The 43607-nt window shown below is 58.9% G+C and carries 42 protein-coding genes and 1 tRNA gene; 32 read left to right on the forward strand and 11 right to left on the reverse strand.

The window, feature by feature from the left end; translation table 11 throughout:
- The first annotated feature begins 330 nt into the window (after positions 1–330).
- The 5 genes from KIK84_RS11520 (at position 331) to KIK84_RS11540 (ending at position 3941) form a co-directional block, all read left to right on the forward strand.
- Positions 331–657 (forward strand): type II toxin-antitoxin system RelE/ParE family toxin, encoded by a 327-nt coding sequence (locus KIK84_RS11520; RefSeq protein ID WP_214123236.1) that lies wholly within the window; start codon positions 331–333, stop codon positions 655–657.
- Positions 654–935, forward strand: coding sequence for a helix-turn-helix domain-containing protein (locus KIK84_RS11525; protein ID WP_214123237.1), 282 nt, complete (start codon positions 654–656; stop codon positions 933–935). Before KIK84_RS11520 ends, KIK84_RS11525 begins: the two co-directional genes overlap by 4 nt.
- A 243-nt stretch (positions 936–1178) precedes the next feature.
- Entirely contained in the window at positions 1179–2447 is a 1269-nt protein-coding gene (locus KIK84_RS11530; RefSeq protein ID WP_214123238.1) for a hypothetical protein, read from the forward strand.
- Positions 2448–2697: 250 nt separating this feature from the next.
- Positions 2698–3345, forward strand: coding sequence for a uridine kinase (gene udk / locus KIK84_RS11535; protein ID WP_214123239.1), 648 nt, complete (start codon positions 2698–2700; stop codon positions 3343–3345).
- A gap of 23 nt (positions 3346–3368) precedes the next feature.
- Positions 3369–3941, forward strand: a complete 573-nt coding sequence (locus KIK84_RS11540) for a hypothetical protein (RefSeq protein WP_214123240.1) — start codon at positions 3369–3371, stop codon at positions 3939–3941.
- A gap of 29 nt (positions 3942–3970) precedes the next feature.
- Here the strand turns inward: KIK84_RS11540 and KIK84_RS11545 are convergent, their stop codons facing one another.
- Positions 3971–4948, reverse strand: coding sequence for a M14 family metallopeptidase (locus tag KIK84_RS11545; RefSeq protein ID WP_214123241.1), 978 nt, complete (start codon positions 4946–4948; stop codon positions 3971–3973).
- A gap of 71 nt (positions 4949–5019) precedes the next feature.
- Between KIK84_RS11545 and KIK84_RS11550 the strand changes: the two genes are divergently transcribed.
- On the forward strand, positions 5020–6081 hold the full coding sequence (locus KIK84_RS11550; RefSeq protein ID WP_214123242.1) for an alkene reductase: 1062 nt from the start codon (positions 5020–5022) through the stop codon (positions 6079–6081).
- A 4-nt stretch (positions 6082–6085) separates the two neighbouring features.
- Positions 6086–6715: a glutathione S-transferase gene (locus KIK84_RS11555; RefSeq protein ID WP_214123243.1), complete on the forward strand. Its 630-nt coding sequence runs from the start codon at positions 6086–6088 to the stop codon at positions 6713–6715.
- 3 nt (positions 6716–6718) lie between these two features.
- On the opposite strand, the gene KIK84_RS11560 is transcribed toward KIK84_RS11555, so the two are convergent.
- Positions 6719–7639: a TraB/GumN family protein gene (locus KIK84_RS11560; RefSeq protein WP_214123244.1), complete on the reverse strand. Its 921-nt coding sequence runs from the start codon at positions 7637–7639 to the stop codon at positions 6719–6721.
- Between the two features lie 23 nt (positions 7640–7662).
- Here KIK84_RS11560 and KIK84_RS11565 point away from each other — a divergent pair, with 23 nt between their 5' ends.
- From KIK84_RS11565 to KIK84_RS11575, 3 genes are read left to right on the forward strand one after another with little or no spacing between them, the layout of a single operon-like run.
- Positions 7663–7947, forward strand: coding sequence for a 2Fe-2S iron-sulfur cluster-binding protein (locus KIK84_RS11565; protein WP_214123245.1), 285 nt, complete (start codon positions 7663–7665; stop codon positions 7945–7947).
- Between the two features lie 4 nt (positions 7948–7951).
- Positions 7952–8431, forward strand: a complete 480-nt coding sequence (locus KIK84_RS11570) for a YeeE/YedE family protein (protein ID WP_214123246.1) — start codon at positions 7952–7954, stop codon at positions 8429–8431.
- Positions 8428–8862, forward strand: coding sequence for a DUF6691 family protein (locus KIK84_RS11575; RefSeq protein WP_214123247.1), 435 nt, complete (start codon positions 8428–8430; stop codon positions 8860–8862). Before KIK84_RS11570 ends, KIK84_RS11575 begins: the two co-directional genes overlap by 4 nt.
- Here the strand turns inward: KIK84_RS11575 and KIK84_RS11580 are convergent.
- Together KIK84_RS11580 and msrA are read right to left on the reverse strand one after the other, a co-directional pair.
- Positions 8837–9274: a universal stress protein gene (locus KIK84_RS11580; RefSeq protein WP_214123248.1), complete on the reverse strand. Its 438-nt coding sequence runs from the start codon at positions 9272–9274 to the stop codon at positions 8837–8839. The genes KIK84_RS11575 and KIK84_RS11580 overlap by 26 nt on opposite strands.
- Before the next feature lie 75 nt (positions 9275–9349).
- On the reverse strand, positions 9350–9907 hold the full coding sequence (gene msrA, locus KIK84_RS11585) for a peptide-methionine (S)-S-oxide reductase MsrA (RefSeq protein WP_214123249.1): 558 nt from the start codon (positions 9905–9907) through the stop codon (positions 9350–9352).
- A 73-nt stretch (positions 9908–9980) separates the two neighbouring features.
- Between msrA and KIK84_RS11590 the strand changes: the two genes are divergently transcribed.
- Genes KIK84_RS11590 through KIK84_RS11610 form a run of 5 tightly spaced genes read left to right on the forward strand, consistent with a single transcriptional unit; the run spans position 9981 to position 16966 of the window.
- On the forward strand, positions 9981–10640 hold the full coding sequence (locus tag KIK84_RS11590; protein WP_214123250.1) for a TetR/AcrR family transcriptional regulator: 660 nt from the start codon (positions 9981–9983) through the stop codon (positions 10638–10640).
- Positions 10641–10653: 13 nt separating this feature from the next.
- Positions 10654–11784 (forward strand): efflux RND transporter periplasmic adaptor subunit, encoded by a 1131-nt coding sequence (locus KIK84_RS11595; protein ID WP_214123251.1) that lies wholly within the window; start codon positions 10654–10656, stop codon positions 11782–11784.
- Positions 11785–14916 carry an efflux RND transporter permease subunit gene (locus KIK84_RS11600; protein ID WP_214123252.1) on the forward strand — a complete coding sequence of 1044 codons (3132 nt, stop codon included), beginning with the start codon at positions 11785–11787 and terminating at the stop codon, positions 14914–14916.
- A 38-nt stretch (positions 14917–14954) separates the two neighbouring features.
- Positions 14955–15608: a protein-L-isoaspartate O-methyltransferase family protein gene (locus tag KIK84_RS11605; RefSeq protein WP_214123253.1), complete on the forward strand. Its 654-nt coding sequence runs from the start codon at positions 14955–14957 to the stop codon at positions 15606–15608.
- Between the two features lie 20 nt (positions 15609–15628).
- Entirely contained in the window at positions 15629–16966 is a 1338-nt protein-coding gene (locus tag KIK84_RS11610) for a TolC family outer membrane protein (protein ID WP_214123254.1), read from the forward strand.
- A 15-nt stretch (positions 16967–16981) separates the two neighbouring features.
- Here KIK84_RS11610 and KIK84_RS11615 read toward each other — a convergent pair whose 3' ends face one another.
- From KIK84_RS11615 to KIK84_RS11635, 5 genes are all read right to left on the reverse strand, one after another.
- The gene (locus tag KIK84_RS11615) at positions 16982–18295 is read right to left on the reverse strand and encodes a 3-deoxy-D-manno-octulosonic acid transferase (protein ID WP_250207923.1); all 1314 of its coding nucleotides are present in this window, start codon (positions 18293–18295) and stop codon (positions 16982–16984) included.
- Between the two features lie 2 nt (positions 18296–18297).
- On the reverse strand, positions 18298–19380 hold the full coding sequence (waaC, locus tag KIK84_RS11620; RefSeq protein WP_250207924.1) for a lipopolysaccharide heptosyltransferase I: 1083 nt from the start codon (positions 19378–19380) through the stop codon (positions 18298–18300).
- Positions 19377–20771, reverse strand: coding sequence for a phosphomannomutase/phosphoglucomutase (locus KIK84_RS11625; protein WP_214123255.1), 1395 nt, complete (start codon positions 20769–20771; stop codon positions 19377–19379). The genes waaC and KIK84_RS11625 overlap by 4 nt, the downstream gene beginning before the upstream one ends.
- 71 nt (positions 20772–20842) lie before the next feature.
- Positions 20843–21493, reverse strand: coding sequence for a LysE family translocator (locus KIK84_RS11630; protein ID WP_214123256.1), 651 nt, complete (start codon positions 21491–21493; stop codon positions 20843–20845).
- Positions 21494–21520: 27 nt separating this feature from the next.
- The gene (locus KIK84_RS11635) at positions 21521–22483 is read right to left on the reverse strand and encodes an MOSC domain-containing protein (RefSeq protein WP_214123257.1); all 963 of its coding nucleotides are present in this window, start codon (positions 22481–22483) and stop codon (positions 21521–21523) included.
- Positions 22484–22538: 55 nt separating this feature from the next.
- Between KIK84_RS11635 and KIK84_RS11640 the strand changes: the two genes are divergently transcribed.
- From KIK84_RS11640 to scpC, 9 genes are all read left to right on the forward strand, one after another.
- Positions 22539–23672: an FAD-dependent monooxygenase gene (locus tag KIK84_RS11640; RefSeq protein ID WP_214123258.1), complete on the forward strand. Its 1134-nt coding sequence runs from the start codon at positions 22539–22541 to the stop codon at positions 23670–23672.
- A 78-nt stretch (positions 23673–23750) separates the two neighbouring features.
- Positions 23751–24515, forward strand: coding sequence for a DsbC family protein (locus tag KIK84_RS11645; protein WP_214123259.1), 765 nt, complete (start codon positions 23751–23753; stop codon positions 24513–24515).
- 20 nt (positions 24516–24535) lie between these two features.
- Positions 24536–26389 (forward strand): M61 family metallopeptidase, encoded by a 1854-nt coding sequence (locus KIK84_RS11650; protein ID WP_214123260.1) that lies wholly within the window; start codon positions 24536–24538, stop codon positions 26387–26389.
- 18 nt (positions 26390–26407) lie between these two features.
- Entirely contained in the window at positions 26408–27187 is a 780-nt protein-coding gene (locus KIK84_RS11655; protein ID WP_214123261.1) for an enoyl-CoA hydratase, read from the forward strand.
- A gap of 26 nt (positions 27188–27213) precedes the next feature.
- Positions 27214–27290, forward strand: a tRNA-Met gene (locus KIK84_RS11660).
- A 74-nt stretch (positions 27291–27364) separates the two neighbouring features.
- Positions 27365–28000 (forward strand): LysE family translocator, encoded by a 636-nt coding sequence (locus KIK84_RS11665; RefSeq protein WP_214123262.1) that lies wholly within the window; start codon positions 27365–27367, stop codon positions 27998–28000.
- Positions 28001–28081: 81 nt separating this feature from the next.
- Positions 28082–28498, forward strand: coding sequence for a hypothetical protein (locus tag KIK84_RS11670; RefSeq protein ID WP_214123263.1), 417 nt, complete (start codon positions 28082–28084; stop codon positions 28496–28498).
- 140 nt (positions 28499–28638) lie between these two features.
- Entirely contained in the window at positions 28639–29979 is a 1341-nt protein-coding gene (gene miaB / locus KIK84_RS11675; protein WP_214123264.1) for a tRNA (N6-isopentenyl adenosine(37)-C2)-methylthiotransferase MiaB, read from the forward strand.
- Between the two features lie 22 nt (positions 29980–30001).
- The gene (gene scpC, locus KIK84_RS11680) at positions 30002–31540 is read left to right on the forward strand and encodes a succinyl-CoA:acetate CoA-transferase ScpC (protein WP_214123265.1); all 1539 of its coding nucleotides are present in this window, start codon (positions 30002–30004) and stop codon (positions 31538–31540) included.
- A 7-nt stretch (positions 31541–31547) separates the two neighbouring features.
- Here the strand turns inward: scpC and KIK84_RS11685 are convergent, their stop codons facing one another.
- The gene (locus tag KIK84_RS11685) at positions 31548–32480 is read right to left on the reverse strand and encodes a DMT family transporter (RefSeq protein WP_214123266.1); all 933 of its coding nucleotides are present in this window, start codon (positions 32478–32480) and stop codon (positions 31548–31550) included.
- A complete protein-coding gene (ffh, locus tag KIK84_RS11690) occupies positions 32480–33847 on the reverse strand; it encodes a signal recognition particle protein (protein WP_214123267.1) in 1368 nt (455 codons plus the stop codon). Before ffh ends, KIK84_RS11685 begins: the two co-directional genes overlap by 1 nt.
- Before the next feature lie 63 nt (positions 33848–33910).
- On the opposite strand from ffh, the gene KIK84_RS11695 reads away from it, so the two are divergent.
- The 8 genes from KIK84_RS11695 to KIK84_RS11730 all read left to right on the forward strand — a co-directional run.
- Positions 33911–34714, forward strand: a complete 804-nt coding sequence (locus KIK84_RS11695; RefSeq protein WP_214123268.1) for a cytochrome C assembly family protein — start codon at positions 33911–33913, stop codon at positions 34712–34714.
- Positions 34711–34950 carry a PP0621 family protein gene (locus tag KIK84_RS11700; RefSeq protein ID WP_214123269.1) on the forward strand — a complete coding sequence of 80 codons (240 nt, stop codon included), beginning with the start codon at positions 34711–34713 and terminating at the stop codon, positions 34948–34950. The genes KIK84_RS11695 and KIK84_RS11700 overlap by 4 nt, the downstream gene beginning before the upstream one ends.
- Positions 34947–36656 (forward strand): two-component system sensor histidine kinase NtrB, encoded by a 1710-nt coding sequence (locus KIK84_RS11705; protein ID WP_214123270.1) that lies wholly within the window; start codon positions 34947–34949, stop codon positions 36654–36656. Before KIK84_RS11700 ends, KIK84_RS11705 begins: the two co-directional genes overlap by 4 nt.
- Complete coding sequence (locus KIK84_RS11710) at positions 36653–38101, forward strand: sigma-54-dependent transcriptional regulator (protein WP_214123271.1); 1449 nt, start codon at positions 36653–36655, stop codon at positions 38099–38101. The genes KIK84_RS11705 and KIK84_RS11710 overlap by 4 nt, the downstream gene beginning before the upstream one ends.
- Entirely contained in the window at positions 38098–38679 is a 582-nt protein-coding gene (gene ampD, locus KIK84_RS11715; protein WP_214123272.1) for a 1,6-anhydro-N-acetylmuramyl-L-alanine amidase AmpD, read from the forward strand. The genes KIK84_RS11710 and ampD overlap by 4 nt, the downstream gene beginning before the upstream one ends.
- Before the next feature lie 276 nt (positions 38680–38955).
- A complete protein-coding gene (locus tag KIK84_RS11720) occupies positions 38956–41904 on the forward strand; it encodes a ribonucleoside-diphosphate reductase subunit alpha (RefSeq protein ID WP_214123273.1) in 2949 nt (982 codons plus the stop codon).
- Positions 41905–42038: 134 nt separating this feature from the next.
- Positions 42039–43169 (forward strand): ribonucleotide-diphosphate reductase subunit beta, encoded by a 1131-nt coding sequence (locus KIK84_RS11725; RefSeq protein WP_214123274.1) that lies wholly within the window; start codon positions 42039–42041, stop codon positions 43167–43169.
- Positions 43170–43345: 176 nt separating this feature from the next.
- A partial coding sequence (locus tag KIK84_RS11730; protein ID WP_214123275.1) for a hypothetical protein occupies positions 43346–43607 on the forward strand: 262 nt, incomplete at its 3' end.

Below are 43607 nucleotides of genomic sequence, written 5' to 3' on the forward strand. Positions count from 1 at the left end.
TATTCCCGGTCGAACTGGGAAGGTCATTCAACAAAGCAGAAGACTTGCGACTGATTGCAGACTACAAAGGCGACCCGCTAGAACCAGAAGATGCACGCTGGGTAGTGACACAAGCTAGCGAGTTTGTAAGCGCTGTTGAAAACCGCTTCTTTAGTCGTTTGAAGTAGCAAGGGGAATCCTCCACTTCTGGTTCACCGAGCTAAGCCCCAAGCAGCACTTCGCCAAAGACGCTGCCTTGGACGAAGCCATCCGCACCCTGTTTTCACAGTAGCGCATGGAAGACTTACTCCAGCAGTTGCCAATTTATATCCAAATAAGTATATTTAACCCATGAAACCAGTGCGCTTCTTGGGCAACTCACTCAAATGCCTGCGGGACTTTCCCGAAGATGCCAAGCAGGATGCGGGCTATCAAATAGACAAAGTGCAACGCGGCGAGCAGCCTGACGACTTCAAACCTATGCCCAGTATTGGCAAAGGGGTTGAAGAGATTCGAATATGGGACGAGTCGGGCACCTATCGGGTGGTGTACACGGCACGCATTGCTGAAGCTGTCATCGTGCTCCATGCATTTCAAAAGAAAACGCAGGCGACACCCAAACGCGATATAGATATTGCCAAAGAGCGTTTCAACAAGTTCATGAAAGGCCTGAAATGACCAAAGCCGAAACCTACACCAGCGTATGGGATGCGCTGGCCGATACGCCCGAGCAGGCGGCTAACCTGCGCACGCGCGCAGAGCTGATGCAGCAAATCGCTGCCATCATCAAAGAGAATGGCTGGATTCAGGCGGAAGCTGCAACGCACTGTGGCATTACCCAGCCGCGCATGAATGACCTACTGCGCGGCCGCGTATCCCGCTTTTCGCTGGATGCCCTTGTCAACATCGCTACAGCCATTGGACGGCGCGTTCACGTTGAACTGGAGCTTACGTAAACAACTAAAAGATGCATCACAGCGCCGAAACTGGCTGCCAACCTGTGTCCATCGCAAAGAGTTGCACCAGACACCTCAGGCCGCACGCACTGCCCGTTAATCCCTGCCATTGCTATAACTTTTATAGCTACTCCAGCTTGCTAGATAAGCTTTAGCGGCCTTTTGATGCATAAATGCCACTAACCTCTCTGGTCTTGTTCGGCTTGCCACTACCATCGGTTTTTTTAAAAGGAGTGGCACCCTATGCAACGTGTTTGGATCAAGGCCGCAGGCGTGGCGGCGTTGTCGGCGGTAGCGTCTGTGGCTAGTGCTCAATCGCTGGACAAGGCTTTTGCGGTATTTACAGCATGCGACGGCAGTTTTTTCAAGGCGCTGGCTACTGACCAAGCCCTGTGGCAGCAGCAAGTGCCGCTGGAGAACAAGGATGGGGTGGCGTGGATCAAGACACCCAACCGCTTGGCCGAAGATGGCAATGTGGTGGAGCTGCCAGCCAAGCCCACGGTGGCGGGACTGACGGTGACGCACTATCTGGACGAGTTTTCTGCCCTGATGCCTGCCGTCATGCCCCGCAGCCATTTTGCGTACTGGGGGTTTAAGGTGAACGGCTCTCTGGAGGCAGTGGCCAGTGCTATCAAACCGCTGGTACAAGATAGCAAGCGGTTGCGTAAAGATGGCGATGTGTATGTACGCACCGAACTGAAGGTGGGCGATTTGCCTTGGCGGGCTGCTGCACTGGCCTCGGGCGTACCACGTCCACTCAATACGGAGCGGGCTTTTCTGCTGGAAACTGACCCGGAGTTGCCCAACACTGTGAAGGTGCTGTGCTCACTGCAGGGCAATGTGAGCGGCGACATGCTAGCTGAGCTACGCCCGGATGTGCCCCGGCATGAGTGGCCCGCTTCGCTAGACCCAGACCTGCTGCAAAAGACAGCGGCCAATGAGGCGGTGCTGGCGCAGTTCAAAGAGGCGCAGGAGAAGAATCCGCTGCTGGTTCCCAAATTCAAGCGCGTGAGTTACACAACGGCTGAAGGCGGTGACAAAAATACGGTGCAGGTCACAGTGCAGACTACGGGTGATGGCTTGCTGGAGGTAACGGAGGACTACGGCGTATTCAAAATGCAGCGCCAGATGCTGGCAGGCTGGATACAGGCCAAAGGACGCATGGGCAAGGTGGGTTCTGTATTTCGCGTGGAAAGCCTAGAACTGGATCTGCCTGATAGCTGGCGCAAGGGCGACAAGCTGCGCTACAGCACCGTGCTACGCGATGTACCACCAGAAGCAGACTCCAAAGAAAAAGCCTACAGCGAGACCTGCGTAGTGGGTGACACGTTTGAAGCCAGCAAGATATTTGCCACCCTGAGCGGCAACGCCATAGCGCTGACGTGTAGCACCAGCGGGCGCGAAAACAAGCAAGCGTTTATCGAATCGCTGGGATTGTTTGTGGATTACACACCGGCATCGGGCTTTTTTGGCAGCGCCAAACCCAAGTACACGCGGTTTACGGTGGAGTGAGCACCAAAAATACCCATTTAGGGTATTGTTAAACCCATTATGGGTATTAAAGAAAACTCATCAGCCATCCCACCCGCCTCAGCGCTGTTTCCCAAAGTGCGCCAGCGGGTGCAAAGCGACAATGCGTTCATTCGCCGTATTTGGCAGCAGCCCAAAATCTGGCTTGTAGGAAGCGAGGCACAACTTGACGCATCCAGCGCTTAAATCCCACTAAGATCACGCCCTTTTGTCAGCCGGGTACGGAGTCAGCATGAGCAAGCCACAGAACAAACCATTCATCATTGGAGTCGCCGGGGGTAGCGGCAGTGGCAAGTCGACGGTGACGCGGCAGGTCTTGGCCTCGGTGGGGGCGGACATGACGGCGGTGCTGTTCCAGGACGATTACTACCTGGACCAAACGCACCTCTCACCCGAGGAGCGCTGCAAGACCAACTACGACCACCCGGAGGCATTTGACTGGCCGCTGATGATGCAGCACGTGCAAGCGCTGCGCAGTGGGCAGGCCATACAGATGCCCACGTACGACTTCACGCAGCACAACCGCGATACGCAAACCATCACGGTGCAGCCAGCGCCCATCATCGTCATAGAGGGCTTGTTTGCGCTGTACGACGCGGAGTTGCGCAAGATGATGTCGCTGAAGATTTTTGTGGATACAGCGGCCGATGTGCGCTTTATCCGCCGCCTGCAGCGCGACGTGGCCGAGCGTGGCCGCACGGCCGACAGCGTGATAGCCCAGTACCTAGAAACGGTGCGCCCCATGCACAAGCAGTTTATTGAACCGACCAAGCGCTACGCCGATGTGATCTTGCCGCATGGGGCCAATGGCCCGGCAGTGGATATCATCACCACCAAGGTGCAAAGTTTGGTCAGCCACCTGAAAAAACCGCAGAGCTAACTCCCTTACCGAAAAGGCCCCATATGCGCGCAGTCCGAATCCTTGGCATCTCTACCGTGGGCTTGGCGCTGGCCTTGCTTAGCGCCTGCTCCAGTACACCCAAACAGGTGCGCCCCAGCTATTTGCTTAGCCAGCAAACCATGGGCAGCCTGAGCGATGTGGGGGTGCTGCTCAACGCCTACCGCACGCCCGAGGCCAAGGCGGCACAAGACAAAGCCAGAAAAGAGCGTCCGCTGTTCAAGCGCGACACAGACGAGGAACGCAATATGGTGAAGGCGGTGGATGCATCGCTCTTTGCCATCAGCCGCATGGACGATGTGGAGAGCACCCAGCCCTACCCCTTGGCGCTGGATCGTCATGGCAGAACCATGCCCTACCTGCTGCTAACGCCCGGTATCTACCGCGTGACGGTGCACTGCAAGTACGCCGACTTGTTTGCCTACATTTCCACCCTGGCACTGGTGAAAAAAGGCCATACCACCACGGTGAGCTGCACGCTCAAGGACGAGGCAACCAAACCGGTTTTTAAAGCCGCTGTAGCCGACCCCGAGGCCACCGCACCAGACTTGCTGAGCATGCCGGTGCATTTTTATTGATGCAACGCCAAGCTACTGCTAGGTCCCCACTAGGTATTAGCCAAAAACCCCAAGGCCCCGCACACCGCAGCCACTTGGGCGGCTATGCATTGCTCGGGCGTGGCGCGGGGGCTGTCGGGATAGACCTCGGTGGCGCTGGTGTAGCGGGCCCCGGTGATGCTGGTGCACAGGCCCATGGGGCCGACGTCGTACTCGATGACGCCGGGCGCTGCCAACGGGGTTCCAAATAGGCCGCCGGATGCGTCGGCCTGCGCGATGTGCGTGACCTGCTCCACCGCCCGCAAGATGGCTTGCTGGAAGGCGGGTTGGGGGTTTTGGCTGTCGTCCACCAGATAAAACCCATCGGGCACTTGGGCGGGCTCAAAGCGCTGGCCGTCGCGGGCAGCAAAGGCGGGGCGGAACTCGCTCTCGTCGGTGTCGGTGGTTTCATGCAGGTCTATGTGGGCCAGCCACTGGCCGTGCAGCGGGGCCACTAGCTGCATGAGAGCGGCAGCCTCGGCTGCAGGGCTGGGCTGCCCGGCTGCGCGAAATGCCCGATTGGGGTCTACCGCGTGGTGGTTCCAGCGCTGGATGCGCTCGTAAGCCCAAGGGCTGACGCAAGGTGCTACCAGTAGATTGAAGCGGTGGGTATAGGCGGCCAAGTCGGCATGGCCTTGTGCCCATAGCTGAGCAAAGCGCAGCGCGCCGTGCACGCCACTGGTTTCGTAGCCGTGCACGCCGCCCGTCACCAGCACCCACGGCAAGCCTGTAGTGGGTTGCTTGCTGCGCAGGGCCTGCAGCGGAAAAAGCTCCTCGGCGTACTGCAGTTGACCGTACTGTTCTAGCTGCCATGGGCTACTGGACGCGGCGGTCAGTGCCTGCAAGGGGGCCAGCACGTCGGCAGCGTAGCTGCGGTGGCGGGTTTGGCGCTGTTGCCACTGGGTACGCTCGGCATCGCCCCACGCTTGGCCAGGGGTGCCTATGGGGTAGCTAGGATATAGAGCGGTTTGAGAAATAGGGTGTTGCATGGGTGTATTGTGGGGGTGTTAAGGTCACACGCTTTCACAAAACAATGAACCCACAAGGAAGGACAGACACCATGGCATCGTTGTTCACCCCCCTGCAAGTAGGCGCGCTGACGCTGCCCAACCGCATCGTTTTGGCACCATTGACCCGCACCCGCGCAGGCATGGAACACCAACCCAACGCGCTGATGGCCGAGTACTACGCCCAGCGCGCCAGCGGTGGCTTGCTCATTACCGAGTGCACCATGATCCAGCCCAATACATCGGCCTTTGTGGCTGAGCCTGGCATTTACTCGGCAGAGCAAATTGCGGGCTGGAAGTTGACCACCGATGCAGTGCACGCCAAGGGCGGTCGTATCTTTGCCCAAATCTGGCACGCAGGCCGTGCGGCCCACCCCAACATGTGCGAGGGCTTGCAGCCCGTATCAGCTACCAACGTGGCCATTGAAGACGTGGTACACACCCCTGCTGGCAAGGTGCCGTATGTGGCGCCACGCCAGTTGAGCGAGAGCGAGATTCCTGCCATCGTGGCGGCCTTTGCCCAAGCGGCCAAGAACGCTATTGCTGCTGGCTTTGACGGCGTGGAAGTGCACGGTGCCAACGGCTACCTGATCGACCAGTTCCTGCGCGATGGCTGCAACCAGCGCACCGATGGCTACGGCGGCAGCCGCGAAAAGCGCGCACGCTTTTTGTTTGAGGTGCTCACTGCGGTGTCTGAGGCGATTGGTGCTGAACGTGTAGGCCTGCGCCTGTCGCTGCTCAACAGCTTTAACAGCATGATCGACAGCGACCCTGTGGGATTGGCTGGCTATTTGGCCGAGGAACTCAACCGCTTCAACCTAGCCTACCTGCACATGATGCGCGCCGACTTTTTCCAAAAGCAAAAGGGCGATGTGATGGCCATCACCCGCGAAAAATACAAGGGCGTGCTGATGGGCAATATGGGCTACAACGCCCAAGAGGCCGAAGAAGCGATTGCCAGTGGCAAGCTCGATGTGGTGGCCTTTGGTACCAGCTTCTTGGCCAATCCAGACTTACCCAAGCGCATCCAAACTGGCGCACCGCTGAACGCGCCCAACCCCAAAACTTTCTACACCCCCGGCCCAGAGGGCTATACCGACTATCCCACTCTGTAACACCATGACCCAACTGACACTGACCTACTTTGACATGCCCGGTGGCCGCGGCGAACCCATCCGCTTGGCGCTGCATCTGGGTGGTATTGCATTTGAAGACAAGCGCTTTGCCTACGCAGACTTTGCGCAAGTACGCGCTACCACCCCACTGGGCCAAGTGCCCACGCTGGAGGTGGACGGCGTGCAGGTGACACAAAGCGATGCGCTGCTGCGCTATGCGGGCAAGCTGGCGGGTCTGTACCCCACCGATCCGTTCCAAGCCCTGCTGTGCGACGAAGTGCTGCAAGGCGCTGAGGATGCCAACATCAAGCTGTCGGCCACCTTTGGTTTGCAAGGCGATGCCCTCAAGCAAGCCCGCGAGGCCTTGGCACACCCCGAAACGGGTGCGCTGCCCAAGTACCTGCGCTGGCTGCAAAGCCTGCTACTGGCCCACGGTGGGCAGTTCTTTGCCGACAACCGCCTAACGATTGCCGACCTGAAGGTGCTGGTGTGGGTCAATGGCTTGCGCTCAGGCCGTTTGGATCACATACCACTGGACATGGTGAACACCGCTGCACCCGAGCTGTTGGCCTACCTGAACCGGATTGCTGCAACACCGGCCATCGCCGCGTGGTACGCACGGTTCAAGGGTTAACCGTCACTTTTTTGCTAGCCGCTTGACCGCAGGCTGCTGCGGTTTATCCAGAGCCGCTTGCATTAGCTGCACCAAACCGTCTGGCCCCACGAGGTGGCCAGCCCCCACCACTACCAGTGCCTGCCCCGCCCCGGGTTGGCGCAGGTAGGCCAGCAGCACAGGCATCCACGTCCGGTTGCGCTGTACCAACAACTGCGCGTACATCTGCGGCGATGTGTCGCGCATATCGTCCAAAAAGTCTTGCGCCAAGGCATCGGCATTGCCACTACGCCAGTGGGTGTAGAGGCGATCCAAGGCATTGCCTCCATGCGCAGTGTCATCCAGCGCTTCAGCCAAGAACTGGTCTTGCAAGGTGGCATCCCAGTTGGCAAACAGGGCTATTTGCTCGCGCAGGGTTTCCAAACCCAGTACCTGCTTGCCCGCTGCCATAGCGCGCTGGCGGATGTGCTCATCCAGCCCGATGCTGGCGTCAAAGCCCTGTTCTTTCAGTTGGGTGGTAGTAACTGTCATAGCTGCCATCCACGGCTGCAAACCTTGGAAGCTGCTAATGGGCAGCTTGCGTTGGCTGCTAAAGGCCTGCAAAGCCTGCCATGTGCTGGGCTGCACAGTCTGCTGCAGCGTTCGGCCCACCGGCTGGGTGCCCGCCTGCAGCATGTAGGTGATTTGCTCCGGGTCGGTCATGGATTCGCTCGATAGCTCCAGATACACCTGCTGCGCAGCGTTCAAGGCGGCATACACGCTGGAGGCCAGCGGGTAGTCATCGGCCTTGAGGGCGTGCATGGAGCCCAACAGGTACAGCGTGCGCTGGCCTTGGGTGACCTGCCACAACAGGGGTTCAGGTGGCACCGCATGGTTTTGGGTTTGGGCATGCAAAGGAGCCAAACCAAGCACCAGCAAACCAAGAAGTAGGATTTTTCTCAACATAGGGCCATGCTAGCATTTGCCGCATGACAAACCCCACCCTGTATACGGCTGTGGCCGAACCCGATGGCATTCAGGTCGATGCCATGTCCGACGAAACCTTGCTGGCCTCGCTCGAGTGGGGTGGAGTGAACTGGCCCAGCTCGTGCCGGGGTGGTAGCTGCCGCACCTGCATTGGCAAGCTGCGCAGTGGGCAAGTGCAATACAGCATCGAGTGGCCTGGCCTGACCGCCGAGGAAAAAGCCGAGGGCTACTGCCTGCCCTGCGTGGCCTACCCGCGCAGCAATGTGGTGGTGGAGCAAGGCTGGTAAGCGCATGAACTGGCAGGCAATATTTCCCCAAGGCTGGTGGCATTACTGGGCCGGTGGCTTGTGCATTGGTGCTGGCACGGCCCTGCTGTTTGTGCTCACTGGCCGCATTGGCGGCATGAGCACGGTGTTTAGCAGCACTTGGTCGTATGTGGTGCGGCGGCCTTTCTTTCAACAAGCGCGCTTTGTCGGCTCTCGCGGCTGGCGCTTGGTGTATGCCGCGGGCTTGCTACTGGGTGCCTATGTCTGGTGGTGCTGGGCGGGGCAGCCTGCACAGCACACGGCGATTGGCCCGCTGCAGTTGCTGCTGGGTGGCGTGCTGGTGGGCTTTGGGGCGCGGCTTGGCAATGGCTGCACCTCAGGCCATGGCATTTGCGGGCTGGGTTCGCTGCAGTGGCCGTCGCTATTGGCGGTGCTCACGTTCATGGCCACGGGCTTTATTTCGGCCAATGTGGTGGCGTATTGTTTTCAAGGGTGGTTGGCATGACGCAGTGGGTGACAGTAGGCAAAGCATTGGCCACTTTGCTGGCGGGCGTCTTGTTTGGCTTTGGGCTGTCGTACTCCACCATGATCCAGCCTGAGGTGGTGCTGTCGTTTTTGCGCCTGCACGATGCCGGGCTGATGCTGGTGATGGGAGGTGCGGTAGCCGTGGTACTACTGACCTACCAGCTAGCACCCCGCTGGCTGCGCAGGCCGCTGTGGGATACGCATTTTCATACCCACCCCAGCACATGGAACCGCCAAACGGCGGTGGGAGCGGCTATTTTTGGTATCGGCTGGGGCTTGTGTGGCGTCTGTCCCGGCCCTGCCATTGCGGCACTGGGGACGGGCCACTGGGACATAGCATGGGCGCTGGTCGGCATCGCCCTCGGCGCCCTGCTGCAGGGGTGGTTTAGCGCGCCACCAGCACAGGAATAGGCGACTCGGCCACCACGCGGCCAGCCACGCTGCCGAGCATGAGTCGGACAATGCCGGTGCGGCCATGCGAACCCATGATGATGAGATCAGCGTCTTCACTTTTGGCTGCTTCCACAATGCCGATGGCTGCCGTCATGTCTTGCAAAGTGCGCTTGTTCAAACCGGTATAACCCGCTTCGGCGCAAAACGTTTCCACCGTGGCATGCGCCTCAGCAGCCACTTTTTCAGCAGCGACCATATAGGCTTGGTAACCCTCGGGGTTCACGGGGCCTACCCCCACAAAAGGATAGGGATCGGTCACGTAGAGAGCGGTCAGCTTGGCGTTGTGCAGCTTGGCCATTTGCACTGCCATCTTGGCGGCGTGCTCAGAAGTGGCTGAACCGTCAGTTGCTACGAGAATGTGTTTGAACATATTGGCCTCCTTCAAATAACAAGTGGGTATGCCTGTTATGGTGCGCCTTGCTAGGGCTGGAGGCCTTGATCCAAGTCATGGCTTGGGTGTGCTGGGCATCAACTCCTTCCACACTTGCCGCAAATGCTGCAGCTTGGGGTTGATGACGGCTTGGCAATAGCCGTAGTTGGGGTTACGGGCATAAAAGTCTTGGTGGTAATCCTCTGCTGGCCAGTAGTTATGCAAAGGCATTACCTCTGTAACGATGGGGGCATCAAACGCATCAGACTGGCGCACACTGTCCACAAAGGCCTGCACTTGAGGCAACTGTTCAGGACTAGTGGTGTAAATGCCACTGCGATACTGGGTGCCTACGTCATGCCCTTGGCGGTTGAGCGTGGTGGGATCGTGGATGGTAAAAAATATGCTCAGTATTTGCCGCAAGCTGATGCGCGCTGGGTCATAGTGCAACAGCACTACCTCGGCGTGCCCCGTGTCGCCACGGCACACATCTTCGTAGCCAGGCTGGTGCTGCTGCCCATTGCTGTAACCGCTTTGCACCGACAGTACACCCGGCACTTGGGCGTACACAGCATCTAGGCACCAAAAACATCCCCCACCTAAGGCCAAGGATGGGGTAGTGGTAGCTTGCATAAAAACCTCCGATTTGACCAAATGCGCAAGGATGTATAAACTACTGACCAGTTAGTCATTAATACTTTTCATCATGATCCCCACAATAGCAGACACCTTGTGCACCGCTAAACGCAGCCGCCGCAAAGAAGCACGGCCAGGCGAACTACTGAGTGCTGCCATGACATTGTTCACAGAAAAAGGATTTGCTGCCACGCGCGTGGAAGACATCGCCAAGCGCGCTGGGGTTTCTAAAGGCACCCTGTTCTTGTATTTCAGCAGCAAAGAAGATCTGTTCAAAGCAGTGGTTCGCGAAAACATTCAAGGCCGCTTCAGTGAGTGGCGAGAAATGATCGACACCTTTGAAGGCAGTACGCGCGAGCTCATCCACACCTGCACCCAACAGTGGTGGGAGCACATGGTCAACACCAATGCGGCAGGCATTGACTTGGTGCTCATCAACGAGGGGGAGCACTTTCCCGACTTGGTGCATTTCTACCAAACAGAAGTCATGATGCCCGGTCACGCACTGGTGCGCACCGTCATTGAGCGCGGTATTGCCAAAGGGGAATTTCGGCCACTCAATGCCGAATACGCCACCTATTCTTTGGTGGCATTAATGAACTTTATGAATCTGGTGAAACACAAACCAGCGTTCGTATTGCCACAAATTCGCTCGCTCGATATGACACACTACTTGGCGACCCAAGTGGACTACATATTGCATGGCTTTAACGCGCCAAGCGCCCCCTAAAAGGAACGATTTCATGAAGCGCTGGTTTGGCTGGATCGCACTGGTAGTAGTAGTGGCCCTCTTGGCTGCTGGGGTGGTACGCGCCTTGGCATCGCGCAAAGCCCAACAAGACGCCTTGCAACAGCAAACTGCATCCATGCAACAAGCCGCCACGTTGCAGATACGCTCGAGCGATATCGTGACCGCGCAAGAGCTAGAGCTAACACAAACTTTGCCTTTAACCGGCACGATCAAGGCGGCCAATACTGCCATCGTGAAGGCCCGCGTCAGTGGCGAACTGCAAGACCTGAGCGTGCGCGAGGGCGATTTTGTCAAAGCAGGCCAAGTGCTGGCCCGCGTGGTATCGAGCGAATACGCCGCCCGTGTGCAGCAGGCCCAGCAGCAAGCACAAGCAGCTCAAACGCAAGTAGACATCGCTCAGCGTAACTACGACAACAACAAAGCGTTGGTTAACCAAGGTTTTATTTCCCCCACAGCACTGCAAAGCTCTCTGGCGACGCTGCAAGGCGCACAAGCCACCTACCAAGCTGCCTTGGCAGCGGTAGACGTGAACCGCCAAGCCGCCAATGACTCCGTTTTGCGCGCACCCATCAGTGGGCAAATATCCCAACGCATGGCACAGCCCGGTGAACGCGTGGCTCCCGATGCACGTATCGTGGAAGTAGTGGACTTATCCAAACTAGAACTTGAGGCCACATTGGAGCCTGCCCAGTCACTGCAAGTACGAGTGGGACAAACTGCCCAACTGCATGTTGATGGCAGTACAGATCTGATGGATGCCAAGATCATGCGCATCAACCCCGCTGCACAAGCCGGTAGCCGTGCCGTATTGGCTTATTTGTCACTGCCATCCAGTGCTGGCTTGCGCCAAGGTTTGTTCATGCAAGGCCAACTGCTTCTGGGGAAAGCCAAGGGCGTGGCCCTGCCACTGGATGCTGTGCGCACCGACAAACCAGCGCCCTATGTGCAGTGGTTGGATAAAAACACCGTACAACACCAAAACGTGCAAGTAACAACCCAAGGCTTGTGGAAACAACAACCCTACGTGCTGGTGCAAGGCCTGCGCGCTGGCGTCCCTGTGTTGATGGGCTCCGTTGGCACGCTGCGTGCCGGCACTCCGGCACAAGAGCAAGGTGGCCATTAAATGTGGTTCACGCGCCTGAGCCTGAAAAACCCTGTCATGGCCACCATGGTCATGCTGGCCTTGGTGGTGCTGGGTTTGTTCTCCCTGCAACGCCTGCAGGTAGACCAGTTCCCCAACATCGATTTCCCGGTGGTGGTGGTGGTGACCGACTACCCCGGAGCTGGGGCGGAAATTGTCGAAAGTGAAGTCAGTAAAAAGATTGAAGAAGGCGTGAACTCGATTGCCGGCATCAACGCCCTGACCTCGCGCAGTTATGACGAGCAGAGTGTGGTCATCATCGAATTTGGTTTGCACATCGATGGACGCAAAGCAGCCGATGATGTGCGCGAGAAAGTAGCCGCCGTCAAACCCAACCTGCGCACCGAAGTGAAAGAGCCGCGTGTGCTGCGCTTTGACCCCGCATCACGGGCTATTTGGTCGGTAGCCGTGTTGCCAACAGCCGACGCACAAGGCAAGGCCATGAGTGCTGTGGAATTGACCAGCTGGGCCGATCAAGTGCTGAAAAAACGCTTTGAAAACGTGCGAGGGGTAGGCTCTGCCACCTTGGTGGGCGCAACAGATAGGCAAATCAACATCTACCTCAATGCCCAAGCGCTCGAGGCGTATGGCGTGACCCCCGACCAAGTGATGGCGGCAGTACGCAACGATAACCAAGACTTTCCAGTAGGCACATTGCGCACCCGTAACAGCGAGCGGGTGATACAGGTGCAAGGTCGTTTGGATCGACCGCAAGATTTTGGCGACATCATTGTGGTGCGTAAAAACGGCTCTCCAATACGCCTAAGCCAGTTGGCTCGCGTGGTTGATGGCCCCAAAGAAGCAGAAAGCCTTGCTCTGTACAACGGCCAGCGCACACTGGTGCTCAATATCCAAAAAGCACAAGATGAAAACACCATTGCTGTAGTGGATGGGCTCAAACGCACGCTGGCTGACATGCAAACCCAGCTCCCTCCCGGCATTCGCTTGGAGCCCATTACCGACGGCTCACGCCAGATTCGCGTCTCGGTGCAAAACGTGCGCCAAACCCTGATCGAAGGCGCGCTGCTGACGGTGTTGATCGTGTTCTTGTTCCTCAACTCGTGGCGCTCCACCATCATCACGGGCTTGGCTCTGCCCATTGCCATCATCGGTACCTTCTGGTTCATGAGCATGTGGGGCTTTACCATCAACATGATCACGCTCATGGCCTTGTCGCTGTGCGTGGGCTTGTTGATTGACGATGCCATCGTGGTGCGCGAGAACATCGTGCGCCACGTGCAAATGGGCAAGAGCGCCTACCAAGCGGCGTTGGACGGTACCCAAGAAATAGGCCTTGCAGTGCTGGCCACCACCCTATCCATCGTGGCAGTGTTCCTGCCCATCGGATTCATGGGTGGCATCATCGGCAAGTTCTTCCACGAGTTTGGCCTGACCATTGTGGCAGCGGTGCTTATTTCCATGTTTGTCAGCTTCACGCTCGACCCCATGCTCTCCTCGCTCTGGCACGACCCCAGCATCAGCCACGAAACACCAGGCAACAGCCTGTACAACCGCACACTGGGCCGCATCACACGGTGGTTTGAACACGGCACAGACGCGCTGGCTGCGCTCTACCAACGCATACTGGGTTGGTCTTTGCGCCACCGCTTGGCCACTGTTGGGATTGCTGTGGTCACGTTCGTAGGCAGCATTTTCATGGTGCCGCTGCTAGGAACTGAATTTGTCCCCAAGGCAGACTTTTCCGAAACCACCGTCAACTTTTACACGCCCGTAGGTTCATCCTTGGAAGTCACCGAAGCACGCGCCAAAGAAGTCGAGTCCGTGCTACGCGAGTTTCCCGAGGTGCGCTACACACTCACCACCATCAACAGTGGCAACGCCCAAGGCAAGATGTACGCCAGCATTTATGTGCGCTTGGTTGACCGCAAAGAGCGCCAGCGCAGCGTAGACCAAGTATCGGCCCTGCTGCGCGAGCGACTGCGCCAAGTACCGGGCATTACAGTCACCCATGCTGGTTTAATGGACTCGGTAGGTGGACAAAAACAAATTCTGTTCTCGGTATTGGGCGCTGATATGGGAGAGCTTGAACGCATCAACCAGCGAGTGCTAGAGCAAGTGCGCATGGTGCCGGGCTTGGTGGATTTGGACTCCAGCCTCAAGGCCGACAAACCCACCATCGACATCATGGTGCGCCGCGATGCGGCATCGGACTTGGGCTTATCCAACGCTCAAGTGGGCAACGCGCTACGTCCTCTATTGGCTGGCACCAGTGTCGGTAACTGGCGCGCTCCCGACAGCCAAACCTACGATGTCAACGTCCGCTTGTTACCCGAACAGCGTACTGATTTAGGGCAGTTACAACGCACTCCCTTCACCGTCGGCACAGACAGCAATGGCAATCCCCGTGTAGTGCCTTTGGGTCAGGTAGCACAACTGCACGAATCCACGGGTGTTAGCCAAGTCAACCGCCGTGACCTGACACGCGAAATTGCTTTCAGTGCCAACGTCTATGGCCGCTCAGCCGGCGAAGTGTCGGCAGACATCCGCAAGATCATGGATGGCATGCAACTGCCTCCGGGCTACAGCTACAAATTCAGCGGCTCTACCAAAGACATGGCCGAAGCCTTTGGCTACGCCATCTCAGCACTGGCCATGGCGGTCATCTTCATTTACATGATTTTGGCCAGCCAGTTCCGCAGCTTTGTACAGCCCTTGGCGCTCATGACCTCGCTGCCGCTCACCCTCATTGGCGTGGTGCTGGCTCTGCTCATGTTCCACTCCACGCTGTCCATGTTCTCCATCATCGGCATCATCATGCTCATGGGTTTGGTGACCAAAAACGCCATTTTGTTGGTGGACTTTGCCATCCGTGCCCGTGCCGATGGGATGTCCCGCGAAGACGCCTTGCTGATGGCTGCCAAAGTACGACTGCGCCCCATCTTGATGACTACGCTGGCCATGGTTTTTGGCATGATTCCCTTGGCTTTCGCCCTGAGTGAAGGCGCCGAAGTGCGCGCCCCCATGGGTCAAGCCGTGATAGGTGGCGTTATCACCTCTTCGCTTCTTACCTTGGTGGTGGTACCAGTGGTGTACTGCTACTTGGAAGACTTCACGCTGTGGCTGCGCCGCTTGCGCAAGCCCAGTGCCCATTAACCCCGCAAACAACGAACTACTTCTCAGGAGTACGCACTATGAACTTTGCACAAGCCCGCTTCAACATGATTGAGCAACAAATCCGCCCATGGAACGTGTCCGACCCGACTGTTCTCGATTTGCTGGGTGTACTGCCACGCGAAAACTTTGCCCCCGAGGCATACAAGCTGCTGGCCTACGCCGATGTCGAGTTGCCTTTGCCTGCTGGACAAACGATGTTGTTTCCTCGCATGGAAGCCCGCATGCTGCAAGACTTGGCCTTGCAACACAGCGACCGTGTGCTCGAAATCGGTGCTGGCTCTGGCTACATGGCTGCCTTGCTGGCCCAGAAGGCCCGCGAAGTGGTCAGCGTGGAAATTGAGCCCGAACTGGTGGCACTGGCACAGCGCAATATCAGTCAAGCGGGTATCCGCAACGTGAGCATCCACCATGCCGACGGCGCAGCCTTACCCGATAGCCTAGGCAATTTTGACGCCATCGTGCTCAGTGGCTCTGTGGGTGCTGTACCTCCTTCTTTGCTGCAGCGTCTGCAACCCCAAGGCCGTTTGGTTGCCATCGTGGGCGACGACGTAGAAGCCCACGCCACGATTTACATCCGCAACGCGCACGGTGGCTTCAGCGTGCGCAAACCATGGGACTGCAATGCCCCTCGCCTGCGTCACTTTGCTGAAGCCAGCACCTTCCAACTCTGATCTTTTCGACTGGATTTTTCATGTCTACTCAGTCCACACCATCCGTGCGCCAGCGCACAAATCGCCTGACCATGCTGGCAATAGCAAGCGCGTTGACCTGCTTGGCAACCTCTGCCAGCGCCCACAGCTTGGGCGATTTGCTGCAAGCAGCGCGCCAATACGATGCCACCTACTTGGGCGCCCAACAGCAATACCAAGCCAACTTGGCCAAAGCAGAACAAAGCAAATCTTTGCTGCTGCCCACCGTAGGGCTGAGTGCCAGCAGCACCCGCACCTCCACCCAGTCGGATCCCGGTGTCAATGAATACGCATACAACACCAATTCCGCAACGGTGAGCGCCAGCCAACCGCTGTACAACCCATCCAACAAAGCCAGCTACGACCAAGCAAAAATCCAGCTTATATCGTCCCAAGCCCAGCTGAACGCGGCAGAACAAGACCTGATCGTGCGCGTGGCACAGGCTTACTTTGACGCACTGGCCTCACAAGACAGCCTGAGCTATGTGCAAGCGCAGAAAAAAGCCGTGGCCGAGCAACTGGCATCGGCCAAGCGCAACTTTGAAGTCGGTACGGCCACCATCACCGACAGCAAAGAGGCGCAATCGCGGTATGACTTGGTAGTAGCCCAAGAATTGGCAGCACAAAACGATTTGGAAATCAAAACCTTGGCCTTGCGCCAGTTGGTTGGCATTGCTGATGCGCAGCCCGATCCCATTTCCAATACCCTGCCCACAGCAGAAGGTGATATGCAAGCCTGGATAGACAAGGCTATGCAACAACACCCCACCTTGCAACAACTCCAAATCGCAGAACAGGTGGCCAAGCTGGAAACGGAGAAAGCCCGTGCAGGTCACAAACCCACTGTCAGTTTGACCGGTAGCTACACCATGGCCGATGCTGTAGATGGAACTTCATCAAAGTCTTTTGGTGGCACCACCGTACACAACAAAAATGCCAGCATCGGTGTGAGTGTGAGCATTCCACTCTACTCGGGTGGCTCTACGCAAAACCGCATCAAAGAAACTTTGGCCTTGGAAGACAAAGCCCATGATGATGTACTGGCAGCTCAGCGCAGCATCAGCCAAAACGTGCGCAGTGCCTACTTGGGCCTGACATCGGGTTTGAGCCAAGTAAAGGCCGAAGCCTCCAGCCAAAGCTCCTTGGAGTCCAACCAAGTGGGCTACCGTGTAGGCGTACGCATCAACATCGATGTGCTCAATGCCCAAAGCCAGCTATACAGCACCAAATCGAGCTTGGCCCAAGCGCGCTACAACGTGCTCATGACCAGCCTCAAGCTCAAACAAGCAGTGGGTGTATTGACTACAGAAGACGCACTCAAACTGAGTCCCAAACCCTGAGCCAATGCCTAGGCATCAGCCCAACACAGCCCGCACCGCATGGGCTGTGCGTTGGGCGGCCCCCCGGTGCTGTGCCACCCAGTCTTGGGCAAGCACTTGGGTTTGCGGCAATTGCGCCCCATAAGCCCATGCGGTGGCAGCGTGCACAGCTTGGCCTATGTCGGCCACGCGGCGTGCGACCCCAGTTTGTTCCGCATCCAAGCAGGCTTGGGTAAAGTTGAAGGTGTGCGGCCCCATCACAATGGGCACACCGCAGGCAGCAGCTTCTATCAAGTTCTGCCCCCCCAAGGGCGCAAAGCTTCCCCCCAGCAAAGCCACATGGGCCATGCCAAAGTACAACGGCATTTCACCCAAACTATCACCCAACCACACCGTAGGTTGGGGGGTATTCAGTTGCGGACCGGCATCACCCCATTGACTGCGCCGCTGCACCACATAACCCGCTTGCTCTAGCAGTTGGGCCACTTCACCAAAACGCTGCGGATGGCGTGGAACCACCAGCCACTGGACTCGCGGCGCCCCCTGCTGCGTGGAGCTGAGTGTTTGCAGCGCCTCCAGCCACAGGGTTTCTTCCCCTTCACGTGAACTGGCAAATAGCAGCACGGGGATGCCCTGCTGGACGCGGCATGCATCGCGCCATGCACGGCCTTGGGCTTGCAAACTGGGCGATGGATGCACGTCGTATTTGAAATTACCCATCACCCCCTGCACTGTCGCACCAAGCTGGCGCAGACGCTGGGCATCGGCTTCGGTTTGGGCCCACACACCATGCAGCGCACGGTATGCAGGCAAGGCCAAGCTGCTCCAGCGCAAGGACTGGCGCAGGGTTTTCTCGCTCATGCGGGCATTGACCAAGCACAGTGGTATGCCTGCCTCACGGCACACGTGGGCCAAGTTGGGCCACACCTCGGTTTCCATGAGCAAACCTATGCTGGGCTGGAAATGGCGCACAAAACGCTGCACCGCCGCCGGGCTGTCCCACGGCTGCCATACCTGCAGGTCTCCAGCTTGCAACAAGGCCTGCCCGGCCTCGCGCCCGGTGGCTGTGCCATGGGTGAGCAGCAAACGCATGCCCGGCAAGGCTTGGCGCAAGGCCTGCAAAAAAGGCACCACGGCCCGCGTTTCGCCCAAAGACACGGTGTGCAACCACACCAGCGGTACGCTGCGTTGTGACACTTCAGCAGGGCAGGTGTAATAGCCCATGCGCTCAGGCAGATGCAGCCCATAGAGCGGCTCCTGCTTAGCGCGGCGCAGCCACTTGCGGCGCGCCACAGGCTGGGCCAGTGTCATGACCAGGCTGTAGAAGGCTAAGGCAAGGGTTTTGCGCATCGTCAATGTCCAGACAGTGTGGCTTGTGGTGGCAGCACGGGAACGCCCAAAGCAATCCATGCCGACCAGACCTCTTGCACGTTGGGTGTCGGCTGGGCATACACGCTTAACTGGCGCGCTGCACCACCATAAGGATCCGGCAAAGGGCCCGTGCGCCATGCGGTGTTGAAGTTGTATATCTGCACGTGGGGCAAATCCAAGGCCACGGCAATGTGGCTCACCCCACTGTCCACCCCGATCACTCCAGCGCAAAAAGCCAGCGTATCGGTCAGGTCATCGAGCGGCATCAGCGGCCACAGCACCGGGCGCTCTAGCCCCGCTGCAATGGATTGGCTCTGGTCTTGTTCGCGTTGGCTTCCATGGGCTAAAGCCACCAGAAAACCAGCTTTTTCCAAGCGTTGGCCCAAGGCTACCCACTGGGCCAAGGGCCATTCTTTGTCGGCACGCGATGTGCCATGCACCAACGCCACCACAGGCTGAGCAGGCACAAAGGGGCTGCTGGCAGGGGCCAGCCATGCGGGCGCTTGGGTGCGTGCAGCGCGCAAGCCAAACCTGGGTGCAGGATGCGCATCGCTGCCCAAGGCTTGGGCGCACAGTTGGCGCGAGCGCTGCACAGCATGCACATGCGGATGCATGCTGATGGCCTCATCGGCCACCCAGCGGGTGGGGGCTTCGTAGCTGGATCCATCGGTACGGTGCGCCAGCGCATAGCGCTTGCCACCCTGCGCAGTGCGGGCCAAGCGCGCCACCAAAGCCGATTTGGTCAGACCTTGTAGGTCGAGCACAGCATCGTAGGCATCGCGCTGCAACTCCTGCTTGAATGCACGCCATGCAGCACGCGTGGCCGCCGTCCACCAGCTTTTGCGCCAGCGGCGAAGATCGCAAGGGATGACGCGCCCTACCCCATCGCAACGCTGCACCAGCGGGGCAAAGCCACGCTCCACCACCCAGTCAATCTGGGCCTGTGGATAAGCGCGGTGCAAGTCTTGCACCGCCGGCATGGCGTGCACCACATCGCCCAGCGACGACAGCTTGACGATGAGAATGCGCTGCACAGCAGGGCGCGTCGGTGCAGGCAAATTCAATGCGCGCTCTCCTGCAACTTGGCATCGGGTTTGACTTGGTGCAGCAGCGCCAGCATGGCTGCGCGGATACGCTCCAGCGCGGCATCGGTCTGGCCTTCAAAGCGCAGCACCAGCACGGGCGTGGTGTTGGAGGCACGGATGAGGCCAAAGCCGTCGGCCCAGTCCACACGCAAGCCGTCGATGGTATTGACCTCGGCCGGGGCTTCAAATGCCGGGTTGCCTTGGGCTGCTTGCACCAGCTGGGCCACCAATTGGTGTGGCTCGCCTTCGGCACAGGCCACATTCAATTCGGGCGTGCTGTGGCTCTGGGGCAAAGCGTTGAGCACCGCGCTGGGGTTGGCCGAGCGGCTCACGATTTCGAGCAAACGGCAGCCCGCATAGGTGCCGTCGTCAAAACCGAACCAACGCTCTTTGAAGAAGATGTGGCCGCTCATCTCGCCACCCAAGGGGGAATCCACCTCGCGCATTTTGGCTTTGATGAGCGAATGTCCCGTTTTGAACATGAGCGCTTGACCACCTGCAGCGCGGATGGCCGGAGCCAACTGCTGCGAGCACTTGACGTCAAACACGATGTTGCCACCGGGTACGCGCGAGAGCACATCGGCGGCAAACAGCATCATCTGGCGGTCAGGAAAGATGTTGTTGCCCTCTTTGGTGACGATGCCCAAGCGGTCGCCATCGCCGTCAAACGCTAAGCCCAGCTCGGCGTCGCTGTTTTTCAGCGCCTCGATCACGTCGTGCAGGTTCTCGGGCTTGGAAGGGTCGGGGTGGTGGTTGGGGAAGGTGCCATCCACTTCGCTGTAGAGCTCCTGCACCTCGCAGCCAATGGCACGCAAGATAGCCGGGGCCGAGGCACCGGCCACGCCGTTGCCCGAATCGACCACCACCTTGATGGGGCGGACCAGCTTGATGTCGCTGCGGATGCGCTCCAGATAGGCAGGGAACACGTCCACTTGGCGCTGCGAACCACCGGGCTGCAGCACCCAGCTTTCTTGTTCCATCATCTGGCGCAGGGCTTGGATTTCATCGCCATAAATGGCCTTGCCCGCCAGCACCATCTTGAAACCGTTGTAGTCCTTGGGGTTGTGGCTGCCAGTTACCTGGATACCGCTTTGGCACAGCGTAGTCGCTGCAAAGTACAGCATGGGCGTGGTGACCATGCCGACGTCAATCACCTCCATACCCGCTTCTTGCAAACCTTGGCGCAGCGCAGCAGCCAGCTCAGGGCCACTCAAACGGCCATCGCGGCCCACTGCCACCTGCTTTTGCCCCAGCCGCAAAGCTGTGGTGCCAAAAGCACGGCCCAGCCCCAGCGCCACCGCGGGAGTGAGGGTGCTGGGCACGATGCCACGGATGTCATAGGCCTTGAAAATGCTGGCAGCTAACTGCATGGGTTCCCCTTGGTTTGTTTATGGTGGTTGATGGAATGAACGGCGGGCATTGTAGGGGGGCGACATGACGCCTAGAGGGCAGCTGCGCGGGTGCGCCACAGCGACCACAACTCTTGGGACACCTGCCACAGCAGCTTGGCCCCAAAGGCCGCCACCAAAACCGCACACACGCGGTTCATGCGCTGGCGCTGCGTGGCATAAAAGCGCTGTACCCGGTGGTTGGAAAAAACCAAGGACAGCAGCACATGCCAGCACAGTGAGTTGAGGTAACACACCACCATGCTGGCGACCACCAATTGCCACGGGGCATCGGCAGGCAGCAAGCTGGCAAACACGCTGCTAAAAAACAGCGCCGTTTTGGGGTTGAGGATGTTGGTGACAAATCCCGTGCGCATAGCAGGCATCCAACCGCGCAGCACCGCTTGTGTGGCTTGCTCCCCGCTGGAGCGCGCAGCAGCCATGCGCCATGCCACGTACAGCAAATACAAGCCACCCGCTATTTGGGCCACCTGACGCAACACCGGATGCAAGGCAAACACCACCCCAAGCCCCAATACGGCCAGGGTGGCCCACGCCGCTGTGACGCACGAAATACCTACTGTGGCGGCCAAGGCCTCGCGGCGCTGCCCCGATGCAGCCAACTGCCCCACCAGCACAAAGTTGGCCCCAGGGGTGATGAGCACCACCCAGTGCAGCATGGCAATCGACAGCAATACCGTCATGTGTTGTCTCCTGTGTTGTCTGGGTCATTACACCCCATAGCCTACCCACACCGTCTGTCCCACGTGCAGCGGGGTGGCCGAGGGCCGCAGCACCACCGCATTCATGCCAAACGTGGGCGCACCGTCCATGCGGGCGTCGCGGCGGTAGCGCAAGAGTGCATCGCCCACGGCAGGGTCGCCCTGGGCGGTTTGGGGATCGATATTGGGGATGGGGCAGCGCACGCAAGGCTTGACGAGTTGCAAGCGCGCATCGGCATGGGTAGCAGTGCCCGTCCACAGCGTGCACAGGTAGTCTTCCTCGTGCGCGGGCAAGTCGCTGAGCACGATGTTGGGGCGAAAGCGCAACAGGCTGGGCACTGCAGGGAGCGTACCTTGGCCTGCGCTGTGCTGGACTATGTCCTCGTGCAAAGCCTGGGCTGCGCTGTCGGTGGTCAGCAGCAACGGATAGCCATCGGAAAAGCGGGTGTGGGTTTGCCAGCCCTCGGTGCGGCTGGTGCTGCACAGGCGCTGCTGGGCGGGGTCAAACGCCACCAAGCGCACGGAGTGGCCCAAAAAGTAGCTGAACCACGCCGCAGTGGCATCGCCCACATCGTGCGCGGGCACACTGTCGCGCCACACCTGCACGGTGCGCACGCTGGCCCCTGCTGTGTGGGCTGACCACCTTGCGGGCACCTGCAGCGCTGGCATGCCCGGGGCTTGCAACAGCAAGTGATCCAACTCCCCGCTGGCATGGTCATAGACCAGTTGCGGCTGGATCAAGACCATGCGCGGCCATTCACGCTGGGTGCAAAAGCGCCCGGCCTCGTCCACCAGCATCCAGTGCCTGTCCCACTGCAGGCCCTGCTCCAGCAGATGCGCTTGCTGCAGGGCAATGCCCGCGCACGATTTGATGGGGTAGACCCAGAGCTGGGCAATGTGGGCTTGTGCATCGGGCTCGGGCAAAGCGGCAAAAGGATGGTGCTTGGGCAGCGTTTGGGTGGGTGCAGTCATGGAAAGCGTGGCAGTTAGCGCGACAATGGCGGCTGTTTTGGAGTACGAGGCATGTATGTCGCAAACCTATGATATTGGCATTCGGGGCGGAGGCATTGTGGGCTGCACCTTGGCCCTGCATTTGGCCGCCAAACGCCTGCGCGTGGCCCTGCACGCGCCCACCTTGCACCGCGATGAGCAAGGCGGTGACGTGCGTGCTTATGCCCTGAACCAATCGTCCCGCCAGTTGCTGGACGCCATTCGCTGCTGGCCCGGCGAACTGGCCGCTACGCCCGTGCTGCGCATGCAAGTGCATGGCGACCAAGGGGGTGCCATCCAGTTTGATGCAGCCATGCAAGGCGTACCGGCGCTGAACTGGATCGTGGATGTGCCAGCGCTGGAGGCCAAACTGCGAGAAGCCATAGGCTACCAACCCCTCATCACCTTGGTGGATGAACCCGCCCCGGCCGAGCTGACCGTGGTATGTGAAGGCCGCGCCAGCCAAACCCGGGCCGAGTTGAGTGTGGAGTTCGACACCCACCCCTACCAGCAATATGCCGTGGCCACCCGGGTACGCAGCGTCACGCCGCACCAGCGCATCGCCCACCAGTGGTTCCAGCACAGCGGCAACGACAGCGCCATCGCAGGCTTTTTGCCCATGGGTGGGCGCGACAGTGGCGACTGGGCTGTGGTGTGGTCCGTATCGGCCACCCAGCAACAGCAGCTACTGGCCCTGAGCGACGACGAGTTTTGCCAGCAACTGGCCGCAGTGACCGAAGGCGAGCTAGGCCCCTTTACCTTGCTAGCACCGCGCCAAACTTGGATGCTGCAACACGCCTGCGCCCAGCGCTGGAGCGGCCGCGCCGCTTGGGGCAGCTGGGTGCTGGCCGGTGATGCCGCCCACAACGTGCACCCACTGGCAGGCCAAGGGCTCAACTTAGGCCTGGGCGATGCTACAGAATTGATAGCACGCATAGCGCACCGGGATTACTGGAGGGCCGTATCCGACCCCAAAGTGCTGCGCGCCTACGAACGCGCCCGCAAGGCCGACTTTGCACTGGTAGGCGGCACTGGCGATGCGCTGCAGCGCCTGTTTGCCCACCCCCACACCGCCGTGCAACAACTGCGCAACCGCGGCATGAGCCTGATGAACGCCAGCGGTTTTGCCAAACACTGGCTGGCCCAGCAAGCCATGCACACCCACGGCTAAGACGTGCGCCTGCAACACCCCGCCATCCGCAAGGGGCATGCCTTAGCGGCATCGGGGCAGCGTGGCTACACTTAAGGCATGCAATACCTGTACACCCCTGCCAGCCGCCTCACCCGCGCCTTGCGTCCAGCCGCTGTGTTGGCCGCTGTACTCACTCTCTCGCTGTCGGTACACGCTCAGGCGCAAGAAGACGCGCTGCGCGCTGCACTGCAAAAACGCATTCCGCAACTGGGCAAGATCGACGAAGTGCGCAAAGCCCCCATGCCCGGTTTGTACGAAGTGCGCGTCAATGGCGCTGAGATTTACTACACCGACGCCAAGGGCGACTTCATCATCAACGGCTCCATTTTGGAGAGCAAAAGCCTGCGCAACCTGACTGAAGAGCGGCTCAACAAGCTCACCGCGGTGGCCTTTGACAAGCTGCCGCTGGCCGATGCCTTCACCATCGTGCGTGGCAACGGCAAACGCAAGCTGGCGGTGTTTGAAGACCCCAACTGCAGCTACTGCCACCGCTTCGAGCGCGATTTGCAAAAAATCGACAACGTGACGGTTTACCTCTTCCTCTACCCCATCTTGGGGCCAGACTCGGTGGAAAAGTCCAAAGCCATCTGGTGCTCGCGTGACAAAGGCCAAGCCTGGCAAGACTGGATGCTGCGCCAGCAGCAACCGCCGGCTGCCGCTTCCATGTGCAACACCACCCCGATTGCCCGCAACGTGGAGTTCGGCAAAACCTACCGCCTCAACGGCACGCCTACGCTCATCTTCCCCGATGGCACCCGCATTCCCGGCGCCATGGAAGCATCGCAAATCGAGAAATACCTGAGCCAAACCAACAAGGGCTAAACGCCACCATCATCATCGCCATGAGTCACCCCTCACTGCCGACCGCCGCTGGGGCGGTGCATTACCAGGTGGACGTGCAAGACGTGCACGCCCACCTGTTCCAAGTCACACTGCACATTGCCAAGCCAGTAGCCCAGCAAACCGTGCTGTTGCCGGTGTGGATACCGGGCAGCTACTTGGTGCGTGAATTCGCCAAAAACCTGCAAAGCCTGCAAGCGAGCCAAAACGGCCAACCCGTCGCACTGCAGCAACTGGACAAAACCAGCTGGCGCGTGGACAACACGGCCGACAGCCCCTTGGTGCTGCAATACCGCGTGTACGCGCTGGACCATTCGGTGCGCACCGCGTGGCTGGAGGCATCGCGTGGATTTTTCAATGGCACCAGCCTCTTGCTGCGCGTGCCCGAGCAAAGCCAACAAGCCCATACCCTGCACATCACCGCCCCCAGCCACAGCACAGCCAGCGCCCCATGGCAACTGGCTACGGGGCTGTCCCCGGTGGCCGTGGATGCCCACGGCTTTGGTCTGTACAGCGCCCCCGATTACGACACGCTGGTGGACTGCCCGGTGGAGATGGGCCTGCTGTGGAGCGGCAGTTTTGAGGCCTATGGCATCCCGCACCGCTTTGTGGTGTCGGGCGTGCCCGCCAGCTTTGATGGTGCCCGCCTGCTGGCCGACACCAAGGCCATTTGCGAGGCGCAACTGCGCTTTTGGCACCCCGGCATAGAGAACGGCAACGCAAGCGGCAACAGCAGCGCGCCGTTTGGCCACTACGTGTTCATGCTCAACGCCACGCACGACGGCTACGGTGGGCTGGAGCACCGCAACTCCACCGCGCTGATCGCCAGCCGCCAAGACCTGCCGCGCCACCTTATTCCCGGCGTGAGTGACAAGCAGCCCGAGGGCTACACCACGCTGCTGGGGCTGATCAGCCACGAATACTTCCACACCTGGAACGTGAAACGCCTGCGCCCGTTTGAACTGGCGCAGTACGACTACCAACGCGAGAACTACACCGAACTGCTGTGGTTCTTTGAAGGCTTTACCAGCTACTACGACGACTTGCTACTGGCCCGCAGTGGTCGACTGGACGCCACGCAATACCTCCAGCAACTGGGCAAAACCGTACAACAGGTGCTGCAAGCGCCGGGCCGCCACGTGCAAACCGTGGCCCAAGCCAGCTGGGATGCCTGGGTGAAGTACTACCGCCCGGACGAAAACACGCCCAACAGCACCATCAGCTACTACACCAAAGGTGCTTTGGTGGCGCTGTGCCTGGACCTGACGCTGCGCAGCGAAGGCCACGGCACGCTGGACGGCGTGATGCGCGACCTGTGGCAGCGCTGCCAAGGCGGCCCCATGCGCGAGGCCGATGTGCTGGCTGCGCTGCACAGCGTGGGCCAGCGCAGCTACGCCACCGAACTGCAGCAATGGGTGCACAGCACGGCTGAACTGCCCGTGGCCGAGCTGCTGGCCCGCCACGGCGTACGTGTGGCCCAAGAGCCGCACAAACTGGCGCAACAGTTGGGCCTGCGCGTGAAAGACAACCAAGGCAGCGTGCACATACAAACCGTGCTCAGTGGCAGCGTAGCGGCGCAAGCGGGTTTGAGCGCAGGCGACGAGTGGCTGGGTTTTCGCTTGGTCGACATGCCAGAGGGCAGCGGCGCACACCTGCACAGCGCATGGCGCTTGCGCAGCTTGGACGACCTGCCGCTGTACGCGGGCAATGCACGGCAGCTCATCGCCATCGTGGCGCGCGACCAGCGCCTGCTCGAACTGCCGCTGCAGTGGCCCGTGCCCAGCTTCGGCTACAAACTGGAAGTGGACAACGACAGCACCGTGCAAGCGTGGCTGCAGCCACCTGCCACCGCCTAAAACACAGAGGAGAAGCCCTTGGCCTACGACTGCATACTGACCCACGTAGAAGGCGAAAAAGTGGGCGTTATCACGCTCAACCGCCCCAAACAGCTCAACGCGCTGAACGACCAACTCATGGACGAACTGGGCCACGCCCTACTGGCCTTTGACGCCGACCCCGCCATTGGCTGCATGGTCATCACCGGCAGCGAAAAAGCCTTTGCCGCAGGTGCAGACATCACCGCCATGGCCAACCTGAGCTTTGCCGAGGTGTTTCGCAGCAACCTGATTGGCCGCAACTGGAACGCCATCAGCCAAGTGCGCAAACCCGTCATCGCGGCCGTGGCTGGCTTTGCGCTGGGCGGCGGCTGCGAGCTGGCCATGATGTGCGACATCCTCATCGCCGCCGACACGGCCAAGTTTGGCCAACCCGAGATCAAGCTGGGCATCATCCCCGGCGCAGGCGGCACCCAGCGCCTGCCCCGCGCCGTGGGCAAGGCCAAAGCCATGGATTTGGCCTTGACAGGCCGCATGATGGACGCCACCGAGGCCGAACGCGCTGGCCTAGTCAGCCGCGTAGTACCTGCCGAACAACTGCTGCAAGAAGCCTTGGGCGCGGCGCTGCAAATTTGCAGCTACTCCCAACTGGCCACCATGGCCGCCAAAGAAGCCGTGAACCGCGCTTTTGAGGCCCCACTGGCCGAAGGCCTGCTGCTCGAGCGCCGCCTGTTCCACGCCCTGTTTGCCACCGCCGACCAAAAAGAAGGCATGGACGCCTTCGTGAACAAACGCCCCGCCAACTTCTCCAACCGCTAAAAACTGCGCTACAATGCGCGTCTTTCGGTGGTATAGCTCAGTTGGTTAGAGCGCAGCATTCATAATGCTGATGTCCCAGGTTCAAGTCCCGGTACCACCACCAAATGCAAAAACCCGCTTCTCTGCAAAGATAAGCGGGTTTTTTCTTGCCTGCACTGTTTTACAGAAAGAATTCGCATGCTGACCCTGACCCAAACCCTCTCCTTTTTGCTTGTGGCCATGGCCTTGACCATCACGCCGGGGCCGGACAACCTCATGGTGCTGGGAGTGGGCATGTCCAAGGGGCGGCGGCACGGCATGGCGTTTGGGCTGGGTTGTGCACTCGGTTGCCTAAGCCACACCCTGCTGGCCGTGGTGGGGGTCAGTGCTCTGCTGGCCTCGTCCGCCGTGGCGCTGACCGTGCTGCGCTGGGTCGGTGGTGCGTACTTGGTGTGGCTGGGCGTGCAAGCGTGGCGCCATGCGGGCAGTAGCCAACTGTCCAGCAGCGCAGCCGAAACGAGCGCAGCCCCTTCGGTACGCAGCCTGTTTGCCAAAGGACTGGTGGCCAACGCCATCAACCCCAAAGTGGCGCTGTTTTTCCTCTCATTCTTGCCCCAGTTCGTGGTGGTGGGCCAAGGCCACCCCAGCCTGCAACTGGGCTTGCTGGGCCTGCTATTTACCGCCCAAGCGGCTCTGCTGTTTGGGCTGCTGGGCTTTTTCTCGGGCACAGTGGGCGCTTGGCTGGGCCGACGCCCGCGCTTGGGGCTGTGGCTGGATCGCATGGCAGCGGGCGTGTTCGTTGCACTGGGGCTACGCATTGCCAGCAACAGCTAGGGCTGCACGGTAGCGGGACAGAGGGGGTCGGTACAATCGCTGCTCTTCTTCCCTCACTCTCCCAGCCTCTGGATACACACCATGAACCGCTGTTTTTCCCTGACCCGTTGGACTGGCACCTTGGCCTTGGTGGCGGCCTGTCTGTCCCTAGCTGTGCCCAGCAGCACGCTGGCGCAAACGCTGACGGGCACCACCCAAGTGACCAACGCCCAAGGGCAGACTGTCACCATCCGCACCTTTCCCGCCAATAGCAAACGGGGCGATTTGCAAGTGACCAACGCACCCGTGGTGCTGCTCGATGGCAAAGCCGACCGCCTGTCGCCCGGTGCTCGCATTCGCAACACCAACAACCTGCTCATGCTCTCGGCCAGCCTGACGGGTCAGACCGTGCCGGTGATGTACCGCCGCGAGTCCACCGGCATGTTGCACGAGGTGTGGCTGCTCACGGCCGATGAGGCCGAAGCCTACCCCGCTGAAAAACGCTACTTCATCAACTGAGCACAAGGCCATCGCCCACAGTGCCTGCCTGCGCGGCAGCACATGGGGGGCATGCCAAACCAGACTGAAGAATTTATACAAAACAGGCTGTAGAGCTTATGCAGTAAGCTGGAGCAGCTATTAATTTGATAGCAAACACCATGAGCAAAAAAGTATTCATCAAAACCTACGGCTGCCAGATGAACGAGTACGACTCGGACAAGATGAGTGACCTGCTGCGCGCCGCCGAAGGCTACGAACCCACGCAAGACGTGGAAGAGGCCGACCTGATTTTGTTCAACACCTGCTCGGTGCGCGAAAAGGCGCAGGAAAAGGTGTTCAGCGACCTAGGGCGCATCAAGCACCTGAAGGCGCGTGGGGCGCAAATTGGCGTGGGCGGTTGTGTGGCCAGCCAAGAGGGCGATGAGATTGTGAAACGCGCGCCCTATGTGGACGTGGTGTTTGGCCCGCAAACCCTGCACCGCCTGCCCGAACTGCTGCAACAGCGCCGCAAGCTGGACAAACCGCAGGTGGACATCAGCTTTCCCGAGATTGAAAAATTCGACCACCTGCCCCCCGCCCGCGTGGAAGGCGCGTCGGCCTTTGTGAGCATCATGGAAGGCTGCTCCAAATACTGCAGCTACTGCGTGGTGCCCTACACCCGTGGCGAAGAAGTAAACCGTCCGCTGGAAGACGTGCTGGTGGAAGTGGCAGGTTTGGCCGAGCAAGGGGTGAAAGAAATCAACCTGTTGGGCCAAAACGTGAACGCTTGGCGTCACACGCTGGGCAACACCAGTGAGATGGCCGACTTTGCCACCCTGCTGGAGATGGTGGCCGAGATTCCGGGCATCGAGCGCATCCGCTACACCACCAGCCACCCCAACGAGTTCACGCCCAGCCTGATTGCGGCCTACGAGCGCATTCCCAAGCTGGTGAGCCACCTGCACCTGCCCGTGCAGCACGGCAGCGACAAGGTGCTGATGGCCATGAAGCGTGGCTACACCGCCATGGAATACAAGAGCACCATCCGCAAGCTGCGCGCCATTCGGCCCGACATGAGCATCAGCTCGGATTTCATCGTCGGCTTTCCCGGCGAGACCGAGGAGGACTTCGCCAAGCTCATGAAGCTGGTGGAAGACATTGGCTTTGACAACTCCTTCAGCTTTGTCTATAGCCCACGCCCCGGCACGCCAGCGGCCAACCTGCACGACGACACCCCGCAAGAGGTGAAGCTGCGCCGCCTGCAAACGCTGCAAGCGGCCATCAACGGCAATTTGCAGCGCATCAGCGAGCAGCGCGTGGGCACCGTGCAGCGCATTTTGGTAGAGGGCCTCTCCAAGCGCGATGGCAGCGAGCTGATGGGCCGCACCGAGTGCAACCGCGTGGTGAACTTCGCTGGCAACCCGCGCTTGATCGGCCACATGGTGGATGTGCGCATCACCGAAACACGCACCTACACGCTGCGCGGCGAGGTCTTGACTGAAGTCAACGCGCTAGCCTGAGTCCCGGCGTAGCATGCGGTGCATGACCACCGCTTCGATACCCCATAACACCGCCCACGAGCGGGTGCTACACCCCGCGTTCCACAGCAAAATCATGACGGCCGCCCAAGCGGCCGCTCTCATTCCAGCCGGTGCCAATGTGGGCATGAGCGGCTTTACCGGCTCTGGCCACCCCAAAGCCGTGCCGCAAGCCTTGGCCCAGCGCATAGAGGCGCTACACGACCAAGGTCAAGACTTTCGCATTGGCCTGTGGACGGGCGCTTCCACTGCGCCGCAACTGGACGGAGCCTTGGCCCAAGCCCACGGCATCCGCACACGCCTGCCCTACCAGTCTGACCCGGTGGTGCGCCAGCAAATCAATGCCGGCGAGATCGACTACACCGACATCCACCTCTCGCACGTGGCGCAACTGGCGTGGTTTGGCTTTTTGGGCCCCCTCGATGTCGCCGTAGTGGAGGTGACTGCCATTTTGGAAGACGGGCGCATGGTGCCCTCGTCCTCCGTGGGCAATAACAAAACTTGGCTGGACAACGCCAAAATGGTGATTCTGGAAGTGAACCAGCGCCAGAGCCTGCAGCTCAAGGGCATGCACGACATTTACTACGGCACCCGCCTGCCGCCGCACCGCAACCCCATCCCCCTCATCCACCCGGCTGACCGCATTGGCCAGCCCTACCTGCAATGCGACCCAGCCAAGGTGGTGGCCGTGGTGCTGACCGACGAGAGCGACCGCAACAGCGCATTTGCGCCGCCCGATGCGGTGTCGCACCAAATTGCAGGGCACATCTTGGACTTTTTGCAGCAAGAGGTAGATGCCAAGCGCCTGCCACCCCACCTGCTACCCCTGCAATCGGGCGTAGGCAATGTGGCCAACGCGGTGCTGTCGGGCCTGAACCAAGGGCCGTTTGAAGGGCTCACGGCCTACACCGAAGTGCTGCAAGACGGCATGCTGGAGATGCTCCAATCGGGCAAGCTGACCAGCGCCTCGGCCACGGCCTTGTCGCTCAGCCCTGTGGCGCTGGAAGAGTTTGAACGCCATATTGATTTTTACCGCCAGCGCATCATTCTGCGCCCGCAAGAGATGAGCAACCACCCCGAGGTGGTGCGCCGCTTGGGCGTGATCGCCATGAACGCCATGATTGAGGCCGACATCTACGGCAACGTCAACTCCACCCACATCATGGGCTCGAGCATGATGAATGGCATCGGCGGCTCGGGCGACTTTGCGCGCAATGCCTACTTGTCGTTTTTCATGACACCATCGACCGCCAAGAATGGCTCCATCTCGTGCATCGTGCCCATGGTCTCGCACACCGACCATACCGAGCACGATGTGGAAATCATCGTCACCGAACAAGGCTTGGCCGACTTGCGTGGCCTCTCGCCCAAGCAGCGGGCGCGGCGCATCATCGACCGCTGTGCCCACCCCGACTACCGCGACGCCCTGCACGATTACTTTGATCGCGCCCAACAACAGGCCACGGGCCGCCATACGCCCCACCTGCTGGGGGAGGCGCTGTCATGGCATGAGCGCTTTGTGCAAACCGGCAGCATGCGCTGAGACGGACTTAACTGGGTAAGACTGAGCTTTGCTCATCGAGCACGCTGTGGTAGCGCTTGGCTTGCTGCTCCCGTTGGGTCAGCCATGCACTGGTGGCACCGCAAGCAGCAATCAAGGCCATGCCCAACCACGACAAGGTATCGGGCATTTGGTCAAATGCCAGCCAACCGCCCAGCACGGCAAAACCAATTTGCGTGTAGTTGAATGGCATGACCGTTGCCACGGGCGCGTGCTTAAAGGCCAAAGTAAACAAATAGTGGCCCACTGAAGCCAACAGCGCTGTAGCGACTATGCCCCCCCACAGGGCAGGATTGGCCACAGGTTCCCAAATCCACGGCAGCATGAGAGCAGGGATGATGGCACCACTCCACGCGGTGTAGAGCTGCATGGTCATGGGGCTTTCGGTGCGGGTCATGCGGCTGGTGAGCAGTTGGAACGCGGCATTGATGAGCACCAGCAAAAACGGCAGCAGCATAAGCCACTGAAAATCATCCGCACCCGGGCGCAAGATGAGCAGCGTGCCGCCAAAGCCCACCACTACCAGCAGTTTGCGCTGCCATGACACGCTATCACCCAGCATGCGCGCCGCCACCAAAGTGACCACCACCGGGGTGAGCAGCACGATGGCGGTGAAGTCGCCCATGGGCAAGTGGCGCAAGCTGATAAAAGCCAACACGCTCACGGACAGCAAGAGCAAACCCCGCAGCACATGCAAGCCCAGATGCTGGGTGCGCCACACCTGCCAACCACGCCCAGGCAGCACCACGGCGGTAGTGATCAAAGCCTGCACCGCATAGCGCAAGGCCAGCGCCATCATGACGTGCATGCCAGCGGCTACCCATTTGGTGGTGGTGTCCAAGGTGGCAAAACAAGCCATGGCGGCTACCGCCAAGGCAATGCCGCGCAAGGGATGCTGACCGTGGGACGCCGATGCCGGCATCAGAAAGGCATTCCTGGCAGGCCTTTTTTCATGCCGCCTAGGCGCTTCATGAGTTTCATCATGCCACCGCCCTTCATCTTTTTCATCATGTCTTGCATCTGCTCAAACTCTTTGAGCAAGCGATTGACCTCTTGCACTTGCACGCCAGCACCGGCTGCAATGCGGCGCTTGCGCGATGCCTTGATGAGCTCGGGCTTGGTGCGCTCTTTCTGGGTCATGCTGTTGATGATGCCCTCTTTGCGGCGGATGTCTTTTTCTGCCTTGTCCATGTCCACCTGCCCAGCTTTGGCGGCCAGTTGGGTGGGCAACTTGTCCATCAGACTGGAGAGTCCGCCCATCTGCTTCATTTGCTGCAACTGGGCCAAGAAGTCATTGAAGTCAAAGCCTGCGCCGCTCTTGACCTTGGCGGCGAGCTTTTGCGCTGCTTCCATGTCCACGCTGGCGGTGACCTGCTCGACCAACGCCACGATGTCGCCCATGCCCAGCACCCGACCAGCGTGACGCTGCGCATCGAAGACTTCCAGGCCATCGAGCTTTTCGCTGGTACCGGCAAATTTGATGGGAGCCCCGGTCACGTGGCGCACCGACAGGGCGGCACCACCGCGCGAGTCGCCATCGAGCTTGGTCAACACAATGCCGGTGAGCGGCAGCGCGTCTTTGAACGCCTTGGCGGTGTTGATGGCGTCCTGCCCCTGCATGGCATCCACCACAAACAGGGTTTCCACCGGATTGAGCACGGCGTGCAGGTCGCGGATTTCGGCCATCAAGGCCTCGTCGATGGCCAAGCGGCCGGCGGTATCGACCAGCAGCACATCGACAAAGTGTTTTTTGGCGTAGTCCAAGGCAGCGCGGGCGATGTCTGCCGGCTTTTGATCGGGCGTGCTGGGAAACCACTCGGCACCGGCTTGCGCCGTCACGGTCTTGAGCTGCTCAATGGCTGCGGGGCGGTACACGTCGCCCGAGACAGTCAGCACTTTTTTCTTGCGCTTTTCCACCAAGTGCTTGGCCAGCTTGCCTGTGGTGGTGGTTTTACCAGCACCTTGCAAACCAGCCATCAAAATCACCGCAGGGGGTTGGGCAGCAAGGTTGATGTCACTCACGCCCTCGCCCATGGTGGCGGCCAGCTCTTGGTTAACGATGCTCACCAGCACTTGGCCGGGCTGCAAGGAACCCAAGACCTCTTGGCCCAAGGCCTTTTCTTTGACGCGGGCAATGAAGTCGCGCACCACGGGCAAGGCCACATCGGCTTCCAACAAGGCCATGCGCACTTCGCGCAGCATGTCGGACACGTTGGTTTCGGTAATGCGGGACTGGCCACGCAGGTCTTTGATGAGACGGGATAGTTTGTCGGTAAGAGCTGATGCCATAGATGGTGTGCGCCATGCGGTGGATCAGGGACGCCCACGCATGCAAAACGCTAAACTGTGGGCATGATTTTAGCGACACCCTCCCCTTGGGCCTTGGGCCTGACCGCAGCCACCGCTGCTGCCTATGCGTGGCCGGCTTTGCGAGCGGGGCATGTATCGGCCAGTTTGGCCCGCAAATGGGTGGTGCTGGCGTGGGTGCTGCACGCTGCAACTTTGTTGCAAGGTTTGCTGATGGGGGAACCCCATTTTGGCTTTGCACCTGCCTTATCGGTCTGTGCTTGGCTGGTTGCCGCTATCTACATGGTGGAGAGCCAGGTTTTTCCACGCTTGCAAACGCGCTGGGCGCTGGCAGCAATAGGCTCCGTGGCCGTGGTATTGGCCCTGCTGTTTCCGGGCACGGTGCATGTGCGCGAAGGCAACAACCTGCTTTTGGTGCTGCACCTGCTCTTGGGCTTGGGCAGCTATGCGCTGTTTGCCTGCGCAGCCATCCATGCGTGGGTGATGGAACGCGCCGAAGATCGCATCCGCAAAGCCGCAGAACCCCAAAGTGGCCTGCCCTTGCTGACGCTGGAACGCCTAACGTACCGTTTTGCTTGGGCTGGCTTTGTCATGCTATCGCTCACCTTGTTGTTGGGAGCGGTGTTTGAACAATTGCTCAACGCCCCCCAAGGTTGGCGCTGGGATCACAAAACCGTGTTCTCTCTCATGGCTTGGGTGGTATTTGCAGGCTTATTGGCAGGGCGTCACTGGCGTGGCTGGCGTGGCAAGAAAGCCATGCGCTTGCTCTACATAGGCACAGCTTTGCTGCTATTGGCCTATGTGGGATCGCGCTTTGTGAAAGAAGTGGTACTGGGACACACGCTATGAGCCGTTTGCTGTTTTTCTTGGCTGTAGCCATGTTTGTGGTCTGGCTGGTACGCCAACGCTTGGGCATCAACCGCAAACCCAGCGCCCCACCCCCTCCTGCCCCCTCCTCAGCATCGTCGAAACACATGGTGGCATGCTTGCACTGCCATGTGCATGTACCCATGCACGATGCCGTCCGTGGCGTGCGTGGCCATTACTGCAGTGAAGCACACCGCCAACTGGCCGAAGACCGATGAAGGATTTTGAAAGCACCTGGCTGCTGCCGCCAGACGCCACCACGCCGATACCCAATACCGAGTTCGCGCGCCTGTGGCGGGCTTTCATGACTGCGCGCTTTTCTTTGGCCGCACTGTTGTTGGTACTCGAAGTGGCCTTGCTGTTTGGCCAACAAAACCACAACACTTGGGCTTTACCCATCACCCTTGGGTACTTGCTCATGGTTACCCTCTCATCGCGCACGGTGCGTCCACGCCTGCTGGGCAAGCACTTCAGCTGGGGCTGGGTGCAGTTGGTCGCGGTGGATGCGCTGGTATTTACGGCTTTGCAGTGGGTACATGGCAGCAATTTGAACTTCACGCCCATTTATGCCTTGCCCACCCTGCTGGTGTCAGTGCTGGGATCGCGCATATTGGCCATTGGTACCGTGAGTTGCATCACACTTTTGCTGCTACTGGGAAATTGGCCCCATATTCAACAGTCACCCGAGAAACACGCCACTCTGGTGCAAATCAGCCTGAGCTGTTTGGGCTATCTGTTCGTGGGCTTGCTGGCCAACTACCTGACCAACCGCGTCCTCTCGGCTGGGCAAATAGCCGAGCGCAATGAGCTGCAGGCCGAACTGCACCGACAAGTCAATGCTTTGGTGATTGACTCTTTGCCCGATGGGGTGTTGATCATCAACATGCAGATGCAATTGATGGCCATCAATCCTGCTGCTCGTCGCATGCTGCAAGTGGCTGACATGACATCCAAACAACCCATCGTGCCGGTCATTGCCCCTGGGCAACCGTTGTGGGAGCTGGCGCACGAGACCTTAGCCAGTCAACGCCCGCAAAGTGCTGAACTGAGCTTGGCAGAACGCGATGGCCGTCAACGCAGTCTATCGGTGCGCACACAACCGACCAACCCCGCACAGTTTCACAATGAGAGTGTCTGCGCCATTTTTCTGCAAGATTTGCGCGAACAAGAAGCCCGTATTCGCACCGAAAAACTGGCCAGCATGGGGCGTATGTCTGCCGCTGTAGCACACGAGATACGCAATCCACTGGCGGCCATTGTCCAGGCCAATGGCTTGCTGTCAGAGGATTTGACCGATCCCCAGCACCAGCACATGACCCAACTGATCAGCCAAAACGCCAAGCGTTTGGAAAAAATTGTGGATGACGTGCTGAGCACCTCGCGCATCCGGACATCGGGCAAGCCCTCTGGCGAAACCATGAGACTGCCCGAAACAGTGCACCGTATTTGCGCCGATTGGAGTCAACACCACGGTGAGCAGCAACGCTTGTTGTTCAAGTACTCGAACACCGATATCGTGGTGCAGTTTGATGTCGAGCATTTGCGCCGCATCATGGTCAATTTGCTCGATAACGCACGCCGCTATGCCAGCAAAGCAGCCGCCAGCATTCAGGTACACATCCAACACCATGAAGGCAAAGTGTCTTTGGACGTATGGAGTGATGGGGCGCCACTGGATGCCTCATTGCAAGCGCATTTGTTCGAGCCATTTTTCTCCACCGAAAGTCGCTCCACAGGCCTTGGCTTGTTCATTTGCCAAGAATTGTGTGAACGCAATGGCGCTGAAATCATGTTCGCTCGCACCGAACGCATGCGTGGCCCAGACAAGACAGCAGGTAACAGTTTTCGCGTAGTTATCCCAATGGTGTCCGTCAAACGGCAAAATCCACAGACCAAACCTCGACAAGCGACCCTTTTGCCATGACCACACCCAGCGCCCACATTTTGGTGATTGATGACGAGCCGGATTTGTGCACCCTGTACGAGTTGACCTTGTTGCGCGAAGGGTACCGGGTACTGACAGCCAACGACTTGGCGCAAGCCCACAGCCAACTGCAGCAACACCAATTTGATGTGGTGATTTGCGACATGCGCCTGCCCGATGGTTCTGGTATTGAACTGCTGCAACAACTGCGCACCCAAGGCCGCAGTGAGCGCTGTATTGTGATCACCGCCTATGGCTCTGCCGAAAATGCGGTTGAATCCCTCAAAGCTGGGGCTTTTGACTACCTGAGCAAACCAGTAGATCTGAAAGAATTTCGTACCACCGTAGCCGCCGCCGTGCGCATGCAAAATGGCCAACAGGCCAGCACCATGCCCCTCAAACCAGCGACGGATCTGCCCAATACGCTGGAGAAAATGGCCGGGCACAGCCCCGCCATCCAAGTGGTGAAGGAACGCATCCGCAAAGTGGCTCCCAGCATGGCACCTATCTTGATTCATGGCGAATCGGGCACAGGCAAAGAGTTGGTTGCACGCGCTATTCACGCCAACAGCCATCGCCGCAACGGACCTTGGGTCGCCGTGAACTGCAGTGCCATCCCCGAAAACTTGCTGGAAGCCGAATTTTTTGGTGTCAAAAAGGGCGCCTTCACAGGGGCGGCACAAGACCGACAGGGCTTTTTCCAAACCGCCCACGGCGGCACTTTGTTTTTGGATGAAATTGGCGACTTGCCAGTGGCCATGCAAGCCAAGCTGCTGCGTGCCATCCAAGAACGCCGCGTACGCCCACTAGGCTCATCGCAAGAAGAAATCGTGGATGTGCGCATCATCAGCGCCAGCCACAAAGATCTGGGCTTGATGGTGCAAACCGGTGACTTCCGGCAAGATTTGTACTACCGCCTCAACGTGATCGACATCCAGATGCCGGCTCTGCGCGAACGGCGTGAAGACATCCCTGTGCTGTGCAAAACCCTGCTAGAGCGTATTGCCCAAGAGGCAGGCGCATCGGTCATTCCACAGCTACACCCTGCCGCCTTGCAATACCTGTGCAACCTGCCATTGCAGGGCAATGTGCGCGAACTGGAAAACCTGTTGCACCGGGCCGTGGCCTTGGCAGGCGAAAACGCCGCTGTGATTGATGTGGAGCGGGACGAGAACGAAACCTCTGGCAACGAGCGCACAGGGCATGCAGGAGCGATGGCTGACAGCCATGCCTCCCAAGCCTTGGCCGACTCTGACGACTTGCCATCTGACCTGCAGGCCTATTTGGACGCTTTAGAGCGCCAGATACTGATACGCGCGTTGGACGAGAGCCGCTTTAACCGCACTTTGGCCGCACAAAAACTCGGTATCAGCCTGCGACAAATCCGCTACCGCATGGACCGATTGCAAATCCCCATTCCCGCCAACTCGGTCGATTCGGCATGAGCAAGGCCTTGCCCAACGCCTTGTGGCAGCGTGGTTGGCTACAAGGGGTCGAACACCGTCCATCGCCCAACTTTGGCCCCCGACCAGCCCATGCCAGCATCGATTTGGTGGTGCTGCACTCCATCAGCTTGCCACCGGGAGAGTTTGGCAATGGCTGCATTGCCCAACTGTTTTGCAACCAATTGGATTGGGATGCCCACCCTTATTTCCAAAGCATTCGCGGCTTGGAGGTGTCCTCGCATTTCGTCATCGACCGCCATGGTCACATCATCCAGTTTGTTAGCTGTGATGACCGTGCGTGGCATGCAGGTCGGTCGCACTACCGTGGGCGCGACAACTGCAACGACGATTCCATCGGCATCGAGCTCGAAGGACTAGAGGGCGACACTTTCACAGATGCGCAATACACGTCTCTGTGCGCTTTGATGCAGCAACTGCAGCAAGCCTATGCACTGGCGTATGTCGCGGGCCATGAACATGTGGCACCGGGGCGCAAAGCCGACCCTGGGCCGGGTTTTGATTGGAAGCGTTTTCGGTCATCTATGGGTAATTCCCTGTTGAACTATCCCAACAGGTGAGGCCACAAGCCCCTTGTTTGGGCACAGGCTTATTTCATGCGGTTTTCAAGCCACTTTGGCCCTGCAAGGCGCATCAAATCTAGCTTTCCTTGCACAAAGCCAAGCAGCACAAGGGCTAGCGCCCAACTGCGGCCATATTTGGTGCATGAACGCACCATTCCAGCCCTTTGCACTAACACAAAAAAACACTACCTATAGTGGTTGCCACCCCAGTCAACACTAGATATAGTGTGCAGCCATACCAATCAATCACAAACGAGTTCTGCGAGGAAACCCATGCAAACCACCACTGTCAGCACGTCTTACAGCCCCAGTTTTGCAAGCAGCAGCGACGCCTTTGTCACAGGTGCCGCCCCCGCTGCAAGCCCTTTAAGCCACTACCAAATCATTCGCCGCAACGGCTCTGTGGTGGCTTTTGAGCCCAATAAGATTGCCGTGGCCATGATGAAGGCCTTCTTGGCTGTGCATGGCACACAAGGCGCGGCCTCTGCCAGCGTACGTGAAACCGTGGATCAACTGACACAACAAGTCATTCGCGCTTTGGTTCGCTCGCGTCCCGGTGGCGGCACCTTCCACATCGAGGATGTACAAGATCAGGTAGAACTGGGCTTGATGCGCAGCGGCCACCACGAAGTAGCGCGCGCTTATGTGCTCTACCGCGAACGCCGCGCCCAAGAGCGTGCCAAACAAGGCCATGAAGCCGCAGTGGCTGCACCTGTGCTGCATGTGCTGGACAAAGGCGAACGTGTGGCGCTGGACGTTGCGGCACTGCAATCACGCATTGAAACCGCCTGCCAAGGCTTGGGCGCTGATGTACAAGCAGCCCCCATCCTGCAAGAAACGCTCAAGAACCTGTACGACGGTATTCCGGTGGAAGAAGTGTTCAAGGCCTCTATCTTGGCGGCCCGTACCCTGATCGAGAAAGACCCCGACTACACCTACGTCACCGCCCGCCTGCTGTTTCACACCATCTCGCGTGAGGTGTTGGGGCAAGACGTGCGCCAGCAAGACATGCAAGCCGCTTACGAGGACTACTTCCCCAGCTTCATCAAGCGCGGGGTAGAAGCCGACCTGCTGGACGAAAAGCTGCTGCAATTTGACTTGCCCAAGTTGGCCCGCGCCCTGAAGTCGCAACGCGATACCCAGTTCGACTACTTGGGCCTGCAAACCCTGTACGACCGCTATTTCCTGCACATCAAGAAGACCCGCATCGAACTGCCCCAAGCCTTCTTCATGCGCGTGGCCATGGGCTTGGCACTCAATGAAATCGACCGCGAAACCCGCGCTATCGAGTTCTATGAAGTGCTGTCGTCGTTTGACTTCATGTCCTCCACCCCCACGCTGTTCAACAGCGGCACGCTGCGTTCGCAGCTGTCTAGCTGCTACCTGACCACCGTGCCCGATGACTTGGATGGCATTTACGAAGCCATCAAGGAAAACGCCTTGCTGTCCAAGTTCGCAGGCGGCTTGGGCAACGACTGGACCCCCGTTCGCGCCTTGGGCAGCCACATCAAAGGCACCAATGGCGAATCGCAAGGTGTGGTGCCATTCCTCAAAGTGGTGAACGACACTGCCGTGGCCGTGAACCAAGGTGGCAAGCGCAAAGGCGCGGTGTGCACCTACTTGGAAACATGGCACTTGGACATCGAAGAGTTCCTAGAACTGCGCAAAAACACCGGCGATGACCGCCGTCGCACGCACGACATGAACACCGCCAACTGGATTCCAGACCTGTTCATGAAGCGCGTCATGGAAAAAGGCAATTGGACGCTGTTCTCGCCGTCTACCGTTCCTGATCTGCACGACTTGTACGGCACAGCCTTTGAGAAAGCCTACGTGGCTTACGAAGAGAAGGCTGCACGTGGCGAAATCAAGCCCAGCAAGACCATTGCCGCCACCGACCTGTGGCGCAAGATGCTGACCATGTTGTTCGAGACTGGTCACCCTTGGATCACCTTCAAAGACCCTTGCAACATCCGCTCCCCACAACAGCATGCGGGCGTGGTGCACTCGTCCAACCTGTGTACCGAGATCACCCTCAACACCAGCGATAGCGAAACCGCCGTCTGCAACTTGGGTTCGGTGAACTTGATTCAGCACTTGAAGGATGGCCCCAACGGCAAGGAACTCGATCTGGCCAAGCTGCAGCGCACCATCACCACCGCCATGCGCATGCTGGACAACGTGATCGACATCAACTACTACGCCGTGAAGAAGGCCCGTGACTCCAACCTGCGCCACCGCCCGGTGGGCTTGGGTCTGATGTCCTTCCAAGACTGCCTGTACGCCATGCGCACCCCCTACGCCAGCGATGCTGCGCTGGAGTTTGCTGACCGCTCCATGGAAGCCATTTGCTACTTTGCCTACTGGGCATCAAGCGACTTGGCCCGCGAGCGTGGCCGCTACTCCTCGTACAAAGGCTCCTTGTGGGACAAAGGCATCTTGCCGCCCGACTCCATCGACCTGTTGGCCAAAGAGCGCGGTGGCTACGTGGAAGTGGACCGCTCTAGCACCTTGGACTGGGATGCCCTGCGCAAAAAGATTGCCCAAGATGGCATGCGCAACTCCAACTGCGTGGCTATAGCCCCCACCGCCACCATCTCCAACATCGTCGGTGTGGATGCGTCTATCGAACCTTGCTTTGGCAACCTGTCGGTCAAATCCAACCTGTCTGGTGAATTCACCATCATCAACAGCTACTTGGTGCGTGACCTCAAGCGCTTGGGCTTGTGGGACGATGTGATGGTCATGGACTTGAAGCACTTTGATGGATCTTTGTTGCCCATCGACCGTGTGCCACAGGACGTCAAGCAACTCTACGCGACCGCCTTTGAAGTGCCCACGCACTGGTTGGTCGAGGCTGCTGCACGCCGCCAAAAGTGGATAGACCAAGCCCAATCGCTCAACATCTACATGGCAGGCGCATCGGGTAAGAAGCTGGATGAGACCTACAAGCTCGCTTGGTTGCGTGGCCTCAAGACCACTTACTACCTGCGCACGATGTCGGCTACCCACGTCGAGAAATCGACCGTGGCAGCAGGTAGCTTGAATGCTGTGTCCTCGAACATTGAAAGCGTCTCGGCAGCCCCTGCAGCAGCCCCCTCCAATGCCATGGCAGCAGCTATGGCAGCGGCTGCAGCACAGCTCGAACAAGCAACGCAAGCAGCAGCAACAGACATTCGTTTCTGCGGAGTGGATGACCCCACTTGCGAAGCATGCCAGTGATGCACTGAGCAGCTTTGGATGCATCGGCACAGCATGTGTCGATGCACCTCGGCAACACACAGAAGCAGCGCATGTGCATGTTGTTTTTGCCTTTTCCTTGCGCTGCTCTCATAATTGAATGATTGGAATAATTTATGTTGACTTGGGACGAAGACATCAAACGCACAAACACGCCAGCCAGCGCTTCTGCAGCGTCTGCTGGTAACGGTGTCCCTCCAGCGACTACCCCCACTTCCCAACCATCAACGCATCGCATCCGTGCAGCTGACAAGCGCATCATCAACGGTCAGACCGATGTGAACCAATTGGTACCTTTCAAGTACAAATGGGCTTGGGAAAAATACTTGGCCACTTGTGCTAACCACTGGATGCCACAAGAGGTCAACATGACCCGTGACATTGCTTTGTGGAAAGATCCCAATGGTTTGTCAGAGGACGAACGCCGCATCGTCAAGCGCAACTTGGGCTTCTTCGTTACCGCCGACTCCCTCGCAGCCAACAACATCACACTGGGCACCTACCGCCACATCACGGCCCCCGAGTGCCGCCAGTTCTTGCTGCGCCAAGCCTTCGAAGAAGCCATCCACACCCACGCTTACCAATACATTGTGGAATCCTTGGGTTTGGATGAAAGCGAGATCTTCAACGCTTACAACGAGATCGATTCAATCCGCGACAAAGACGAGTTCCTGATCCCCTTCATCAACGTGATCATGGACCCGCACTTCAAGACAGGCACCCTGGAAACAGATCAGACCTTGCTGCGCTCCATCATCGTTTTTGCTTGCTTGATGGAGGGTTTGTTCTTCTACGTCGGTTTCACCCAAATTTTGGCACTGGGTCGCCAAAACAAGATGACCGGTGCAGCAGAGCAGTACCAATACATCTTGCGCGACGAGTCCATGCACTGCAACTTCGGTATCGACTTGATCAACCAGATCAAACTGGAAAATCCCCATTTGTGGACAGCCGAGTTCAAGGCTGAAATCAAAGCTTTGTTTGAAAAAGCCGTCGAACTGGAATACCGCTATGCCGAAGACACCATGCCACGCGGTGTGCTGGGCATGAATGCGTCCATGTTCAAAGGTTATCTGCGTTACATCGCCAACCGCCGCGCCACCCAAATCGGACTGGAAGCTCTCTTCCCCAACGAAGAGAATCCATTCCCGTGGATGAGCGAGATGATCGACTTGAAGAAGGAGCGCAACTTCTTCGAAACCCGCGTCATCGAATACCAGTCCGGCGGCACCCTTTCTTGGGACTGATCCATCAATGACCCATCAGCGCTCCTTGACATTCACATTGCACACACAGCAACCGTCTGGAAGCGCTTACCTATTCATGGGGCTGAGTACCGTCAACACGGTAGTCAGCCCCATGCATCATTTCTTGCCCGGAACCAGCAAGAAGTGCAATCAAAGCCTTGATCAAGGAGAAATGCATGGCAACTGCAAAAAAAACTGCGGCTAAGAAAGCCGCCCCCGCCAAGAAGGCCGCGGCCCCTGCTAAAAAAGCAGCCGCTCCAGCCAAAAAGGTAGCAGCCAAGAAAGCCGCTCCCGCCAAGAAGGCCGCAGCTCCTGCTAAAAAAGCAGCCGCTCCAGCCAAAAAGGTAGCAGCCAAGAAAGCCGCTCCCGCCAAGAAGGCCGCAGCTCCTGCTAAAAAAGCAGCCGCTCCAGCCAAAAAGGTAGCAGCCAAGAAAGCCG

The sequence above is a fragment of the Curvibacter sp. CHRR-16 genome (assembly GCF_018474005.1).
Taxonomy (GTDB): domain Bacteria; phylum Pseudomonadota; class Gammaproteobacteria; order Burkholderiales; family Burkholderiaceae_C; genus Allorhodoferax.

Excerpts from the sequence above, each read along its gene's own strand:
- KIK84_RS11705 (WP_214123270.1), top strand. The coding sequence starts at position 34,947 with ATGAAGGATTTTGAAAGCACCTGGCTGCTGCCGCCAGACGCCACCACG.
- KIK84_RS11695 (WP_214123268.1), top strand. The coding sequence starts at position 33,911 with ATGATTTTAGCGACACCCTCCCCTTGGGCCTTGGGCCTGACCGCAGCC.
- scpC (WP_214123265.1), top strand. The coding sequence starts at position 30,002 with ATGACCACCGCTTCGATACCCCATAACACCGCCCACGAGCGGGTGCTA.
- msrA (WP_214123249.1), bottom strand. The coding sequence starts at position 9,907 with ATGCAAGCTACCACTACCCCATCCTTGGCCTTAGGTGGGGGATGTTTT.
- KIK84_RS11650 (WP_214123260.1), top strand. The coding sequence starts at position 24,536 with ATGAGTCACCCCTCACTGCCGACCGCCGCTGGGGCGGTGCATTACCAG.
- KIK84_RS11625 (WP_214123255.1), bottom strand. The coding sequence starts at position 20,771 with ATGCAGTTAGCTGCCAGCATTTTCAAGGCCTATGACATCCGTGGCATC.
- KIK84_RS11630 (WP_214123256.1), bottom strand. The coding sequence starts at position 21,493 with ATGACGGTATTGCTGTCGATTGCCATGCTGCACTGGGTGGTGCTCATC.
- KIK84_RS11670 (WP_214123263.1), top strand. The coding sequence starts at position 28,082 with ATGAACCGCTGTTTTTCCCTGACCCGTTGGACTGGCACCTTGGCCTTG.
- KIK84_RS11575 (WP_214123247.1), top strand. The coding sequence starts at position 8,428 with ATGACGCAGTGGGTGACAGTAGGCAAAGCATTGGCCACTTTGCTGGCG.
- KIK84_RS11595 (WP_214123251.1), top strand. The coding sequence starts at position 10,654 with ATGAAGCGCTGGTTTGGCTGGATCGCACTGGTAGTAGTAGTGGCCCTC.
- KIK84_RS11565 (WP_214123245.1), top strand. The coding sequence starts at position 7,663 with ATGACAAACCCCACCCTGTATACGGCTGTGGCCGAACCCGATGGCATT.
- KIK84_RS11600 (WP_214123252.1), top strand. The coding sequence starts at position 11,785 with ATGTGGTTCACGCGCCTGAGCCTGAAAAACCCTGTCATGGCCACCATG.
- udk (WP_214123239.1), top strand. The coding sequence starts at position 2,698 with ATGAGCAAGCCACAGAACAAACCATTCATCATTGGAGTCGCCGGGGGT.
- KIK84_RS11525 (WP_214123237.1), top strand. The coding sequence starts at position 654 with ATGACCAAAGCCGAAACCTACACCAGCGTATGGGATGCGCTGGCCGAT.
- KIK84_RS11520 (WP_214123236.1), top strand. The coding sequence starts at position 331 with ATGAAACCAGTGCGCTTCTTGGGCAACTCACTCAAATGCCTGCGGGAC.
- ffh (WP_214123267.1), bottom strand. The coding sequence starts at position 33,847 with ATGGCATCAGCTCTTACCGACAAACTATCCCGTCTCATCAAAGACCTG.
- KIK84_RS11555 (WP_214123243.1), top strand. The coding sequence starts at position 6,086 with ATGACCCAACTGACACTGACCTACTTTGACATGCCCGGTGGCCGCGGC.
- KIK84_RS11580 (WP_214123248.1), bottom strand. The coding sequence starts at position 9,274 with ATGTTCAAACACATTCTCGTAGCAACTGACGGTTCAGCCACTTCTGAG.
- KIK84_RS11605 (WP_214123253.1), top strand. The coding sequence starts at position 14,955 with ATGAACTTTGCACAAGCCCGCTTCAACATGATTGAGCAACAAATCCGC.
- KIK84_RS11635 (WP_214123257.1), bottom strand. The coding sequence starts at position 22,483 with ATGACTGCACCCACCCAAACGCTGCCCAAGCACCATCCTTTTGCCGCT.
- KIK84_RS11540 (WP_214123240.1), top strand. The coding sequence starts at position 3,369 with ATGCGCGCAGTCCGAATCCTTGGCATCTCTACCGTGGGCTTGGCGCTG.
- KIK84_RS11640 (WP_214123258.1), top strand. The coding sequence starts at position 22,539 with ATGTCGCAAACCTATGATATTGGCATTCGGGGCGGAGGCATTGTGGGC.
- KIK84_RS11560 (WP_214123244.1), bottom strand. The coding sequence starts at position 7,639 with ATGTTGAGAAAAATCCTACTTCTTGGTTTGCTGGTGCTTGGTTTGGCT.
- KIK84_RS11720 (WP_214123273.1), top strand. The coding sequence starts at position 38,956 with ATGCAAACCACCACTGTCAGCACGTCTTACAGCCCCAGTTTTGCAAGC.
- KIK84_RS11550 (WP_214123242.1), top strand. The coding sequence starts at position 5,020 with ATGGCATCGTTGTTCACCCCCCTGCAAGTAGGCGCGCTGACGCTGCCC.
- ampD (WP_214123272.1), top strand. The coding sequence starts at position 38,098 with ATGAGCAAGGCCTTGCCCAACGCCTTGTGGCAGCGTGGTTGGCTACAA.
- KIK84_RS11645 (WP_214123259.1), top strand. The coding sequence starts at position 23,751 with ATGCAATACCTGTACACCCCTGCCAGCCGCCTCACCCGCGCCTTGCGT.
- KIK84_RS11665 (WP_214123262.1), top strand. The coding sequence starts at position 27,365 with ATGCTGACCCTGACCCAAACCCTCTCCTTTTTGCTTGTGGCCATGGCC.
- KIK84_RS11700 (WP_214123269.1), top strand. The coding sequence starts at position 34,711 with ATGAGCCGTTTGCTGTTTTTCTTGGCTGTAGCCATGTTTGTGGTCTGG.
- KIK84_RS11545 (WP_214123241.1), bottom strand. The coding sequence starts at position 4,948 with ATGCAACACCCTATTTCTCAAACCGCTCTATATCCTAGCTACCCCATA.
- KIK84_RS11615 (WP_250207923.1), bottom strand. The coding sequence starts at position 18,295 with ATGCGCAAAACCCTTGCCTTAGCCTTCTACAGCCTGGTCATGACACTG.
- KIK84_RS11590 (WP_214123250.1), top strand. The coding sequence starts at position 9,981 with ATGATCCCCACAATAGCAGACACCTTGTGCACCGCTAAACGCAGCCGC.
- KIK84_RS11570 (WP_214123246.1), top strand. The coding sequence starts at position 7,952 with ATGAACTGGCAGGCAATATTTCCCCAAGGCTGGTGGCATTACTGGGCC.
- KIK84_RS11710 (WP_214123271.1), top strand. The coding sequence starts at position 36,653 with ATGACCACACCCAGCGCCCACATTTTGGTGATTGATGACGAGCCGGAT.
- KIK84_RS11725 (WP_214123274.1), top strand. The coding sequence starts at position 42,039 with ATGTTGACTTGGGACGAAGACATCAAACGCACAAACACGCCAGCCAGC.
- KIK84_RS11610 (WP_214123254.1), top strand. The coding sequence starts at position 15,629 with ATGTCTACTCAGTCCACACCATCCGTGCGCCAGCGCACAAATCGCCTG.
- KIK84_RS11685 (WP_214123266.1), bottom strand. The coding sequence starts at position 32,480 with ATGCCGGCATCGGCGTCCCACGGTCAGCATCCCTTGCGCGGCATTGCC.
- miaB (WP_214123264.1), top strand. The coding sequence starts at position 28,639 with ATGAGCAAAAAAGTATTCATCAAAACCTACGGCTGCCAGATGAACGAG.
- KIK84_RS11530 (WP_214123238.1), top strand. The coding sequence starts at position 1,179 with ATGCAACGTGTTTGGATCAAGGCCGCAGGCGTGGCGGCGTTGTCGGCG.